Origin of the sequence: Mesorhizobium sp. M0848, assembly GCF_040319805.1 — a bacterium.
Lineage (GTDB): Bacteria > Pseudomonadota > Alphaproteobacteria > Rhizobiales > Rhizobiaceae > Mesorhizobium.
This window is the reverse complement of sequence record NZ_JAMYOM010000028.1, coordinates 1-56,166: the sequence shown is the minus strand read 5'-3', so window position 1 is coordinate 56,166 and position 56,166 is coordinate 1. Positions and strand designations below refer to the sequence as shown.

The 56,166-nt window shown below is 62.5% G+C and carries 53 protein-coding genes and 1 pseudogene (1 of these 54 only partly in view); 27 read left to right on the top strand and 27 right to left on the bottom strand.

The features are described 5' to 3' along the window. From NKH95_RS27395 to NKH95_RS27370, 6 genes are all read left to right on the top strand, one after another. Positions 1-1,180, top strand: the 3' portion of a protein-coding gene (locus NKH95_RS27395) for an aspartate aminotransferase family protein (RefSeq protein WP_245273256.1). It extends 251 nt beyond the left edge of the window; only the last 1,180 of its 1,431 coding nucleotides appear in the window; the start codon falls outside the window, past its left edge; it ends in the stop codon at positions 1,178-1,180. 21 nt (positions 1,181-1,201) lie between these two features. Next, complete coding sequence (locus NKH95_RS27390; protein ID WP_023812329.1) at positions 1,202-2,434, top strand: glycosyltransferase 87 family protein; 1,233 nt, start codon at positions 1,202-1,204, stop codon at positions 2,432-2,434. Then, a complete protein-coding gene (locus NKH95_RS27385; RefSeq protein ID WP_023812328.1) occupies positions 2,431-3,189 on the top strand; it encodes an FkbM family methyltransferase in 759 nt (252 codons plus the stop codon). The genes NKH95_RS27390 and NKH95_RS27385 overlap by 4 nt, the downstream gene beginning before the upstream one ends. Positions 3,190-3,343: 154 nt before the next feature. Continuing rightward, on the top strand, positions 3,344-5,905 hold the full coding sequence (locus NKH95_RS27380) for a GcvT family protein (protein ID WP_352439860.1): 2,562 nt from the start codon (positions 3,344-3,346) through the stop codon (positions 5,903-5,905). A gap of 84 nt (positions 5,906-5,989) precedes the next feature. After that, the gene (locus tag NKH95_RS27375; protein ID WP_352439861.1) at positions 5,990-6,838 is read left to right on the top strand and encodes a DUF1194 domain-containing protein; all 849 of its coding nucleotides are present in this window, start codon (positions 5,990-5,992) and stop codon (positions 6,836-6,838) included. A 166-nt stretch (positions 6,839-7,004) separates the two neighbouring features. Further along, a complete protein-coding gene (locus tag NKH95_RS27370; protein WP_023812325.1) occupies positions 7,005-7,346 on the top strand; it encodes a peptidase inhibitor family I36 protein in 342 nt (113 codons plus the stop codon). A 76-nt stretch (positions 7,347-7,422) separates the two neighbouring features. On the opposite strand, the gene NKH95_RS27365 is transcribed toward NKH95_RS27370, so the two are convergent. From NKH95_RS27365 to NKH95_RS27355, 3 genes are all read right to left on the bottom strand, one after another. After that, positions 7,423-8,361: a GlxA family transcriptional regulator gene (locus NKH95_RS27365; RefSeq protein ID WP_352678310.1), complete on the bottom strand. Its 939-nt coding sequence runs from the start codon at positions 8,359-8,361 to the stop codon at positions 7,423-7,425. Between the two features lie 345 nt (positions 8,362-8,706). After that, positions 8,707-8,841, bottom strand: a complete 135-nt coding sequence (locus NKH95_RS27360) for a hypothetical protein (protein WP_023812324.1) — start codon at positions 8,839-8,841, stop codon at positions 8,707-8,709. Between the two features lie 338 nt (positions 8,842-9,179). After that, complete coding sequence (locus NKH95_RS27355; RefSeq protein WP_032930657.1) at positions 9,180-9,365, bottom strand: hypothetical protein; 186 nt, start codon at positions 9,363-9,365, stop codon at positions 9,180-9,182. A gap of 218 nt (positions 9,366-9,583) precedes the next feature. On the opposite strand from NKH95_RS27355, the gene NKH95_RS27350 reads away from it, so the two are divergent. Continuing rightward, positions 9,584-10,483, top strand: coding sequence for a LysR substrate-binding domain-containing protein (locus NKH95_RS27350; RefSeq protein WP_013531163.1), 900 nt, complete (start codon positions 9,584-9,586; stop codon positions 10,481-10,483). 26 nt (positions 10,484-10,509) lie between these two features. Here the strand turns inward: NKH95_RS27350 and NKH95_RS27345 are convergent, their stop codons facing one another. The 10 genes from NKH95_RS27345 to NKH95_RS27300 all read right to left on the bottom strand — a co-directional run bounded on the left by NKH95_RS27345 (position 10,510) and on the right by NKH95_RS27300 (position 19,694). Continuing rightward, positions 10,510-11,457 (bottom strand): alpha/beta hydrolase, encoded by a 948-nt coding sequence (locus tag NKH95_RS27345; protein WP_352893831.1) that lies wholly within the window; start codon positions 11,455-11,457, stop codon positions 10,510-10,512. Positions 11,458-11,690: 233 nt separating this feature from the next. After that, entirely contained in the window at positions 11,691-11,876 is a 186-nt protein-coding gene (locus NKH95_RS27340; protein WP_127258513.1) for a hypothetical protein, read from the bottom strand. Positions 11,877-12,058: 182 nt separating this feature from the next. After that, positions 12,059-14,209, bottom strand: coding sequence for an ASKHA domain-containing protein (locus NKH95_RS27335; protein ID WP_352893829.1), 2,151 nt, complete (start codon positions 14,207-14,209; stop codon positions 12,059-12,061). Further along, complete coding sequence (locus NKH95_RS27330) at positions 14,160-15,134, bottom strand: methyltetrahydrofolate cobalamin methyltransferase (RefSeq protein ID WP_023812319.1); 975 nt, start codon at positions 15,132-15,134, stop codon at positions 14,160-14,162. The genes NKH95_RS27335 and NKH95_RS27330 overlap by 50 nt, the downstream gene beginning before the upstream one ends. Positions 15,135-15,275: 141 nt before the next feature. After that, positions 15,276-16,367, bottom strand: a complete 1,092-nt coding sequence (locus NKH95_RS27325) for a methylenetetrahydrofolate reductase (RefSeq protein ID WP_128304383.1) — start codon at positions 16,365-16,367, stop codon at positions 15,276-15,278. Beyond that, positions 16,364-17,002 carry a methylenetetrahydrofolate reductase C-terminal domain-containing protein gene (locus NKH95_RS27320; protein ID WP_128304382.1) on the bottom strand — a complete coding sequence of 213 codons (639 nt, stop codon included), beginning with the start codon at positions 17,000-17,002 and terminating at the stop codon, positions 16,364-16,366. Before NKH95_RS27320 ends, NKH95_RS27325 begins: the two co-directional genes overlap by 4 nt. After that, on the bottom strand, positions 16,995-17,297 hold the full coding sequence (locus NKH95_RS27315; protein WP_023812316.1) for a virulence factor: 303 nt from the start codon (positions 17,295-17,297) through the stop codon (positions 16,995-16,997). The genes NKH95_RS27320 and NKH95_RS27315 overlap by 8 nt, the downstream gene beginning before the upstream one ends. Before the next feature lie 203 nt (positions 17,298-17,500). Beyond that, a complete protein-coding gene (locus NKH95_RS27310; RefSeq protein WP_352893827.1) occupies positions 17,501-18,283 on the bottom strand; it encodes a formyl transferase in 783 nt (260 codons plus the stop codon). Positions 18,284-18,376: 93 nt separating this feature from the next. Further along, positions 18,377-18,952 carry a DUF4893 domain-containing protein gene (locus tag NKH95_RS27305; RefSeq protein ID WP_023812314.1) on the bottom strand — a complete coding sequence of 192 codons (576 nt, stop codon included), beginning with the start codon at positions 18,950-18,952 and terminating at the stop codon, positions 18,377-18,379. A 112-nt stretch (positions 18,953-19,064) separates the two neighbouring features. Further along, positions 19,065-19,694 (bottom strand): DUF1638 domain-containing protein, encoded by a 630-nt coding sequence (locus NKH95_RS27300; protein WP_352751331.1) that lies wholly within the window; start codon positions 19,692-19,694, stop codon positions 19,065-19,067. Between the two features lie 63 nt (positions 19,695-19,757). Between NKH95_RS27300 and NKH95_RS33495 the strand changes: the two genes are divergently transcribed. Continuing rightward, a complete protein-coding gene (locus tag NKH95_RS33495; protein ID WP_013531174.1) occupies positions 19,758-19,898 on the top strand; it encodes an entericidin A/B family lipoprotein in 141 nt (46 codons plus the stop codon). 86 nt (positions 19,899-19,984) lie between these two features. On the opposite strand, the gene NKH95_RS27290 is transcribed toward NKH95_RS33495, so the two are convergent. Beyond that, a complete protein-coding gene (locus NKH95_RS27290) occupies positions 19,985-20,683 on the bottom strand; it encodes a cobalamin B12-binding domain-containing protein (RefSeq protein ID WP_023812311.1) in 699 nt (232 codons plus the stop codon). Positions 20,684-20,959: 276 nt separating this feature from the next. Here NKH95_RS27290 and NKH95_RS27285 point away from each other — a divergent pair, with 276 nt between their 5' ends. The 5 genes from NKH95_RS27285 to NKH95_RS27265 all read left to right on the top strand — a co-directional run bounded on the left by NKH95_RS27285 (position 20,960) and on the right by NKH95_RS27265 (position 26,230). Then, positions 20,960-22,534, top strand: a complete 1,575-nt coding sequence (locus NKH95_RS27285; RefSeq protein WP_023812310.1) for a trimethylamine methyltransferase family protein — start codon at positions 20,960-20,962, stop codon at positions 22,532-22,534. An 89-nt stretch (positions 22,535-22,623) separates the two neighbouring features. Continuing rightward, on the top strand, positions 22,624-23,319 hold the full coding sequence (locus NKH95_RS27280; RefSeq protein ID WP_352893823.1) for a 4Fe-4S dicluster domain-containing protein: 696 nt from the start codon (positions 22,624-22,626) through the stop codon (positions 23,317-23,319). 99 nt (positions 23,320-23,418) lie between these two features. After that, positions 23,419-24,096 (top strand): FadR/GntR family transcriptional regulator, encoded by a 678-nt coding sequence (locus NKH95_RS27275; RefSeq protein ID WP_128304376.1) that lies wholly within the window; start codon positions 23,419-23,421, stop codon positions 24,094-24,096. Further along, positions 24,093-25,388: a CynX/NimT family MFS transporter gene (locus NKH95_RS27270; RefSeq protein ID WP_352751337.1), complete on the top strand. Its 1,296-nt coding sequence runs from the start codon at positions 24,093-24,095 to the stop codon at positions 25,386-25,388. The genes NKH95_RS27275 and NKH95_RS27270 overlap by 4 nt, the downstream gene beginning before the upstream one ends. 104 nt (positions 25,389-25,492) lie before the next feature. Then, on the top strand, positions 25,493-26,230 hold the full coding sequence (locus NKH95_RS27265; RefSeq protein ID WP_023812306.1) for a dienelactone hydrolase family protein: 738 nt from the start codon (positions 25,493-25,495) through the stop codon (positions 26,228-26,230). A gap of 139 nt (positions 26,231-26,369) precedes the next feature. Here NKH95_RS27265 and NKH95_RS27260 read toward each other — a convergent pair whose 3' ends face one another. After that, on the bottom strand, positions 26,370-26,927 hold the full coding sequence (locus NKH95_RS27260; protein ID WP_352751339.1) for a DUF308 domain-containing protein: 558 nt from the start codon (positions 26,925-26,927) through the stop codon (positions 26,370-26,372). A gap of 130 nt (positions 26,928-27,057) precedes the next feature. Between NKH95_RS27260 and NKH95_RS27255 the strand changes: the two genes are divergently transcribed. Next, positions 27,058-27,645, top strand: coding sequence for a TetR/AcrR family transcriptional regulator (locus NKH95_RS27255; RefSeq protein ID WP_352893820.1), 588 nt, complete (start codon positions 27,058-27,060; stop codon positions 27,643-27,645). A gap of 82 nt (positions 27,646-27,727) precedes the next feature. Further along, positions 27,728-28,906, top strand: a complete 1,179-nt coding sequence (locus NKH95_RS27250; protein ID WP_352893819.1) for a BaiN/RdsA family NAD(P)/FAD-dependent oxidoreductase — start codon at positions 27,728-27,730, stop codon at positions 28,904-28,906. Positions 28,907-28,908: 2 nt separating this feature from the next. Here NKH95_RS27250 and NKH95_RS27245 read toward each other — a convergent pair whose 3' ends face one another. From NKH95_RS27245 to NKH95_RS27220, 6 genes and pseudogenes are all read right to left on the bottom strand, one after another. Continuing rightward, the gene (locus NKH95_RS27245) at positions 28,909-29,310 is read right to left on the bottom strand and encodes a DUF1801 domain-containing protein (RefSeq protein WP_352751343.1); all 402 of its coding nucleotides are present in this window, start codon (positions 29,308-29,310) and stop codon (positions 28,909-28,911) included. Between the two features lie 41 nt (positions 29,311-29,351). After that, positions 29,352-29,678, bottom strand: a complete 327-nt coding sequence (locus NKH95_RS27240) for a VOC family protein (RefSeq protein WP_352751408.1) — start codon at positions 29,676-29,678, stop codon at positions 29,352-29,354. Positions 29,679-29,828: 150 nt separating this feature from the next. After that, positions 29,829-30,267, bottom strand: a pseudogene (locus NKH95_RS27235) (DUF1801 domain-containing protein). 12 nt (positions 30,268-30,279) lie between these two features. Continuing rightward, complete coding sequence (locus NKH95_RS27230) at positions 30,280-30,501, bottom strand: hypothetical protein (RefSeq protein WP_352678280.1); 222 nt, start codon at positions 30,499-30,501, stop codon at positions 30,280-30,282. Positions 30,502-30,555: 54 nt separating this feature from the next. Continuing rightward, entirely contained in the window at positions 30,556-30,981 is a 426-nt protein-coding gene (locus tag NKH95_RS27225) for an SRPBCC family protein (RefSeq protein ID WP_352584360.1), read from the bottom strand. Then, entirely contained in the window at positions 30,978-31,301 is a 324-nt protein-coding gene (locus NKH95_RS27220) for an ArsR/SmtB family transcription factor (protein ID WP_127291759.1), read from the bottom strand. Before NKH95_RS27220 ends, NKH95_RS27225 begins: the two co-directional genes overlap by 4 nt. 155 nt (positions 31,302-31,456) lie before the next feature. On the opposite strand from NKH95_RS27220, the gene NKH95_RS27215 reads away from it, so the two are divergent. From NKH95_RS27215 to NKH95_RS27205, 3 genes are all read left to right on the top strand, one after another. Further along, positions 31,457-32,017 carry an RNA polymerase sigma factor gene (locus NKH95_RS27215; RefSeq protein ID WP_352609544.1) on the top strand — a complete coding sequence of 187 codons (561 nt, stop codon included), beginning with the start codon at positions 31,457-31,459 and terminating at the stop codon, positions 32,015-32,017. Between the two features lie 2 nt (positions 32,018-32,019). Beyond that, a complete protein-coding gene (locus NKH95_RS27210; RefSeq protein WP_352893816.1) occupies positions 32,020-34,128 on the top strand; it encodes a YfbK domain-containing protein in 2,109 nt (702 codons plus the stop codon). A 208-nt stretch (positions 34,129-34,336) separates the two neighbouring features. Next, positions 34,337-34,606: a hypothetical protein gene (locus NKH95_RS27205; RefSeq protein WP_023812294.1), complete on the top strand. Its 270-nt coding sequence runs from the start codon at positions 34,337-34,339 to the stop codon at positions 34,604-34,606. A 15-nt stretch (positions 34,607-34,621) separates the two neighbouring features. Here the strand turns inward: NKH95_RS27205 and bmt are convergent, their stop codons facing one another. Beyond that, positions 34,622-35,644, bottom strand: coding sequence for a betaine--homocysteine S-methyltransferase (bmt, locus tag NKH95_RS27200; RefSeq protein ID WP_023812293.1), 1,023 nt, complete (start codon positions 35,642-35,644; stop codon positions 34,622-34,624). A 133-nt stretch (positions 35,645-35,777) separates the two neighbouring features. After that, entirely contained in the window at positions 35,778-36,635 is an 858-nt protein-coding gene (locus NKH95_RS27195) for a helix-turn-helix domain-containing protein (protein ID WP_023812292.1), read from the bottom strand. Positions 36,636-36,865: 230 nt separating this feature from the next. Between NKH95_RS27195 and NKH95_RS27190 the strand changes: the two genes are divergently transcribed. Together NKH95_RS27190 and NKH95_RS27185 are read left to right on the top strand one after the other, a co-directional pair. After that, positions 36,866-37,876 carry a fatty acid desaturase gene (locus tag NKH95_RS27190; RefSeq protein ID WP_031213520.1) on the top strand — a complete coding sequence of 337 codons (1,011 nt, stop codon included), beginning with the start codon at positions 36,866-36,868 and terminating at the stop codon, positions 37,874-37,876. Positions 37,877-37,967: 91 nt separating this feature from the next. Next, the gene (locus NKH95_RS27185; RefSeq protein WP_023812290.1) at positions 37,968-38,795 is read left to right on the top strand and encodes a phosphate/phosphite/phosphonate ABC transporter substrate-binding protein; all 828 of its coding nucleotides are present in this window, start codon (positions 37,968-37,970) and stop codon (positions 38,793-38,795) included. Here NKH95_RS27185 and NKH95_RS27180 read toward each other — a convergent pair. The 3 genes from NKH95_RS27180 to NKH95_RS27170 all read right to left on the bottom strand — a co-directional run bounded on the left by NKH95_RS27180 (position 38,760) and on the right by NKH95_RS27170 (position 44,443). Continuing rightward, positions 38,760-40,115, bottom strand: a complete 1,356-nt coding sequence (locus tag NKH95_RS27180) for a M24 family metallopeptidase (protein WP_023812289.1) — start codon at positions 40,113-40,115, stop codon at positions 38,760-38,762. The two genes, NKH95_RS27185 and NKH95_RS27180, sit on opposite strands and share 36 nt — an antisense overlap. A gap of 9 nt (positions 40,116-40,124) precedes the next feature. Further along, complete coding sequence (locus NKH95_RS27175) at positions 40,125-42,695, bottom strand: GcvT family protein (protein ID WP_128303962.1); 2,571 nt, start codon at positions 42,693-42,695, stop codon at positions 40,125-40,127. A gap of 170 nt (positions 42,696-42,865) precedes the next feature. Then, entirely contained in the window at positions 42,866-44,443 is a 1,578-nt protein-coding gene (locus tag NKH95_RS27170; protein WP_023812287.1) for a trimethylamine methyltransferase family protein, read from the bottom strand. A 252-nt stretch (positions 44,444-44,695) separates the two neighbouring features. Between NKH95_RS27170 and NKH95_RS27165 the strand changes: the two genes are divergently transcribed. The 7 genes from NKH95_RS27165 (at position 44,696) to NKH95_RS27135 (ending at position 54,844) form a co-directional block, all read left to right on the top strand. Then, complete coding sequence (locus NKH95_RS27165; RefSeq protein ID WP_128303964.1) at positions 44,696-45,871, top strand: MFS transporter; 1,176 nt, start codon at positions 44,696-44,698, stop codon at positions 45,869-45,871. 162 nt (positions 45,872-46,033) lie between these two features. Then, positions 46,034-47,206, top strand: coding sequence for an MFS transporter (locus NKH95_RS27160; protein WP_128303965.1), 1,173 nt, complete (start codon positions 46,034-46,036; stop codon positions 47,204-47,206). Between the two features lie 61 nt (positions 47,207-47,267). After that, positions 47,268-49,340 (top strand): prolyl oligopeptidase family serine peptidase, encoded by a 2,073-nt coding sequence (locus NKH95_RS27155; RefSeq protein ID WP_128303966.1) that lies wholly within the window; start codon positions 47,268-47,270, stop codon positions 49,338-49,340. A 256-nt stretch (positions 49,341-49,596) separates the two neighbouring features. Further along, positions 49,597-50,976, top strand: coding sequence for an aspartate aminotransferase family protein (locus NKH95_RS27150; RefSeq protein ID WP_128303967.1), 1,380 nt, complete (start codon positions 49,597-49,599; stop codon positions 50,974-50,976). Between the two features lie 143 nt (positions 50,977-51,119). Then, on the top strand, positions 51,120-51,485 hold the full coding sequence (locus tag NKH95_RS27145) for a hypothetical protein (RefSeq protein WP_023812284.1): 366 nt from the start codon (positions 51,120-51,122) through the stop codon (positions 51,483-51,485). A gap of 81 nt (positions 51,486-51,566) precedes the next feature. Further along, positions 51,567-52,211, top strand: coding sequence for a cytochrome c oxidase assembly factor Coa1 family protein (locus NKH95_RS27140; protein WP_023812283.1), 645 nt, complete (start codon positions 51,567-51,569; stop codon positions 52,209-52,211). Positions 52,212-52,405: 194 nt separating this feature from the next. Next, a complete protein-coding gene (locus NKH95_RS27135; protein ID WP_352439873.1) occupies positions 52,406-54,844 on the top strand; it encodes a GcvT family protein in 2,439 nt (812 codons plus the stop codon). A 330-nt stretch (positions 54,845-55,174) separates the two neighbouring features. Here NKH95_RS27135 and mmsB read toward each other — a convergent pair whose 3' ends face one another. After that, complete coding sequence (gene mmsB, locus NKH95_RS27130) at positions 55,175-56,059, bottom strand: 3-hydroxyisobutyrate dehydrogenase (protein WP_128303970.1); 885 nt, start codon at positions 56,057-56,059, stop codon at positions 55,175-55,177. Positions 56,060-56,166 lie beyond the last annotated feature (107 nt).

The window sequence follows — 56,166 nt, the reverse complement described above, 5'->3', positions numbered from 1 at the left end:
CTTCGGCCACAATCATCCGCGCATCCTGGAAGCACGCAAGAAATTCCAGGAGGAGAAGCGCCAGGAAATCGCCATCGCCTTCATGTCGCAATATGCGGCGGCACTTGCGCACAACATCGCCAAATGCTCGCCCGGCGATCTCGACATGGTGTTTCTGGGTTCGTCCGGCTCGGAGGCGATGGAAGCGGCGGTTAAGCTCGCCGAGCGCGCCGCCGGTCCGAAGCGACCGAAGATCGTCTATGCCGAGAATTCCTTCCACGGCAAGACCAAGGGCGTGCTGGGCATCACCGACGGCCAGCTCTACCGCGCCGACTTCAAGGTGGCCGAAAACACGGTCCGCATCCCGTTTGCCGACATCGAGGCGGTCGAGCGCCTGTTCCGTTCCGACCCGGAGGTCGGCGTCATCGTGCTGGAAACCATCCAGGGCGGCGGCGGCATCATCCAGGCGCCTGCTGAATATTGGCAGAAGCTAAGGGCGCTGTGCGACCAGTATGGCGTGTTGTGGGTCGCCGACGAAGTGCAGTGCGGCTATGGCCGGTCAGGCCGCTTCTATGCCTTCGAGCATTACGGCGTCATTCCCGATGTGACGGCGCTGGCCAAATCGCTTGGCGCCGGCAAGGCGGCGGTCGGCGCGATGATCGCGCGGCGCGAGGTCTACATGAAGGCCTATGGCACGCCGAAAACGGCGATGATCCATGCCATGGCGACCTTCGGCGGCATGGGCGAGGCCTGCGTCACCTCGATCGAGGGGCTCAATGTACTCTATGATGAAGGGCTGATCGACAATGCCGCCATCACCGGCGACTATTTGCTGCAGCGCCTGCAGACGCTCAGGGAAAAGTACCCGAAGATCATCAAGGAGGTGCGCGGCAGGGGTTTTATGATCGGCCTGGAGTTCCACGACTTCTCGCAGACCTTGCCGATGGTGTTGCGGCCGATCGTCAGCGTGCTCGACGACAAGCTGAAGGGTTCGCTGTCGGGCTTCATCGGGGCGCTGCTGTTGCGCGACTACGATGTGCTGGTCGCCTTCACCGAATACAACCGCAACGTCATCCGGCTCGAGCCGCCGCTGATCTGCCAGCGCGAGCATGTCGACCGCTTCGTCGACGCCTTCGACAGCCTGCTGTCGCGCGGCATCGTGTCGATCGTCAAGGATTTCGTCAAAAGCCAGGTTCGTTAAGCGAGTTCGCTGGGTACAACGATGCTGACCAAGTCGCCCGATCCACAAAACCCGCTCGACCGCCTCATCGGAGCCGGTCTGGCGTGGGGCGAGGGGACTTATGCGCGGCTGGCAGCACCGATCGGCGCGGCGGCCTTCGCGCTCTACATTCTTTTTACAGCGTTCACCGCCTGGGTGATGCCCGACGCCAACTGGGACATGCTGCCCTATCTCGCTATATCGGAGGAAGGCACCTATCCCGATGCGCAGGCGCTGCATGACTATGCCTACAACACTGTCAAATCGGGCGTGTCCGCAGGCGACTATAAGGCGCTGACCGACGATGGAGGCGGCTTCCGCAGTCACATGACGGAGAATGCCGCCGACTTCCATTCACTGCTCGGCATGTACCGGATCAAGTTCCTCTATGCCGAGATCCTGTCGACACTGAGCGCGGTGATGTCGCCGGTCGAGGCAATGCGACTGGTCTCAGTGTTCTCCGTGCTGCTGTTTGGCGCGATCGCGTTGATGTGGCTACGCTCCACAGGGGCATTGGCGTTGGCGCCTATCGTCGGCGCGGTGCTGATCATGGCCGATTTCGGCGATGCGGCACGCGCTTCGACACCGGATCTGCTCACTTCAGCGCTGCTGCTCGGCGGGCTCTATGCCTATGTCCGCGGCCTCGAGGTGGCAACGGCGATCCTGCTCTTCCTCGCCTTCATGGTACGGCCGGACAACATTGTTTTCCTGGCGATTTTCGCTGTGCTGCTGGTCGCGTACCGGCAGAGGGCATGGGGTGCGCTGGCCGGTTTTGCCGCTTCCTTCGTGGCCTACTTCGCCATCTCTCACTGGGCGCATCATCCCGGCTGGGCGCCGCATCTGTGGTTCTCCAGCATCGAGCAGCACTTCAATATGGACGGATTCGAGCCGCCATTCTCGGTCACCACCTATCTCAGGGCGTTTGCCACCTCGCTGCTGCGCGCCGTCAGCCTGAACAGTTGGGTCGGCGTGTCGGTGCTGGCACTGGCCGGCTGGTTTGCTGCCGCCCGCGCCGGCTTCCGCCTCGATCGCCGCGCCGGCATCCTGTTTGCGGCGCTGGTGCTCGGTGCGCTGGCGAAGTTCACCGTCTTCCCGATCCACGACACGCGCATCTATTTCCCCCATCTGATTCCGCCATTCCTGCTGCTGGCGACGCCGTTCATGGCGCTGTGGGCAGCCGTGGCTCGCGGCCAGAATCGCGCTGCCATGCAAATCATTCCCGGAGACAAGTCATGAGTTCGCTATCCAGCCTGGCGCGCGTTGCCCTGTCGCTTGCTCTTCCCAAGGGCGTTCTCGATCGCGGCCCGTCGCTGCGCGGCACCAAGTTCCTGGCCAGGGCGGCGCTGAAGGCGCGTTTTGGTGGTGCAGGGCGACCGTTCCAGATGGTCAATGTCGGCGCCTGCGACGGCGCACTGTTCGACGATGTGACGCCTTGGCTGCACAGGATTCCCGGTGCACGGGCCATGCTGGTCGAGCCGATCCCGTACAACCAGAAGAGACTGCGCGCCAATTATCCAGACACGGACCGCTTCATCATCGAGCCGGTGGCGGTGACGAAGACAAAGGGCACGATAACCGTCCACACCTTCGATGCCGCCGCCCTCGAGGCCGGCACGTTGCCCATCGAATTTATCGGCTGCTCGTCGGTCACCGACACCAATCTGATGTCGGGCAAGAATGCCTGGGGCGAGGCCGACGCCAATTTCAACAAGTTCGCGCCGCATCTCAGGGACATCGAGGTGCCATCCGAGACCTTGCAGACGCTGCTCGATCGCAACGGCATCAGCCATATCGACGCTTTCCTCGTCGATTGCGAGGGCGCCGACTGGATCGTCTTCGAACAGCTGGACCTCAAGCGCTACCGCCCCGGCATGATCAAGGTCGAGGTCGGCGCGCTGCCCGCCCCGGAGATCGGCCAGGTCGTGGTCAAGCTGAAGACATCAGGTTATCAGGTCGGCTTTCAGGCCGAGGACATCTGGGCCTTCGCCTGAGTTAGCCCACCGAAAAGCGAACCGCCCCAGGCGCCGGTGTGAAGCATTCTGCCGTCTGGTCGCTCGGCTTTTTGCCAATGTCGCAAACAGGCTTCAATCGGCCTGCCGCTCCGCCCTATAGTCCGCCCGCTTTATCACTTTGGAGTCGCGGGCAATGGCAGAGTTTCCGAAAAAGGCGAAGGTCGTCATCGTCGGCCTGGGCGGTATTGTCGGCGCATCGATCGCCCATCATCTGATCGAACGCGGCTGGGACGATATTGTCGGCATCGACAAATCAGGCATCCCGACCGATATCGGCTCGACCGCGCACGCCTCCGACTTCTGCTACACCACCAGCCACGATTTCCTGTCGTGCTGGACGACGCTCTACTCCATCGATTTCTACGAGAAGATGGGTCATTACGCGCGTATCGGCGGCCTTGAGGTTGCGCGTGTCGGCGACGACAGCCGCATGGAAGAGATCAAGCGCAAGATCGCCTCCGCCAAGGCGTTTGGCACGCGCGCCCGTCTGATCGAACCGGCCGAGATCAAGGAAAAATTTCCGCTGATCGAAGAAGCGATGGTGCAGGGCGGCCTGTGGGATCCCGATGCCGGTCTGGTCATCCCGCGCTCGCAGACGGTCGCCGGCAAGCTGGTCGACCAGGCGGAAGCCTCGGGCAAGCTCAAATCCTTCGCCAACACGCCGGCTCGGTCGCTTGTCGTCAAGGACGGCCGCATTTCAGGCGTGGTGACCGATCGCGGCACCATCGAGGCCGACTATGTCATCGTCTGCGCCGGCATATGGGGCCGGCTGATCGCGGAAATGGTCGGCGAGGATCTGCCTGTCATGCCGATCGACCATCCGCTGACCTTTTTCGGCCCCTACAACGAGTTTGCCGGCACCGGCAAGGAGATCGGCTGGCCGCTGCTGCGCGACCAGGGCAACTCGGCCTATATGCGTGACACCGGCGATCCAAAGACCGCCGAGGGCGGGCAGATCGAGTGGGGTTACTACGAAGAGACCAATCCGCGCCTTTGCCATCCGCGCGACCTGCTGGAGAAGGACCAGGCGCGGCTTTCGCCCTCACAGCGCGACCTCGACATGGAGCAGATCCTGGCACCGCTCGAACGCGCCATGGAACTGACGCCGATCCTCGGCGAACTCGGCTACAATGAGAGCCATTCCTTCAACGGTCTCTTGCAGGTGACCGCGGATGGCGGCCCGTCCATGGGCGAAAGCCAGAAGGTGCGGGGCCTTTGGTATGCCGTCGCCATCTGGGTCAAGGATGGTCCCGGCATGGGCAAGCTGATCGCCGACTGGATGACCGACGGCCGCACCGCGATCGATCACCATGCCATCGACTATGCACGGTTCTATCCGCACCAGACCAAGGAGCAATTCATCTGGGATCGCTGCACCGAGACGGCGATGAAGGTCTACAATCCGGCGGTGCATCCGCGCGAGCCGTTCTCGAAAGCCCGCAACATCAGGCGCTCGCCGTTCTGGGAACGCGAGAAGGAACTCGGCGGCTATTTCATGGAGCTTGGCGGCTGGGAGCGCGCCCACGGCTACGCCGCCAACGAGCATCTCTTGGAAAAATACGGCAACCGGGTGCCGGTGCGTGAGAACGAATGGGACAACCGCCATTTCTGGCGCGTCTCCAATGCCGAACATCTCGCCATGAGCGAGGATTGCGGCATCGTCAACCTGTCGCATTTCGCTATGTACGACATCGAGGGTCCCGACCATGTCGCGCTGCTGGAATGGCTGTGCGCGGCCAAGATCGGCGGCGACAACAACATCGGTAAGGGCATCTACACTCACTTCCTCGACGAGGAAGGCATGGTGCGCGCCGACTTCACCGTCATCCGCATGGCCGACCGCTGTCGTTTGATCGATGGCGCCGACGCCGGTCCGCGCGACTTCCAGTACATGCGCCGCACGGCACAGGACAAAGGTTTCGACGTCACCATCACCGACGTGACCGAGAAATATGTCACCATCGGCATCTGGGGGCCGAACGCCCGGGCGACGTTGCAGAAGGTGGTCGAGAATCCGGACGGGCTCTCTGTTGAGAACTTCCCATTCGCGGCGATCAAGCCGGTCCGGATCGGCGGCAAGGATGTCAGCGCTTTCCGCATCTCCTATGTCGGCGAGCAGGGCTGGGAACTGCATATGCGCTACGAGGACGGTCTCGCTGTCTGGAACGCGCTGCGCTCGACCGGCGTGATGCCCTTCGGCGTTGAGACCTATGCCAACACCCGCCGTATGGAAAAGAGCCTGCGCCTGCAGAACGCCGACCTTTTGACCGAGTACAACCTGCTCGAAGCCGATCTTGCGCGTCCGAAGGTCAAGGAGAACGACTTTTGCGGCAAGGCCAAACATGTCGAATACCGCGCCCGCGAGCACCAACCGGCCATGCTGTGCACGCTGGTGATGACCAGTAATGTCGATTCCAAAGGCGTTGCCCGCTATCCTGTCGGCACGATGCCGGTGATGGACCCGAAGACCGGCGAGACGCTGGTCGACGAACTCGGCCGCCGGTCGTTCACCACGTCGATGGCCTATGGCCCGACCATCGGCAAGAACATCGGCCTCGCCTATCTGCCATGGGCCTACGCCCAGGAAGGCCGCAAGCTCACCATCGAGTATTTCGGCGAGACATATCCGGTCGAAGTCGCCGCTGTCGGCTACAAGCCGCTTTATGATCCGGAGAATTTGAAGCCGCGCAGTTGAAGCAGCAGAATTTGAGAACGCAAAGCCCGGCCTTGGTCGGGCTTTTCCCTTTTTAAACGGGCTGCTTTCGCTTACCCTTGCGGAATGTCTGCTTTTGCCTGTGCTAGACATTTGCTTTCGGGCTGTGCCGCGTTCGCGCTGACGTTTTGGTTGGCGCCGGCGTCCCTTGCTGACGAGCCCGTCGATGTCGAGCTGGTGCTGGCCGTCGATGTCTCGCTGTCGATGTCACCGGACGAGCTCGAGATCCAGCGTCATGGCTACGCAGCCGCGCTGACGCACGACAATGTGCTGCAGGCCATTGCCGACGGCGCCCATGGCAAGATCGCCGTCACCTATGTCGAATGGGCCGGTACCACCTGGCAGCGCGTCATCGTGCCGTGGACGGTGATCGCCAGCCGCACCGACGCCGAGCGCGTGGTTGCGCAGTTGTCGGCGCAGCCGCCCAACAGCGCGCGGCGCACCTCGATCTCCGGAGCGCTGGAGTTCGGCAACGACCTGTTCGCCGAAAGCGGCTACCGAGGCACGAAGCGGGTCATCGACATTTCGGGCGACGGCCCCAACAATCAGGGCGCGCCGGTCAACCTGACCCGCGACGAGCTGATCAAGCAAGGCATCGTCATCAACGGCCTGCCGCTGATGACGCGAGGCGGCTTCACCGGCGCCTACGACGTCAGCAATCTCGATCGCTACTACAGCGACTGCGTCATTGGTGGTCCCGGAGCCTTCATGATCCCGGTCAATGACTGGACGCAGTTTCCCGAAGCCATTCGCCGCAAGCTGGTGTTGGAACTCGCCGGCCCGGCCTCGCCGCAATGGGCGGCGGAAGAAGCCGCGCATCCGCCGGTGATATTGGCACAGGAGAGATCCACCACCGACTGTCTGGTCGGCGAGAAAATGTGGCGAAACCGCAGCTGGATGTTCGACAGCCGCTAAAGCTCTTCCCCATTGAGCGTGATCTTTGCCGAACCGGCTCCCGCTCTTGCCCCGCTGCCTACCTGTTCGGGCTTACGCTCCAGGCTTGCCTCCGCGACCGAAGCAGTGGCAAACTGGGCAGGCCGCGTGACCCAGCCAGGAGCGCTGCCGAACCGAGGAAAAACCGATGAGACGTCTTGCCATCCTGACCGCAGTCGCGTCCGTGCTGTATGCCGACGTCGCCAGCGCCCAATACAACCAGGCTGCCTGCATCATGTTCGAGAACGGGAATTTTCGCGGGCGGTCCATCGGCATGGGTGCCGAGGATTCCGTAAATTTTCGTGGCGGCCAGTTCTGGAATGACCGTGTGTCGTCGGTGATCGTTCGCCGCGGCTGCACGCTCGTGGCCTATGAGGATTCTCGGATGGGCGGCCGCTCGATCGAGATCACGCGCAGGATCCGCAATTTGGGCGGCAGTGACTGGAACGACCGTATCTCCTCGGCGGAATGCACCTGCGACGATTACTGAGGTTGGTTTCAGGCAGCGGGACGCCGCTGCCTGACGATATCATGACACTAGCCTGTTTGTCCGTGGGCGTATCGGATCAGGCCGCCAGCATCTGCTTGCGGTCGACGCGCTCCTGCTGCGGCGAGCGGGCGTAGAGTTCTCGGTAGCATTTGGAGAAATGCGAGGCCGAGACGAAGCCGCAGGCGACCGCCACCTCGACCACCGGCATCGAGGACTGGATCAAGAGATGCCTGGCGCGGTCGAGCCGGATTTCGAGATAATAGCGGGCGGGGGAACGGCCCATCTCGGTGCGGAACAGCCGCTCGATCTGGCGGCGCGACAGGTCGACATGGTCGGCGATCTCGATCAGTGACAGCGGCTCCGACAGATTGCCCTCCATCAGTTCGATGATGGTCAGCACTTTCGAGTTCTGGACGCCGAGGCGGGCGCGTAGTGGCAGGCGCTGGCGGTCGGTGGGGCTGCGTACGCGGTCGGTCAGCACTTGCTCGCAGACGCGGTTGACGAGGTTCTCGTCAAAGTCGTCGCCGATCAGCTTCAGCATCATGTCGAGCGCGGCGGTGCCGCCGGCGCAGGTGTAGATATTCTGGTCGATCTCGAAGAGGTCGGCAAAGACATTGGCCTTCGGGAACGCTTCGGAAAAGCCCGGCAGGTTCTCCCAGTGGATGGCGCAGCGCTTGTTGGACAGAAGCCCGGCGGCGGCGAGTATATGCGCGCCGGTGCACAGGCCGCCGACGGCGACGCCGCGATTGTATTCCTCGCGCAGCCAGGCGAAGGCGGACTTGTTCTGGTAGCGCTCGACATTGATGCCGCTGCAGACGATGGCCATGTTCGGCCGGTCGGGACCTGCCATCTTCTTGCGCTCATCCTCGAGCGACGTGTTGACCGCGCATTCGACCCCGTTCGAGGCGCGCACCGGCTTGCCGTCGATGCTGGCGAGGCGCCAGCGATAGGCCTCGTAGCCGAGCATGCGATTGGCCGAGCGCAACGGGTCGAGCGCGGTCGCAAAAGCGATCATGGTGAAATCGGGAATAAGGAAGAATACAAACGATCGCTTGATCGGATGCTTTACCGCGTTCAAGGGAACCTCACACAGCCATGGCGCGAACAGGATGTCGCGAATAGCATAGCGACATCAGGAAAAACCATGTCTGTCAATCGGCTACGCCGCTACGACAAGATTAAATTTGCGACATGGGTCGCAAATGGGCAATCGGCGTGCAGCGAGCCCTGGAAGTGGCACGAACTGTTCAAGGGACGGGCAACGTACGGCCTGCGCGCAGAACAAAACGCCGCTCTGGCTGGAGCCAGGCGGCGTTGCAGTTTTAAAGCAGCGGCAGGGATGCGCTGCCTCTAGAAATCTTCAGGCGATGAAGCCGAGGCGCGCCGCATTCATGGCGCCGGTCTGGCCGGGCATGGTGTTGGCAAGACGCTGACGCTCGAGAGCGGTGGTCAGGTTCATTTCGCGGCGGGCAAAGAGGCGTGCAAAAAGCTTCATAATCATCTCCATTTGTTGCTTAGACGGGTCGCCTTCGCTTGATGGAGTGGGGCAGCTCGTTTGCTGGCGCCGATATAGGCTTGTGTAAGCAGAAACTAAATCGCAAAAGCGAAGCGCTTGATATGAAATGCGACATCGATAGCGACAGATTTGAGCAAGGTGCCCAAAATTTACGATTATTTACAAGGCATTAATTGGAAACAGGAGCCGCTATGCGGCTTTCTCATATGCGTCATGCGCCGGCGACATGGCTCCAAAGCTCAGTTGAATACAAGTAAAACAGAGAAGGCCTGCCGGGCGGGCTGCGCGGCAGGCCTTCAGCACATGGTACACACGATCTACTTTGCTCCAGCCCAGGATCCGACGCCGTTGCGAGTACCGGTCTTGGTATCGGAAGCTTCAGGCCAGCCGATGTCCTTCTGCAGTTCGATCGGCAGGGAGCGGATAGCGCGCTCGGTCTGGTAGCGGGCGCGTGCCGCGCTGAATTCGGTCGCGATGCGACCAAGGGACGACAGGATAGACATCTCTTTCTCCTTTGGGTTGGCTAGTGCCAGACAGCGAGTTGGCTACTGCGGGTTTGTTTCAACTTCATTTCGTGTCGAATGCAGGTCTGTGTCGAGGTCGTTTCATGGCTGCTTGTGGCAGCTACTGCTTCGATGGAGTTGACTATCCTCCCATTCTGATGTTCAATCAAACGAAATGGAATGATGTTTTGTATCAGAAAAATTGAAGGTCGGTTGCCATGAACGCCCCGCTCAATCATCCGCTGCCACTGCTCGATCTCGATGTTTTGCGCACGTTCGTGGCGATTGCCGAGACCGGCAGCTTCACCACCGCCGCCAATGCCGTGTTCCGCACGCCGTCGGCCGTTTCCATGCAGATCAAGAAGCTGGAGGACATCCTCGGCCGCTCCGTGTTCGCGCGCGACGCTCGCTCGGTGTCGCTGACGACGGACGGCGAGATGCTGCTCGGCTATGCCCGCCGGCTGCTGTCCATCAATCGCGAGGTGGTGTCGAAGTTCATCATTCCCGAGATTGTCGGTGTGGTGCGGCTTGGCTCGCCGGACGATTACGGTGAGCGCGTGCTGCCGCATGTGTTGAAGCGTTTCGCGCAGTCGCATCCGTCGATCGCCGTCGACGTCACCATAGACCAGAGCAGCAATCTGCGCCGGCGCATGGACGACCGGGCGCTCGACATCACGCTGTTGACCAATTCCTACAAGACCAGCGCGCTCGGCGCCGAGGTGCTGCTGACCGAGCCGATCGTCTGGGCCGGCGCCAAGGGCGGCTGCGCGCATTTGCGCGAGCCCTTGCCGGTGTCGCTTTGGGAAGAGGGCTGCGCCTGGCGTGCCGGGGCGCTCGACGCGCTTGGCCGCGAGGGCCGCAACTACCGCATCGCCTATATGAGCGCACACACGGCCGGCCAGCGCGCCGCGATCATGTCCGATCTCGCCGTGGCGCCATTGCCGAAGTCGTTCCTCGGCAATGACATGGTCGAACTCTGCCCGAAGGACGGCATGCCCGACATCGGGACCTACAATCTGGCGATGGTTGTGGCGCCGGATGCCAGTGCCCCGGTCAAGGCCGTTGCCGACCACATTCGCGCGACCTTCGAAGTGTTTCGGGAAACCGGCAAGTTCTGACCGGCTGGTAAGGACGACTATATAAGCTACTCCGCCGCTTCGGCTGGGCGCTGTTCAGGGCTTAATCTCGTATCTTGTACGATCCGGCTCTCCCCGAGAAATTCGACGATGCGCTCGCGGGCGCGCCGCGCTTCCGGCATGTCGATCAGCGGCCAGACGTGGAACATGCCTTCCTCATAGACAAGATCGATTTCAACGCCGGCTGCGCGGGCTTTTTCGGCGAAGATCAGATTGTCGGGAGTCAAAAGATCGCGCGAGCCGGTCAAAAGCAGCGTTCTTGGCAGCACGGACAAATCTCCATAGACCGGGCTGATGTGCCAATCGCTGGGATCGATGCCGGCACTGTACAGGCGAATTGCCTCTCGTCCGCCAGCTATGCCCAGCCAAGGGTCGTTGCGTTCCGCCTCGAACACTGCGGGATTGGTGAGCGACACGTCGAGACCCGGCGAAATGAGCACATGCCGCGACGGTAGGGGCAGTCCTTCTTCGGCGGCCATCATGGTCAACACCACAGCCATATTGCCGCCGGCGGAATCGCCCATGAAGACGATGTCTTCGGCTTCCGTCTCGGTGAGCATCTGCCGGTAGACATCGCCAACCATTCCGAACATGGCATGGAAATCGTGTTCGGGAGCGATTGGATAGATCGGCACCGTGATCCCGTAGCCCAGCCGATCCGCCATCTCGGCGATTAGGTGCCAATGATAGGGTGTGATTTCAAAGACATAGGCACCACCGTGCAAGTAGAGAATCCGCTTCTTTTCGCCGGTCCTGGGTGCGATTTCGTAGACGGGGAAGCCATCGACCGTATGCATCTCGATGTCGAGACGCTGGTGCAGCGAGGCGGGCGGCCGGTGGTTCTCGGTCTTGCGCGCGGCCGCGATCCAGCGCTGCAGATTTTCCGGACTGGCAAATGCCTGCTTGCGGCTGTGCCGCAGGACAAAAGACACGACATGGCTTTTCAAACTTGGCATGCGGATACGCGAACTTCGGCCAAAGCCGACTAAGAGAACCCCCACTATCTTCGAAGATCGTGCCGTGGCCGAAAATGTCAAGATTCGCGCCGTATCTACACGGTGGTGTGATCCGCGCCGCGGTGCTCAGCGGCGCGGCAAAAGTGCGGCACGCAGCCGGTTGCTGGTGGTCGCCGGGGACATGCGAGATCCCCGGCGCATGCCGAGCAATTTGCATTTGTCGGCGAAGGTCATCAGCGCGCGGCGCTCCAGATGGTGTTGATGAGTGCTGCCTTTTCGCTGGATCGCGGCGACACCGGCCAGCCGATGTCCTTCTGAATCTCAGGCGGCAGGCTGTTCAACAAGCGCCGCGCCTTGCTGCGGTCGTGAGCATTCTTGATGGCCGTGCCATAGCGGCCGAGGCTTTCGAGCATTGACATCGTTGTCTCCTCTGGAGCGTTGCGACGGCTGAAAGATATCTCCAGCCTGCCATTCGATGCCGGTTGAATGCGCCTGCCATGTATCTGGCGAATTTCACGAAAACAGCGTTTTGGTTTCCGGATCAAGCGATCCGGAAACATTTGCATGCAAATGAGATTGGAAAGGCGGTGGGCGCGGCCGCTTATTCCCGTCCACGCCTGGCGGCGTGGCCTTCGCGCGAACGCCGTCGCGGAGCAGCGTCGCCGGCAACACCGTCCTCGCTGACCGTCTTGCGCGGCGGCAGTTTCACCGCTGCCGACAGTTTTGGGAACGGATCGACCTTGTTGGGCAGCGCCATGGCGTAGACGAAATGCTCCTGGAATTTCGGTTCCAGCGCCGTCTCGATCTTCTCGATCTTGCTGACCGTGTCCTCGATCTCGCGGCGGTAGCCGCGATTGAGCAGCGCCATGCGGGCGCCGGCACCTGCGGCGTTGCCGACGGCCGAGACCTTGTCGAGGTCGCAATCCGGGATCAGCCCGAGCACCATGGCGTATTTCGGATCGATGAAGGAGCCGAAGGCGCCGGCGAAATGGATGCGGTCGACATGCTCGGTGTTCTGCTTTTCCATCAACAGCTTGGTCCCGGCATAAAGCGCTGCCTTGGCAAGCTGAATGGCGCGCACATCGGTCTGGGTGATGGTGATCTTCGGCCCATCTTCCGTCAATGCGGCGGAGCCTTCCTTCAGCACATAGGAGAAGGTGCGGCCGTTGGCGGTGACGCGCGGCGAACGGGCCGAAAGCCCGCCGTCGATGACGCCGTCCTCGGAAATGATGCCGGCGAGATACATCTCCGCCACCACTTCGATGATGCCGGAACCGCAGATGCCGGTGACGCCGGTTGCCTGGACGCTTTCCAGGAAGCCCGGTTCGTCGGACCACAGTTCCGAGCCGATGACGCGGTATTTCGGCTCCAGCGTGTCTGGGTCGATGCGCACGCGCTCGATCGCGCCCGGTGCGGCGCGCTGGCCGCCGGAGATTTCAGCACCCTCGAAGGCCGGGCCGGTGGGCGAGGAGGCGGCAACCACGCGCGAGCGATTGCCGAGCACGATCTCGGCATTGGTGCCGACGTCGACAATCAGCATCATTTCGTCCTGGCGGTGCGGGCCTTCCGACAGCGTCACCGCCGCCGCGTCCGCGCCGACATGGCCGGCGATGCAAGGCAGCATATAGAGCCTGGCGCCCTGGTTAAGATTCAGGCCGATGTCGGATGCCTTGATATGCACGGCGCCCGAAACGGCCAGCGCAAAGGGCGCGCCGCCAAGCTCGGTCGGATCGATGCCGAGGAACAGATGGTGCATGATCGGATTGCCGACGAAGACGCTGTCCAGGATGTCGTTGCGCTGGACATTGCCTTCGGCACAGACCTTGTCGACGAGACCCGAGATCGCCTCGCGCACGGCGACCGTCATGCCTTCGCGCCCGTCAGGATTCATCATCACATAGGAGACGCGGCTCATCAGGTCCTCGCCGAAGCGGATCTGCGGGTTCGAGGTGCCCGACGAGGCGGCGACGCGGCCCGATAGCAGCGATACCAGATGCATGGCGATGGTGGTCGAGCCGATGTCGCAAGCCAGCCCATAGGCTTCGTTCTTGAGGCCGGGCCACAGCGCCACGACGCGCGCTGTCTCTGAGTCGGCATCCTTGTAGATGGCGGCGGTCGCGGTCCAGTTGCCCTTGCGCAGGATACCTTGCACCTGCGGCAGCAGATGAAAATCGAAATCGAGGCTTTTCAGGCCCCAGTCGTGCATCAGCGCGATCTTCAGGCGGTCGAGGTCGCCAAGCGGCTTGTGCATGTCGGGCTCTTCGATCTCGACATAGCACATGCGGATCGCCGAATCGCGGGCGATGACCCTGGTGTCGGCATCCTTGCGGATGGTCTGCGCGTTGATCACGGTGTCCTGCGGCACGTCGATGACGAGGTCGCCGAGGATTTGCGCCGAGCAGGAGAGGCGGCGCCGTTCGGGCAGGCCGCGGACGCGCTCATAGCGCTCTTCCTTGGCGCCCTTGGGCGTGATGTGGTCGTTGGAAGAGGTGATCTTGTGCTTGGCGAAATTGCCTTCCTGCACTTCGATCTGGCAGCGCCCGCAGGTGGCGCGTCCGCCGCACACACTTTCGACATAGACACCAAGCTGGCGCGCGGCATCAAGCACCGGTGTGCCGACAGGAAACCGCCCGCGCTTGCCGGACGGCATGAAAAGCACGAGCGGATCGGTGATGTTTGCAGGTGAGTTCACGATTGCGCGCTTATCCTCGGCCCATCCGGGCTTCACGGCCGCCACGGCGGCGGCCGCCATTGCCGGCGCCGTCGCCCGGCGCATTGACCTGCGTCGGGGCGGCGACCGCCTGGCCGCCTTCGGCCGGCTTGTAATCCTTGTAGGTTCTGATCCAGTTGGTGCAGTTCTCGTCGGTGCCGTTCAGCACATTGGCGCCGCGCACGGCTTCCATTTCCTGCGGGCGTACCGGGTTCATGATGGCTGATGTCATGCCGGCGCCGATCACCATCGGGATGAAAGCGGCGTTGATGCCGTGGCGATGCGGCAGGCCGAAGGAGATGTTGGACAGGCCGCAGGTGGTGTTGACCTTGAGCTCCTCGCGCAGGCGACGCAGCAGCGCGAACACCTGGCGGCCGGCGTCGCCGAGCGCGCCGATCGGCATGACCAGCGGGTCGACGACGACGTCATGCGCCGGAATGCCGAAATCGGCGCAACGCTGCACGATCTTCTTGGCGACGGCGAAACGGACATCCGGGTCCATCGAAATGCCGGTCTCGTCGTTGGAGATGGCGACGACAGGCACATTGTACTTCTTCACCAGCGGCAGGATGGCTTCGAGCTTTTCTTCCTCGCCGGTGACGGAGTTGACCAGCGGACGGCCCTTGGCAACTTTGAGTGCGGCTTCGATCGCTGCGGTGACGGAACTGTCGATCGACAGCGGCAGGTCGACCAGCCCTTGCACGATCTCCAGCGTCTGCACCAAGAGGCCGGGTTCGGTCTCGTTCGGGTTAACCGAGGTGACACCGGCGTTGACGTCGAGCATGGTGGCGCCGCACGCTGCCTGCTCCAATGCGTCCCTGATGACGGTCTCGAAATTGCCCGCGATCATCTCGGCGGCCAGCTTCTTGCGGCCGGTCGGGTTGATGCGTTCACCGATCACGCAGAACGGCTGGTCGAAGCCGATGATGATTTCTCGTGTCGCCGAAGCGACGATGGTACGGGTCATGAATTCTCTCCGCCGTGATATAAAGATTTCTTTATATCGTTGTCTGTTTTCGTTCAAGCGAATGGGTAGCCGTCCGCGCTTCGCCTCGAGTTAAAGTATGTCGTTGTCCCAAAACCGGTTCCCACTTTTGGGCGACATACATCAGTGCGCGGTCTTCACCATGTCCACCTGCGTTTCGGTAATGTCGTCGTGCAAGATGCTGTCGAGCCGGTCGGCGACCATCTGGTCGTCGCGACGGATCTCACGTTTCCACGGCTGGCGGCCCCTCAGAACGCCCGATTCATCGACGATCTCGGCGACATATTCCTCCTGCCGGTAGGCCATTACGTGAACGCCGGAAACGCCTGATATTTCCTTCACCTCATTGATGATGTCGATGCAGAGCTGCTTGCCTTCCTTCTTCTGGTCCTGGGCGCCTTCCAGCCGCTTGATGACTGAATCGGGAATATGGATGCCCGGCACGTTCGAGCGGATCCATTTGGCCGTCTTGGCCGAGGCGAGCGGGCCGACGCCAACCAGGATGAAGCATTTTTCGGTGTAGCCGAGGTCGCGCACCTTTTGCATGTAGGTGCGGAACATCGGCACGTCGAAGCAATATTGGCTCTGTACGAATTGCGCGCCGGCGGCGATCTTCTTGCCCAGGCGATGCGGCCGGAAATCGATCGGCGGCGCGAACGGGTTGATCGCAGCACCCAGGAAAAGCTGCGGCGGCGTCGTCAGCTTGCGGCCGGACAGGAACTTGCCATTGTCGCGCATGATACGGCAGGTTTCCAACAGCGACATGCAGTCGAGGTCGAACACCGGCTTGGCGCCGGGCTGGTCGCCGGCCTGCACGCCGTCGCCGGTCAGGCACAGCATGTTGGCCACGCCCATGGCGGCACCACCCAGCACGTCGCCCTGGATGGCGATCCGATTCTTGTCGCGGCAGGCGATCTGCATGATCGGCGCATAGCCCATGCGGGTCAAAAGCGCACAGATACCGACCGACGACATGTGGCAATTGGCGCCCGATGCGTCGACGGCGTTGATGGCGTCGACCCAGCCATCGAAAATCTTCGCCCTGTTATAGACGTCTTCGGGATCGGCGCTGTCGGGTGGGTTGAGTTCGGTCGTCACCGCGAATTCGCCGCGCCTAAGCACGCGCTCCAGCCGGCCGCGCGAGGTGTGGCCGGGCAAGGGCTCAAGCGGCAGGTGGATGCCAGCCGGGTTCTCGTCGCGCTGGCGGCCGATCATGCCGACGCCCCGGTGTTGGCCGTCTCATTCTTGGCGGCAGCGGCCGCTTCGCGCGCGGTGGCCGCCTGCGCGGTCACCCGCAGCCAGGCCGAGGTTTCGCGCAGCGACTGGTCGACCGGCTTCTGCACGGTCAGGATCCTGTCGCCGTGCACCATGTTTTGCGAGCCTTCCCAGGCCTTGACCCAGACGCAGGGCATATCGGGCTCGACCTCGCAATTGCCGTTGGCGCGGACGCCGCCGCAAGGGCCGTTGCGCAATTGCTTGGGGCAGTTCATCGGGCACGACATGCCGGTCGAGGACAAGATGCACTGGCCGCACATGCGGCAGTCGAACATGAAGCCCTTGACGCGCTTCTCGACGAATTTGATCGGCCCTTCGACGCGGCCGTAGCCTATGCCCTTCCAGAGGGGATGGAGGAGCAGAAACATGTCGGCGAATTTGGCGTAGAACCATTCGAGCAGACGCGAATGCCTGATCGACCACAGCCGAACCGCAAAGGAACGCTGCACGCGCCGCTGCGGCGACACGTCGGCCGGCTTGTAGTCGGATTTCGGCGCTGCCTTCTTGACCAGAGTGGCTTGGGTAACCGGCTGGACAACCCTTTGGCCATCCTTGGCAGGAATGGTTTCAGACATTTTCTTTGCCGCCTGCCTTGACCAGGGCGACCAGCCGCTCGCGATCGTATTTCGTGTCGATATCGTTGAATGCCTTCTCGACCTCGGCTTCGAGGTCATCGCCGACCGGGACGGGATCGGCCTTGCGCCATTCGGCCAGATAATCGTCGGTGCCGCCGGCGCCAGTGCGCATCGCGCACATGTCGATCGCCTCGGTGAAGCGCAGCGGCAGTTCGCGCTTGGCGTTCTGCCGGCCCTTCTTGACGATGATTTGGGCTGGGATGTCGCGCCAGTAGACGACGATCAGATCGGCCATGAATTCTCACTCCTCGATCTGCGAGCATTGCCGGAAGCGCAGTGGGGCCGCTTGTTATGGGACGACGCGCGCGCATTCAAAAGCGACGCATTTGGATGTCGTAAAATGAAAGGTGGGTTTATTCGTTTGCGGCGTGTGCTGGCGGCAGGTTCGACGCGCCGGAAGAGCCAGCGTGCGGCATGCGGATACGGGCGAGGAACTCGCTACCAGATGCCGGTTCTGAGGCCCGTCCAGACGTAGAACCAGATCGTCGGATGATACCACAGCTTCGAAGGCAGGCCGGGATCGATCGTCGTGAGTTTTCCAGCCAGTGCATCGCTGACGGCCTCGACGCAGATGTCGCGCGAGAACGCCGTCTGGCGTAGCGCGTGACTTGAGATGGTGTCGCCCTTTTTCGATCGTCCGCGCGCCTGCTTCAGCACGCCACCGGTGTCGACGCCAGCGTCGACGAGGTGGACAGTCGTGCCGAAATTCTGCGCATCGCCTGATACCAGAGCCCAATAGCCGCCATTCATGCCGCGATATTTCGGCGTGATGCCCGCATGGTAATTGAGCACCGGGCAGGGCATTTTGCTCAGCATCTCCGCCGAGATTAGTCGGCAACCGTTGAGCAGCACAACGCCTGGCCGGATCTTCTGGATTACCTGCAGGCACTCAAGCCCATTGGCCGAGGATACTTGGATGATCTCCTGGCCTGGTCGCGGCTCAACCTCCAGCTTCTCCTCGGCAATCAATCGCGCGCTATGGCCGGCCAGGAATCGCTTGCCCAACCTGCTCAGCACCATCGTGCCAAGCTGGCCCATGGCGGAGATCCAGCCTTGGCGGCGAGCCCGGCCACGCAGCAATTGCTTTTTGGATTCAGGTGTTTCGAGGACAACGCTGACAGGACCGACGCGATCGGCGATTGCATTGATCATAGCCCAGACATGCTGGCCGCCGCCGGTGACGACCACGATCGGACGCGTACTGGATTCTGATGCTGCCATGGATCTTGCCCCCTCCAAGCAACCGTTCTCGACAATGGGCGGGATGCTAGGGCGTCCGGGTTAATCCTTGGTGATCAGCATCTTCGATGCCGGTCAGCGCTTCAATTCGATGATATCGAGCTTCGATTCGTAGTAGGGCGCCGGGAATTCGATGCGCCATTCCTTGGCGCTGTTGCGGAAGGCGTAGCCGACCTGGTCGGTTTGCGGGGCGCTGCCATAGGGCTTTGCCGGATCGTCGTTGACATAGAAGGAGCCGAGATAGATCGCGCGTTTCTCGCCATCGTCGAAGAAACGGCCCTTGGTGCGCTGTGAGCCGCTGATCTTCTCCAGCCGCCAGCCGGAACCGTCATCGGTCACCTTGCACTTGAACCAGCCATAGATGACGAGCGGCAAAGGTCCGCCGGCCTTGATCGTGCGGCACCGCCAATTGCCGGTCAGGTCCTTGTCGGAGAAGGCTACCAGCGGTTTTGCCAGCAAGGCGTCGAGTTGTTTGACCTCGGCGGGGTTTCCCGCTTTCGCCTCGGCGAGCGCCGCCTTGCGGGTCTCGCCATATTTGTCGAGCCGTGCCTTGTCGGCTGGGGTGATGAGTTTCTGCACCTCGCCGTCGGCATGAGCGGGCAGGGCGAAACAGAGGAGACCGAGTACGGCTATCAAGAGGTGAGGGGTCATCGTGCGTTTCCACGTTCGAATGGCTGGAGGGCCTGTTGCCTTGTGGCGCACAACTTACCCGTTCTCGATGGCCTGTCATCCAGGGTTGGAGCATGGCGGGTCAAGAATTGCTTCAGGCGTGTGCAGCCGCCAGCGCCATTCCGGCCGTCAGGTCGCCGTAGCCGGTTGCGCGGCGTTCATAGACGAGACCAAGCATTTTGGCGGCCTTTTCGGCGATCTTGTCGAGTTCCGGATCATTGGTCTGGGCCAGATAGATCAGCTTTTCGTAGTTGCCGAAATAGTCCTTGATCAGTTCCGGATGCTTGTCGAGGCCGAGCGGCTTCATGAAGAAGGCGTCGAACTGCCGGCAGAGGAAGTCGGTCATGTAGAAGGACATCATGTCGTCGTCGGCGATTTTCGCATAAGCCTCCATGCCTTGATAGAAGGCAAAGCAGTGCGGGCCGGCCATGCGCTCGACGCCATGCTTCTCGCAGACCCTGTCGAGCAGGCCGCCGGTGCCGCAATCGGCATAGCCGACGAAGATGTTGCTGTAGCCTTCGGCCTTGGCCTTTTCGATTGCCTTGTCCATGGCCGGAGCGATGCGGTCCGGGTAGAAATGGAATTCCGCCGGCAGGCAGGTCAGGTCGAGGTGATCCAGTCCGAGCTGTTCCTTGACGGCCAGAACTTCACGCGCAATCATCCCGCAGGCGATGACGAGCAGCCTGTCGTCTTGATTCGGTTTCGTTTTTTGCGTCTTGGCCATGGAACCAGTCGAGCGGCCTTCGTTGTTGTGGCGCTAATTTATCTATTGAGGGAGACACCGTCCATGAAACTGCTACGCATCACGCCGATTGCCATCCTGGCCTGCGCCTTGGCCCTTGCGGCTTGCGCGAACACCGTTCGCGGCGTCGGCAGGGATGTCAAATCGACTGCCAAGGCGGTCGAGGACACCGTCACCAAGCCCTGATCCGCGCGCGGCCTTCTTCACCATCTGGGAACAAAAAAGCCGCGCTGCAAGGCGCGGCTTCCTATTGTCCATGCCGAATTGGCCAATCAGGCCGAAGCGCGCACATTGTGCTTGCGCTTCATGTAGTCCTTGGCGGTCTCGACCGCCACCGCCGCATCGCGGCAATAGGCATCGGCGCCGACGGCCTTGCCGAATTCCTCGTTCAGCGGCGCACCGCCGACCAGCACGACATAGTCGTCGCGGATGCCCTTTTCCTTCATCGTGTCGATGACGACCTTCATGTAGGGCATGGTCGTGGTCAAAAGTGCCGACATGCCGATGATGTCCGGCTGGTGCTGTTCGATCGCATCGAGATATTTCTCGACCGCATTGTTGATGCCGAGATCGATGACGTCGAAGCCAGCACCTTCCATCATCATGCCGACGAGATTCTTGCCGATGTCGTGGATGTCGCCCTTGACGGTGCCGATGACCATCTTGCCCTGCTTCGGCGCGCCGGTGGCGGCGAGCAGCGGACGCAGGATGAACATGCCGGCCTTCATCGCATTGGCCGACAACAGCACTTCGGGCACGAACAGGATGCCGTCGCGAAAATCCTCGCCGACGATGCGCATGCCTTCGACCAGCGCCTCGGTCAGCACCTTGTAGGGCACCCAGCCGCGCTCGAGCAGGATGTTGGTGCCTTCCTCAATCTCTTCCTTCAGCCCGTCATAGAGATCGTCGTGCATCTGCTGCACCAACTCGTCGTCGGAAAGTTCGGAAAGGATGATCTCGTCGTCGGCCATTTGTATCGAGCTCCTGCCGGCATCGCGACGTGCGTCGCAAGGCACAAAATATTCGCGTTCATACCTAACCCGCTGGGGGCAGGTATCCATAGCTGATTTGCGACTTCCCGCAAAAGGAAAGCGACCGTAACTCTCTTGGAATTCTTGTCGATTTTGCGACAGGCGTTGGCGCTGGCGGGCCGTTTCGAATAGGGTGCATGGCTACGATCTGGCAAGAAGCGGCGAGATGCAGCCGCTATGGATTCCAGACAAGAACAGATTCAGGGAAGAACCACCATGAGCGAACACGCGGCAGTCGATCAGGAAGCGTCAAACGCGCGACGTGGGCGTGGCGCCAGTGGCGGGGCTGCAGCCCGGCGGGCAGCACGTTCGGGCGGTGGCCCGGGTACGCAGCTCACCTACATCAAGCGCAAGATCAACGTTTACGAGGTGCTGGACGAGGAAGGCCTGGCGCTGATCGAGAAGAACACCGACACGGTGCTCGAGGAGATCGGCATCATCTTCCGTGATGACGCGGAAGCGCTGCAACTGTGGAAAGAGGCCGGCGCCGACGTCAAGGGCGAGCGCGTGCACTTTCCGAAGGGGCTGTGCCGTTCGCTGCTCAAGACCGCGCCGTCCGTCTACACCCAGCATGCGCGCAATTCCGAGCGTTCGGTGCAGATCGGCGGCAATGCCACCGTCTTTGCGCCGGTCTACGGTCCGCCCTTCGTGCGTGACCTCGATGGCGTCAGGCGTTATGCGACGATCGAGGATTTCCAGAATTTCGTGAAGCTCGCCTATATGGCGCCGTCGATCCACCATTCGGGCGGCACGGTGTGTGAGCCCGTCGACGTGCCGGTCAACAAGCGCCACCTCGACATGATCTACAGCCACATCAAATATTCCGACAAGCCGTTCATGGGCTCGGTGACCGCGCCGGAACGCGCCGAAGACACCGTCGCCATGGCCAAGATCGTGTTCGGCGACGATTTCGTCGAGAACAACACGGTGCTGACCAGCCTGATCAACGCCAACTCGCCGATGGTGTTCGACGAGACCATGCTCGGCGCGCTGAAAGTCTATGCGCGCCACAACCAGGCCTGCATCGTCACGCCGTTCATCCTTGCGGGCGCGATGAGCCCGGTGACGGTGGCCGGCACGCTAACGCAGGTCCTGGCCGAAGTGCTGGCCGGCGCCTCGTTCACGCAGTTGATCCGTCCCGGCGCGCCGGTGCTGTTCGGCACCTTCGCCTCGTCGATTTCGATGCAGTCGGGAGCGCCGACCTTCGGCACGCCGGAGCCGTCGCTGGTGTCTTATGGCGCCGCGCAGCTGGCGCGTCGGCTGGGCCTGCCGTTCCGCACCGGCGGCTCGCTCTGCGCGTCCAAGGTTCCGGATGCTCAGGCGGCCTATGAAAGCGCCAACACGCTGAACTCGACCATCCTGGCCGGCACCAATTTCGTGCTGCACTCTGCCGGCTGGCTCGAGGGCGGGTTGGCGTCCTGCTACGAGAAATTCATGATGGACATCGACCAGCTCGGCATGACGCAGAAGTTTTCCGAGGGCGTCGATCTGTCGGAAAACGGCCAGGCGATGGACGCCATCCGCCAGGTCGGCCCGGGCAGCCACTATCTCGGCTGCGACCACACCCAGGCCAATTTCCAGACCGCCTTCTACCGCTCCAACATCGCCGACAACAATTCCTACGAGCAGTGGCTGGCCGAAGGCGAGAAGACAGCGCCGCAGCGTGCCAACGAACTTGCCCGCCGCTGGCTGGAAAGCTACGAGGCGCCGTATCTCGATCCGAGCATCGACGAAGCGTTGCAGGACTTCATCGCCAAGAAGAAGGGGTCGATGCCCGACGCCTTCACTTGAAAGGAGCCCGAGTCAGGCGGGGCTAAAGTCGCCAACATCATCCACAAGGAAGTCTGGCGGAGCGCGTTCTCCGATCCGGTCAAGAAGGAATGATTGCGACTGCCGGCAGCGTTGACCGCATTGCCGCGGCGCTTCTTGCCAACCGCCTTGTTCTTCGTGGCGGCTTCAATTTTACGCCAGGCGATGCGCCACCAACGGGGTCATCGGGTGCGCCGGCAGCGGCCGTCCTGCTGGTAGGTCAGACGGGAGCCGCGCACTGGCCGCATTTCCTGCGCTGGCGCGAAAGCCAGCCGGAGCAAATCGCCAATCCGCTCGACACCTGGTCGCGTGAGGTGATCGGCGCGGTGGCGCAGGATTTTGGCGCACGGGCGATTTCTCCGTCCGACAAGCCTTATCTGCCGTTCCAGCAATGGGCGATGCGGGCGGAGGGGCTGAAGCCGTCACCGCTCGGCATCCTCATGCATCCGCACTATGGGCTCTGGCACGCCTATCGCGGTGCGCTGCTGTTCGACGACGAGCTTCCGGTTCAAGCCGCTGAGCCGGGGGCCCATCTTTGCGATAGCTGCGTCGAGAAACCCTGCCTGAAATCCTGCCCGGTCGACGCTTATTCCGCGCAAGGATTTGCTTATCAATCCTGCCTGGCGCATGTGCGTGGAGCCGGCGGCTCGCCTTGCCGCAGCGGCGGCTGCCTTGATCGCAATGCGTGCCCCTATGGCACGGAGTATCGCTATCCGCCGGAGGTTCAGGCCTACCACATGGCGAGCTTCGCACGCGCCACCAACTGATCCATTCCCATTGCGTGGTGCTCGTTCGCTTCGAGCATCTTGACGGCAGTTAGAAGCAAGCCTATTCATCAAGTCATCTGATGACTTGATGAATGGCCGATGCAACCTGCTATCCGAACCAATCTCACCGACAGCGCCACCGAGAGCCTGCGGGCTGAAATCGTCAGCGGCCGCTGGGGTGTCGGCGAGCGTATCCCCAACGAGGCAGCTCTGACCGACCTTCTGTCGGTCAGTCGGGGCACCGTCCGCGAGGCGGTGCGGGTGCTGGTCTCGCAGGGGTTGCTGAATACGCGTCAGGGCTCGGGCACCTATGTGCGCTCCGCCGTCGATACTTCTGCCGCGCTTGACCGGGTCAAACGCAGCGGCTTGCGCGATCAGTGGGAGGCGCGGGCGGCGCTGGACCTCGAGGCCGCGAGGCTCGCCGCCTTGCGTCACACGCCAGCCGACCTCGAGCGGATGCGGCAATTGCTTGCCGCGCGCGGCACCGTCGCGGACGGCGGAAGCGAAGCCTTCATCCGGCGCGATCTTGCTTTCCACAAATCCGTCGTCGCGGCGTCCGGCAACAGGGCGATGATGGAGCTCTATGACTTCTTCACCGCCGCCATCACCGAGACCATCCATGCCACCATCGACGGCGATCTGCCCGAACCGGACCACCAGGCGCATGCGGCAATCGTCGACGCCATTGCCGCGAGCGATCCCGAGCGCGCCGTTGCCGCCGTCCGAGCCTTCATGGCGCCGGTGCTTGCCCAACTTGAAAGACTGCTTTCGCAATGAACCAGAGTTTTCGTCAGCCTGATCCGAAGGCCGAGGTCGAGGGTCTGGAACTCGTCGATGCCGAGGCCGACAGCCTGCCCATGCCGCAGCCGCCTGAACTGCGCAGCCGTGCGGCGCGCATCATGCTTGGCGCAAGCCTTGTGCTGATCGCCTTCAGCTTGAGGCCGCTGTTTTCCAGCCTGTCGGTGCTGTTGCCCGAGGTGATGCAGGCAACCGGTCTTTCGACGACGGGCGCCAGCCTGCTGACGACGCTGCCCGTCCTGTGCCTCGGCCTGTTCGCGCCCTTCGCGCCAAGGCTTGCGCAGCGCTATGGAGCCGAGCGCACTTTGCTCGGGGCGCTCGCCTTGCTGGTGCTGGGAACCGGCCTGCGCTGGTTCGGTACGGTTCCCCTGCTGTTTGTCGCCACATTCCTGGCCGGTGGCGCGATTGCCATCGGCAATGTGCTGATGCCGGGCCTGGTGAAGCGCGATTTCGCCGACAGGGCCGCTATCATGACCGGGTTCTACACCATGGCGCTCTGCGCCGGCTCGGCTGCCGCTGCCGGCTTCACGCTGCCGATCGAGCATTTTGTCACCGGTTCATGGTCGGGAGCGCTCGCTGCCTGGGCGGTGCCGACGCTGGTCGTGCTGCTGATCTGGATCCCGCAGGCGCTGGGCAGCCGTCGGCAGGTCAGTCATCGCGGCTTTCACGTCGTCGGGCTTTGGCGCGATCGCCTGGCTTGGCAGGTGACGCTGTTCATGGGGCTGCAGTCGGCACTTGCCTATTGCATCTTCGGCTGGCTGGCGCCGATCCTGCGCGAGCGCGGCTTTGACGCGGCCACCGCCGGCGCGATGGTTTCGGTGTCGGTGATGGCGCAGGTCATCACGTGCCTCGCCGTGCCATCCTTTGCGATGCGGCTGAAGGACCAGCGCGGCATCAATGTGGCGCTCGTTGCCATAGCGGTGATCGCGCTGCTCGGCATTCTCTTTGCGCCGACCTCGACGGTGCTGTTCTGGGCGGTCCTGCAAGGCATTGGGCAGGGGGGCCTGATCGCGGCTGCCATGAGCTTGATCGTGCTGCGTTCGCCGGATTCGCATGTCGCCGCGCATCTTTCAGGCATGGCGCAAGGCGTCGGCTATGTACTGGCGGCATTCGGCCCGCTGCTGGTGGGCCTGATCCGCGATTGGACCGGCAGTTTTTCGGGGACGGCGTTCCTGTTCGTCGCGCTCGGGCTTGGCGTAGCCATCATGGGGCTCGGTGCCGGCCGTGCGCTGCATGTCGGCGCGCGGACCGTGCGCGAGGGCGAGCAATAGCGTCACGCAATCCTGCACGAAATGTTGACTGCCATGCCCGGGGAATGCCTTGCCGTATGGCCTCGCGCGGATATGTATCGCGCATCAGTCGAACGGAGCGGGCGATGACGAAACACGACCTTCAAATCAAGACCAGGGATGGTGTTGCCAATGCTGGGCTTTTCCGCTCGGCAAACGCATCTCCTGCCAAGGCCGGCGTCATTCTCTATCAGGACGCCTTCGGTCCGCGGCCGGCGCTCGACAGTATGGCCAACCGGCTGGCGAATGAAGGCTATGCGGTACTGGTGCCCGACCTATTCTACCGCAATGCGCCCTACGGGCCGTTCGACGCCAAGACCGCCTTCGCCGAGGAAAAGACCAAAATCCCGCTGATGGCGCTGGTCACCGGCACGACGCAGGACATGACCATCAGCGACAGCGATGCGTTCCTCGATGCGCTTGCTGCCGAGGGCATTACCGGGCCGATCGGCACCGTCGGCTATTGCATGGGCGGCGGTCGATCATTGAATGCGGCTGCAACCTATCCCGAACGGATAAAAGCGGCCGCAAGCTTCCATGGCGGCAATCTGGCCAGCGACGCCGCCGACAGCCCGCATCGCAAGGCAGCCTCCATCAGGGGGCGCGTCTATGTCGGCACATCCGGCGTCGACAGGAGTTTCCCGCCGGAACAGTCGGCGCGGCTGGCCGAAGCGCTGCGGGTCGCTGAAGTCGATCATGTCATCGAGAACTATGCCGGGATGGCGCATGGCTGGTGCGTACCCGATCATAGCGTTTTCAATGCCGCCGGCGCCGAACGCCACTGGAAGCGGCTGACGACGTTGTTCGCCGAGACGCTGATCTAAGGTCAGCGGTCGACCCTGAGCAGGACGCTACGCGTCTTTGAACCAGAACGGCAGCCCATGCGGCAAAGAGTGAGCGATGCTTGCCCTTTCGACGGCGGCAGATGATCGTTCACCTTGCCGCCGCCGGATCGGGCTGCGCCTAGGCGTTTGCCTTGCGATAGGCTGCGACGACAAGCCAAATTGCGGAAAGCAGAAAGTAAAACGCGCCGAACCCGGCATAAGGGGCGATGTCCAGAATCGTCGGCGCAGCCGTGCCGAGGGATCGGCTGATCATGAAGCCCCCGGCGAGGGCCGACTGCGCACCACTCAGGATCATCGGCCATTGTGCGCCATGGTAGCGCCAACGCTTTAGTCCCGTGTTCAGCTGTAGCAGGCCCGAGAGGATCGCCCAAACCCCAAACACGGCCAGAACGGCATACATGCTGTTGGCGACCGCCACGATGACGGCGAGCGTCGTTATCGTGCTGACCACGACGTTCAATGCCTGGGACGAGTTGGCTTCCAGGCCGCCATTTACCCTGGCGTCAACCAGATTGGCGAGGGCGTCCCATGCGGGGTAGATCACGAGCAGAAGCGCGGTGGGACCGGGTTGCCCGTTGAATAGGATGGCGGCAGCAACCCAGGCGATAGAAAATATGGCGCGTCCGAAATAATAGGATCGCAACCAGTTGGATGGGATCGACGATTGGCTTTGCATCAGTAGGTTCCTTGTTGTGATTTCTACCTACTAGTAGGAAGGCATTTGCTTTGAATCAACCCGACGCTCGAACACCTCTCTGTGAGAAACGGGACCTTGACAATCTGCCTATCAGAAGGTAGGCAGCGCCATGAAATCAATGGCTTCGACCTCAGAAAAGATTCTCGATGTCGCGCAATCCCTCATCGTCGCGGGAGGCTACAACGGGTTCAGCTATGCTGATATCTCGGCTGCCATCGGGATCCGGAAGGCGAGCATCCACCATCACTTTCCGACGAAGGCCGAGCTGGTTTCGGTGCTGGTGGATCGTTACAGGCGGCAGGCCGAAGCGGGCTTGGAATCTCTCCGGGGAGAACTCTCAAGCCCTGCTGAACAACTTCAGTCCTATCTGAACTATTGGCGGACATGCATTCGCGATGCCTCGCCGTCCTTCTGCGTCTGCGCGATACTCGCCGGCGAGATGCAGATGCTGCCGGAAGAGGTCGCATCACGCGTTCGTGCCCATTTCCAAAATCTCGCGGGATGGCTTACGTCGGTGCTGCGGGCTGGAATGGAGCAGGACTTGTTCCGCTTGAACAACCGGCCGGAGGAGGAGGCCCAGATGCTGATGGCATCGGTTCATGGGGCAATGCTGTCCGCGAGGGCTTTCAGTGATCCCGGGCTGTTCACCACAATCGTCACCCTCCAGATCACCATGCTGCTGGGACGGAATTGCTAGAAAACTGTCGGGCCAAAGTGGTATCAGGCAGCACAAATGGCGCGGCCCCATGTGAGTGGGTCGAGCGGAAACGAATAGCCTGATGCAATCCTATGATGTCGTGATCATCGGCGCGGGTGCCGCCGGAATGATGTGCGCCGTGGAGGCGGCCAAGCGCGGCCGTTCGGTGCTGATCCTCGATCATGCGGCTGCGCCTGGCGAGAAGATCCGCATCTCCGGCGGCGGCCGGTGCAATTTCACCAACATCCATGCCAGCCCGAAGAATTTTCTGTCGGGCAATCCGCATTTCTGCATTTCGGCGCTCAGCCGCCACACGCAGCGCGATTTCATCGCCCTCGTCGAACGCCACCGCATTGCCTATCACGAGAAGACGCTTGGGCAGCTGTTCTGCGATGGCTCCGCGCGCCAGATCATCGACATGCTGGTCTCGGAAATGCGGGGCAGGGGCGTGGAGCTGGCGCTCTCGGCCAGCGTTGAGGATGTCCGCAAAACCGTGGAGGGGTTTGCGCTCACCCTCTCCACAGGCTTGGTCACTTGCCAGTCGCTGGTCGTGGCCTGCGGCGGCAAGTCGATCCCCAAGATGGGGGCGACCGGCTTCGGCTATGAGCTTGCCGAGCGGTTCGGCCTTGCTGTTGTCGAAACGCGGCCGGCGCTGGTTCCGCTGACCTTCGACGCAAACACGCTCGAACGGCTGGCGCCGCTGGCCGGCAACGCCGTCGACGCGGAAGTCGCCTGCGGCAAGACGCGGTTTTCCGAAGCGATGCTGTTTACGCATCGCGGCGTCAGCGGACCGTCCATCCTGCAGATCTCGTCCTATTGGCGCGAGGGCGATGAAATCCGCATCGCCATGCTGCCGGGAGTTGACGTGGCGGACCTCATCCGCGTGGCCAAGCGAAGCAATGGGCGGCAAGCGGTACAGACGGTGCTGGCAAATCATCTGCCGAAGCGGCTTGCGCAGTCGATCGCCGAGCGCACCGGGATCGACGGCAACCTTGCCGATCTTTCCGACGCCCAGATGAAAACCATAACTGCCGCAGTCAATGACTGGCGCATCAAGCCTGCCGGCTCGGAGGGCTACCGCACCGCCGAAGTGACGCTGGGCGGGGTCGACACCAACGGGCTGGACCAGAAGACGATGCAGGCGAAATCCGTGCCGGGCCTGTTTTTCATCGGCGAAGTCGTCGATGTCACGGGTTGGCTGGGCGGCTATAATTTCCAGTGGGCATGGTCATCGGGCTGGGTGGCGGGGCAGGCGGCCTAGACTTACGTCCGTGGCTTCGTCCCAGCAGCCGCCTTCTTCTTCTTTTTGGCCTGGTTGTAATCGATGGCGGCACGGACGAGGTCTTTCAGGGCGCCCTCGTCGAGCTTTTCGCCCTCAAGGATATCGATTGCCCGCCACACCTTGCCGCCAAAACCGTTGTTAAACAGATTGTCGGGGTCCGGCAGGCTGGCACCATGGGAAAAGGTGAGTTTCACCTTGTCCTTGTGGGCGTTGCCGACCACGATGTTGCCGTCGAGGCACCATACCGGGCTGCCCATCCACTTCCACTCCTCGACGATGTCCGGGTCGGCTGCAAGGATGGTCTTGCGGATGCCGGCGAGCGTCTCGCCGCGCCAATCGGTAAGGCCGGCGATCAGCTGGTCGATCTGTTGCGAGGGGGTCATTGGGTGTCTCCTGTGCCTCGACGCGTTTCAACCGCCGCCCGTTACCAGCGCGCCAGCTGGGTGATCTGAACGAGGTTGCCGCAGCTGTCGTTCAACTGGGCGATGGTCGAGCCGGTCACCTCGGTCGGCGGCTTGATAAACGCGCCGCCCTTCGCCTTGATGCGCTCATAATCGCTCTTGACGTCGTCGGTGAAGAACATGATCGCGGGCTGACCCTGCTTGAAAATGGCTTCCTGATAGGCCTTGGCGGCCGGGTTGTCGTTGAGCGCGAGCTGCAGCTCGGTTCCATCAGGCTCTTCAGCCGAGGCCACGGTCAGCCAGCGATAGGGCCCGTTGCTGAAATCGGCCTTTTTGGTGAAGCCCAGCACGTCGGTGTAGAAGCGCAGTGCGTTTTCCTGGTTGTCCACATACATGCTGGTCAGCTTGATCTTCATGGCTCTTTTTCCTCTGTCGTCTTTGGCCCCGCCCTTTCGGCAGGAAAGAATTCGAATTTCTGCTCGCAGTCGTCGTTGCGGCCGCTACGGGATCCAGCCTGGCAGGGCGGCGGCCTGTTTCACCCAGTCCGCCATCCGCCTCGTCGAACTGGTCTTCGCGGATGTCGATCCAGCGCACATCCCTGCTCTTCGCCGTGCCGCCAGGCGGTACCGGCCGCAACGACGTGCCGCTGAAGAAGGTCACCTTCAAATAGTGGGTGAAGACATGAAACGACACGAACCAGCCCTGGCCTTCGATGCCGTAGAAGGGCGAGTTCCATCGCACGGCTTTGCGGACGTCCGGCACGTTGCGCTCGATGAGCGCGTCGAGGCGTTCGCCCAGGCCGCGCTTCCAACCCGGCATCGCAGCGATATAGGCCTGCACCGGGGCGTCACCATCGCCCTTGGCGATTTGCGGGTTGCCGCCCGAGAGCAGCACTGGCGCAGCCTTGGCCTTGGTCGATTGCCGCTGCGTCTTGGCCATTCTGCCCCACTCCTATCCGCCGACACACTGCGCGCCGCGGCCCTTGGCGGCATAGGGCAGCACGAACATGTACAGGCCGCTGAACAGCAGCAGGAAGAGCGGCAGGAGCGGCGAGTAGACCACCCAGGCGGGAGGCTGGCCGAATGCCATGGTGGCGAAGTTGGTGATGACGGTCAGCGTAAAGATGATCGACAGCCAGCGATGAATTTGCCGAACCCACATGTTCCAGTCCAATAGTTCCTCCTGTCAAAACAGCCGACGCGAACCACCGATCCGCACCGGCGGGTTTCAATCTATCCGCGCCAGGACCTGACTCAGATTCGTAAAGTACTGCCGCCACCCGCTCGTCGCGCCCCGATACGCCTGCTCCTGATCCGGCCGGAAGCCGGATTGTTCCATGCGCAACCGGGTGCCCGTGCTGGTCGGCATGAGAGTCCAGGTGACGACACTCTCGAGGCCATAGGCCTGCCACGTGTAGGATAGTGTCTTGTTCAATTCGACGGCTGTTACCTGACAGTCGACAACGATGCTCACGTCAGGCTGCGGTTCCTTTCGCAGATTGAAACGGTGGTCCACGACTGGCTTGAAGTCGTTCTTCATCAGCCATTCCTCGATGAGATGCGGCTGGGTCAGCGCGCGCCAGATTTTTTCCGGCGGATAGGGGATCTCACGTTCGACGATGACGGAGCGCGTTTCGGTCGCGATGTTGGTCATTGGTCCATTCTTTTGAGCAAATTTTCGAGGTCGTCGAACCGGCTCTGCCAGAACGTGTTCATCTGGTTCGTCCAGTCGGTCAGCGGGGAAAGTGCTGCGAGCTGGGCGCTATAATGGGTCTGCCGTCCTTGATGGCGGTCACGCACGAGCCCGGCCTGCCTGAGCACGCCGAGATGCTTCGACACCGCCGGCTGCGAGACCCCCGACTGAGCCGTCAGGGCGCCGACCGTCTGCTCGCCTTGCCGGCACAGGCGCTCGAAGATTGCCCGACGCGTCGGATCGGAGAGCGTTCTGAAGAGGACATCGTGAGCGTTGTTCATCTGGGATCGATAACCCGGTGGCTATTGATTGACGTATAACCGCCGAGATATGGATGTGTCAAGCGGGGTGCCGGCGGTCACGATCCGGCGGTTTCCAAAAAAATCTTTCCATTGCCCCAAGGATTAGCCATTAGCCTTCGTCCAACAGGCAAATGATGGCGATGATGCTGGATGAGAGCGAAGCCTCCGACGCCGAACTGATCGGGCGGGCGAAGGGCGGAGACAGGGGGGCCTTCAGCACATTGCTGGAAAGGCACTATGACTTCGTCTATCGCGCTGCCTATCGCTGGTGCGGCAGGAAGGCCGATGCCGAAGACATAGCCCAGGAAGTCTGCGTCAGGCTGGGCAAGGCGATCCGCGACTATCGCGGCGGCGGCGCCTTCACCACATGGCTCTATTCCGTGACCCTGAACGCCGCGCGCGACATGATGCGCAAATCCGCCCGCGAGACAGTCAAGACAGAGGCCTATGGCGTCCATGCACTGATCTCGGGCGAGGCGTCGATCGAACCGGAAGACCCCGCCGAAGCGCTATGGGCCGCGGTGCGGCAATTGCCGGACAAGCAGCGCGACGCCGTGCTTTTGGTCTATGGCGAAGGATTGAGCCACGCGGCCGCCGCCGAGGCGATGGCGATCTCGGAGACGACGGTTTCCTGGCACATCCATGAAGCGAAGAAACGGCTGAAGACGCTGATGCGCGCGGCCGGGGAAGTGTGACCATGGTCGACGACAATGAACTCAACAGACTGCGCGATATCGCAGCACCGGCGCCCGCCAAGGATGCCAAGGCACGTGCCTTCGAGGCCGCCCTGCGCGCCTATGATCAGGAAAATATTTCTGCTGTCTCCCAAGGATCGGTTGGCGGGCTTCGTCTCACAGAGCGAGCACAAAAGCTCTGGAGCGAGATCATGCAAAAGAAACTCATTGCCACGCCGGCTCTTGCCGGGCTCGTCGCCCTGCCGATCGCCGGATACGCCACCTTCCATCTGCTGAGGGAACAGCCGCCCAAATTCGGCGGCGACGAGAAGATCACCGAGACGCTGGCCGACAAGCCGACGACGGTGAAGCCGACGACCGCCGAGCCGAAGCGCGGCGAGTTGGAGAAGGACAAGAAGGCGGACGCCGATGTGGAAAGCCGCGACGCCACCGATGCGCTTGTGGCGCCGGCCTCGCCGCAGAAATCCGAATCGACCGTTGCTGGGGGCGCTGCACAACAAAATGCGCTGGAGCGCGGTGTGCTGGCCGAGCCTGCGCCACCGGCACCGACAGGTGAATTCGCACTGGATGGCGCTGCAAGTGTACCCAGCACCTCGCGAGCCCGCATGGCGGCGGAGTCGAAGCTGATGGCGCCGCAGCAGCCGGCCATGGCGCCGGCCGACCAGATGCTGCCGCAGGAGGAAAATCGCGACCGTATCGAGGATTTCAAGACCAATCCGGTGCATGCGGCACTCGAGGACCCGGTCTCGACCTTCTCGATCGACGTCGACACGGCCTCCTATTCCTTCGTGCGCAGTTCGCTGAAGCAAGGCACTCTGCCGCAAGCCGATACTGTTCGCGTCGAGGAGATGATCAATTACTTCCCCTATGACTGGAAGGGGCCGGACTCCGCCTCGACGCCGTTCAACTCGACCGTCAGCGTCATGCCGACGCCGTGGAACACGCAGACCAGGCTGATGCATGTCGCCATCAAGGGTTTTGACGTCAAGCCGACCGAGCAGCCGAAGGCCAATCTGGTGTTCCTGATCGATGTCTCGGGCTCGATGGACGAGCCGGACAAGCTGCCGCTGCTCAAATCGGCCTTCCGGCTGCTGGTCAGCAAGCTGAAGGCCGACGACACCATTTCGATCGTCACCTATGCCGGTGACGCCGGCACAGTCCTGGAGCCGACCAAGGCGTCCGAAAAGGACAAGATCCTCAGCGCCATCGACAATCTGACGCCCGGCGGCAGCACGGCCGGTGAGGCGGGCATCAAGGAAGCCTACAGGCTGGCGCAAAAATCCTTCGTCAAGGACGGCGTCAACCGGGTGATGCTCGCCACCGACGGCGACTTCAATGTCGGCCAGACCGATGACGACGACCTTAAGCGGCTGATCGAAAGCGAGCGCAAGAGCGGTGTCTTCCTGTCGGTGTTCGGCTTCGGCCGCGGCAATCTGAACGACCAGATGATGCAGACCATCGCGCAGAACGGCAACGGCACCGCCGCCTATATCGATACGCTGGCCGAGGCCGAAAAGGTGCTGGTCGAGGATGCTTCGTCGACGTTGTTCACTATCGCAAAGGACGTGAAGATCCAGGTCGAGTTCAACCCGAACAAGGTCTCGGAATATCGCCTGATCGGCTACGAGACCCGCGCCTTGAACCGCGAGGATTTCAACAATGACCGCGTCGATGCCGGCGACATTGGTTCGGGCCATTCCGTTACCGCGATCTATGAAATCACGCCAAAGGGCAGCGGCGGCGAGCAGATCGATCCGCTGCGCTACGGCCAGGCGTCGGTGGACAATGGCGGCGTCGCCAACGCGGACGAATATGCCTTCGTCAAGATCCGCTACAAGCTGCCGAATGAAGACGTCTCGAAGCTGATCACCACGCCGGTGACCTCGGCCAACGAGATTTCGTCCTTCGACCAGGCCAGCGCCGATCAGCGCTTCTCCGTCGCGGTTGCCGCCTTCGGCCAGAAGCTGCGCGACGAGGATGCGACCGCGAAGTTTGGCTACGACAAGATCATGGAGATCGCCACTGCCGCTCGAGGAGCCGACCCGTTTGGGTACAGGTCCGAGTTCCTTTCACTTGTGCGCCTTGCCTCGGCGCTGGGCGGTAACCGGTAGTGGTGATGACGGCCGGTTTCTTTCAGATGGGATCGTTCTGACAGGGGAAACCGACCTACGGGCGGGTGAGGCAGGCCGGCGAGGGAAATCTTGCCGGCCTTTTTTCGCGGATTTTCCGGGTCGTTAAATTGCGCGGCATTTCCGGTACTGGATGGCAACCCTCTCCTTGTTACGCAGGACAGGTGTACTGGGCTTGAGGGAGCCGAAATTGCAGATCAGGACTATCGCCAACTCGATACCCCCAGCGCCAGACGCCTCGGCGGTTTCATCGGCCCCATCATCGGAATCCAGGCGTATCAGTGACGATGTCGCGCAGGCGCGCCATACCGCCCTGTCGGCACTGACCAACGACCGGTTCCGCATCATGCTGGAACAGATCACCGACCCCAGCGCTTCAGGCGCGCTGATGACGATGCGCGGCGACAATGTGGTCGACTTCAAGTCGGCGCAGTCGAGCTACGCCGACAACAGCGAATAGTCGAAAACCGATGGGTCAGGCCCGGCTGCGGCGGCGCTCGCGGCGGGCTTCGCTGGTCTCGGCGGTGTTTTCCGTCGCCACCTTGTTGCGCATCGGACCGATGCGTTCGACGATCGCGGCAACCGTCGGACGATCCGCCCTGGTGTGCGCGTCGAGCGCCTTGCGCATGGCGGCGAGGTGCTGGAACGAGGTGCCGCAGCAGCCGCCGATAATTTTGGCGCCGCCATCGACGGCGAGCCTGACATAGTCGGCCATCAGTTCGGGTGTGCCGGAATAATGGATCTCGGTGCCGCGGAATTCGGGAATGCCGCAATTCCCCTTGACGATCACCGTCGCTTCCGGCTTCGCCTCGGTCATGTCGAGCAGCGAGGCCAGGATGTCGGAGGCGCCGACGCCGCAATTGGCGCCAACGCCGAGCGGCGCCTGCGACAGCCCGTCGGTGACGCCGTGGATATCCTTCGGCAGCAGACCCATCATGGTGCGGCCGGCGGTGTCGAAGGAACCGGTGTAGGTGTAGGGCAAGCCGACGCGGATGGCCGCCTCGGCGGCGGCGCGGATCTCGTCGGGAGCCGACATCGTCTCGATCCAGGCAACTTCGGCGCCGCCGGCCTTGAGACCCTCGATCTGTTCGGCGAAGGCGTCGACCGCCTCGTGATAGGTCATGGCGCCCAGCGGCACCAGCAATTCGCCGGTCGGGCCGACCGAACCGGCGACGATCACCTTGCGGCCGGCTCTGTCGGCGACGGCACGAGCAAGCTCCGCGGCGCGCTTGTTCAGCGCATGCGCGCGGTCCTGCGCATGGTGAAGCTTCAAACGGTGACGGGTGCCGCCGAACGAATTGGTGAGGATGATGTCTGCGCCGGCATCGACGAAATTCTGGTGCAGGCTGGTGATGGTGTCGGGCGCCGTCTCGTTCAGCAGTTCGGGCGCCTCGCCGGCCTCCAGACCCATGGCGAATAGATTGGTGCCGGTGGCGCCATCGGCCAGCAGCACGCCCTTTTCAGCCAGCAGCGCATCGATCGGGTTGGTGGTCGTCATCGGATTGGCTTTCATGTTCGAAGTCGGATAAGGATATAAAGAAGTCTTTATGTGTAGTCAATGAATAGCTAGGACGGATTCGCCCATGCGGCGCCTTGAGCCATGGCGCGGTGGTGATCTTGGCTGCCGAAAATCAGACAGTGCCTGTTGGGAACGACATGCCGGCCAGCCTGTGCGCAAAGCCGGACGCCTCGTGCGCATTGATGTCGGCAGCCCGGATCAGATTGTCGAAATGCTGGATCAGCGTCTGGATCGGCTGGGTGGCGTTGAGCACCAGATACATGTCGCCGACATAGATGGCGGCACGATAGGGGCCGAAGATGGTGTAGGGGATCGAATAGCGCATCCGCCCATCATAGAGAAACAGCCGGAAGGTCGGGTAGAGGTCGTCGAGCAGCGTCGCCATGTGCAGCAACTGGGCGCGCCGGTCGGCTTCGGGGAAACGGTCCCAGACACCCAGCCCGCGGGCGAAGATCTCCAGCGTGTGGCGCGGCATGCAGACTTCCATGTCGGTTTCCGGGCGCCTGTTGTAGTCGATGCGGTATTGCGTTTCTCCGGCCTGCGCCAGGCGGCTCTTGTTGGTGATGCCGGCTTCGTAGTCGACCAGCGCTTCGGTGCGCAGAAGATCGGGAATGCCGGCAGGCACGTAGCGGATCTTGGTGCCGGCCGCCTCGGCATGCCATTTGGCCAGCAGGGTGCGGTCGAAGCCGTCGGGTGCCTCCTCGATCTCCAGGCTCTCGCGGATTTCGCCGGTGAGGCCCTCGTCCTGGCTGAGACCGAGTAGCCAGTCCAGCGACACTTTGAACTCGGCGGCGATGTTGAGCAGCGTTTCGGCGCGGGGCAGGCGGGTCGAGGCGCCGGACAGCAGCTGCGATAGCGCCGAGCGGTCGATGCCGACCGCGGTCGCGAAGGCCGACTGGTTCAGGTCGGAGCGTGTCAAGAGCATTTTCAGGCGTTCGCGGAAGATCGTCGACAGGTCGCGCTTGTCCATGTGCGGGCTCCACCTCGATTGAGGAAAAATTTGCGCCGAATCGCTTCCGAGCGCGCCTCAGGCGTAAATGAATCCCTAAGTCTGTTTACAATGTATAACATGTGCGGCCGAAAATGCGCAATCGCAACAGTTTGTGCACTTTGTCTCGTTGAGTGGAATCATTTCTCCTGACACTATGCTGTCAGGAGCCAATTGGGGTTTCCGGCGACTGAGGGACAGTGGTCGATAGCATGACGAGCAAGAGCATCAGGCGACACAGCGCACCGGCCATCGAGTGGCCGACCGTGGTACTCGCCTTTTTCTGTTACGCAACTTGGCTCGCCACCGGTTTCCTGCTCTGGCCATCCTACCCCGTCCTGGCGCTCGCCATCCTGGCTTTGACCGCCGCACTGCAATCGTCGATCATGCACGAAGTGCTGCACGGGCATCCGACACGCAATGCACGGGTCAACGAAGCCTTCGTGTTCCTGCCGATCGGTCTGGTCTGGCCATTCCGCCGCTTCAAGACCATCCATCTGCGCCACCACGCCGACGAGCGGCTGACCGACCCGTTGGACGATCCAGAGAGTTATTACCAGGCGCTCTGGCAGCATGACGAGCTGCCGCCGACGATGAAATTCCTGCTCAAGATCAACAACACCATGGCCGGCCGCTTCGTGCTCGGCCCGTGGCTGTCCTGCGTCGGCTTCTTCATCGACGACGCCAAGCAGATGTTCGCCGGCGACAAGGCGATCCGCAAGGCGTGGCTGCTGCACGCGATCGGCCTTGCCGTCGTGCTGCCGATCGTCCAGTTCGGCTTCGGCATCCCGCTGTGGCTTTACATTCTCGTGCCGGTCTGGCTCGGCCAGTCGCTGATCTCGATCCGCACGTTCGCCGAGCATCAATGGTCGGAACATCCGGAAGGTCGCACGGTGATCGTCGAGCGTTCGCCGCTGTCGTTCCTGTTCCTCAACAACAATCTGCACTTCGTCCACCACAAGACCCCGACCGTGGCCTGGTACAAGCTACCCAAGCTGTTTCGTGACCGCCGTGAGGAATGGCTGCGGATGAACAATGGCTATGCCTATCCGAACTATTTCGCGCTGATCAAGGCTTACGCCTTCAAGGCAAAAGAGCCGATCGTGCACCCGGTGCTGCGGCGTCAAGCCGAGCCGGGCAGGGCCTTCAAGCCGCGCATCAGGGCGCGCAGCATCAGCGGGCTTGGCAGTGCGCCGGTTCCCGCCGAGCCGCCCAAGGAATAATCCGGCCTATCCGGGGGTCCGTGTCGGCCAATTCTGATTGGACGCCGCGTTTTTGCGATCCTTTTTCCCGACATGATGATTTGATATCGGCATGAGTGAATTGGTTGCGGCGTTGCCGATGTATGATTGGCCCGAAGTGCGCGGCGAGGTCGACGCGCAATGGGTGCTGCTGCGCGATGCTTTCCGGGGAAAGGGCATTGACGCGCCGGAAACCATCGCGCGTCGCAATGGTGACCTGCCGCCGGTGCCGGGCGGAATTCGTGATGCTGCCGGTGCATTGATCGCACCCGATCCAGCGACATTGCCGCCGGACGAACTCGATTTTCACAGACTGTGGCTGCACCCGGCGCTGCTGTTCGCGCAGACCTGCTGGGGGCCGATGGAACTCGGCCTGTCCAGGCATGTGCAGGTGGTCGCCCAGCCAAGCTACGACGCCTACGAAGGCGGGCAGGGCGAGCTCTATTCCAGCGCTATCGTCATGCTGGCGGATGGCGCGCCGTCGGTTGCCTCGCCCAATGACGGCAGCCCGCTGGTCCCACTCGATCGCATCCGTGGCAAGCGCTTCACCTTCAACAGCCTCGATTCGATGTCGGGGTTCCTCGGTTTGACGCGCGACCTGGAGGCGATGGGCGAGAGCCTTGACCTCTTTGCCTCGCGCAGCGAAAGCGGTGGGCACCGTTCCTCGATCGTCGCAATTGCCGAGGGCAAGGCCGATATAGCGGCCATCGACTGCGAGAGCTGGGCACTGGCGCAGCGTTTCGAGCCGGCGGCGAAAAAGGTGGTGGTCATCGGCTGGACCGGGCGGCGCAAAGGCCTGCCTTACATCACCGCCGCGGTGACACCGGAAAAGACGGTTGGGGCGTTGCGCGAGGCCCTTGCCGGGCTAGCCGAGCAGCCTCGCATCCAACGGGTAGGTTGAGAGCTGTTCGTTGCCGGTCTCGGTAATCAGGATCTGTTCCTCGATCTTGACGCCTTCGCGCCCGCCAAGCCGGCCGATATAGCTTTCCACGCACAGCACCATGCCCGGTTCCAGCACGCCGTCCGGCGTGTCCGATGTCCAGTCGCTGGCATGCGGTAGTGTCGGATACTCGTCGGCCAGGCCGACGCCATGATAGAGCACGCCGTATCGCGTCGGGAAGCAGTCTCCCGGTGGCACGGCCGAGCGCTCGACGAGGTCGCGAAACGAGATGCCCGGCTGCATCAGTGCCGTGTTGTGCTCGATCTGATCGGCGGCGATACGGAACAGGTCGCGCTGTTCATTGGTCGGCTTTGCATCGCCGCACAGCCATGTCCGCGACAGGTCGGCGCAGAAGCCGTAGGGGCCGATAAGGTCGGTGTCGAAGGCGACGAGGTCGCCTGATACAATCTTGCGTGACGAGCATTCCTGGAACCATGGGTTGGTGCGCGGACCTGACGTCAGCAGCCGGGTCTCGATCCATTCGCCGCCGCGCGCGATGTTGCCGCGATGCAGTTCCGCCCACAACTCATTTTCGGAAATGCCAGGCTTCAGCGCCTGTTCCATTTCGCCCATCGCCGCCTCGCAGGCGACGATGGCGCGGCGCATGGCGAGGATTTCGTCAGGCGACTTGATCAGCCGCGCATTTTCCATCACCGCTTCGCCATTGCCGATGGAGATACCAAGCCGCGCCAGTTCCTCGACGCCTTCCGGGTTGATGTGATCGACGGCGATGCGGCTGTTGCCGCCGCCATGCTCTTTCACCAGATCGGCGATCCCGGCGGCCCAGCGGCGGACTTTTTGCTCGGTCAACTCGCCGCTATAGAGGTACATCCACGACACCGCCGGCCGCACCTCGTCGACGACGCCGGAATGATCGGACAGGTGCTCGCAGGAAAAATAGTCGAACAGCACCACCGGGCCGTCGGTGGCGACAAAGCAATGCCGCGTCGGGTTGTGCGCCACCCACAGCTGCATGTTGGTCGAGTCGGTGGCGTAGCGGATGTTGACGGGGTCGTAGAGCAGGGCGCCGGCATAGCCGCGCCGCTTCAGCTCGGCGCGGATACGCTCCAGCCGGTATTGACGCATGGCAGGCAGATCGGGCGCGGCAATGCCTGCCGCGGCCCATTCAGCTTCGGCCTGCGCGCCATAGCCCAGCACATGCTGGTTGAGCGAAGCCGCCTTCCGGCGGGAGGCGTCGCGGAGGGCCTCGATCGAGCCTGGCTCGAACGGCATGATCTTGCGATGGCGGCCAAAGCTGCCCTTCGGCCCCGCGCTGTCCATGGTCGAACCTCAGGTCCGCATCTTCTCGCCGCTCGGGTCGAAAGGCGCTTCGACGTTGATGCGGGCCGGCCGGCGGTGTCCGAGGATCTCGATCTCGAACAGGCCCGCGCTTTCGTCCTCGGCAAGAGCCGCCGGCACATAGCCTTGCGCCATCGACTTCTGCACATAATGCGCATAGCCGCCCGACGTGACCCAGCCAACCACGCGCCAGTCGCCGTCGACGATGCCGCGCACGGCGGACGCGCCTTCGGCAGCCTTGGAGCCGCGTATTTCCTTGCCGCCCTTGTCGAAGCGTGGCGCGCCATAGCCATGCGGCTTTTCCACCGTGCCGTAGTCCTTGCTGACCTTGGCCCAGATCGGTTCGTCGCCCATGACGTCGGCGTCGGCGGCATCGACGATGAAGGAGACGCGGCGCAGCTTCGGACCCTCGACCTGTTCCTTGGCGGCAGCCTCGCGGCCGATGAAGTCGTTCTTCTCCAGTTTGATGAAGCGGTCCATCGCCCCTTCGAACGGGCCGTAGATCGGCCGCAACTCGCGGAACCAGGTCGGAAAATTCTTTTCGAGGCGCATGGAGAGCAGCGCGCGCATGCCGAAATCGACAAGGCCGAATTCCTCGCCGGCGTCCTTGATCGCTTTGTAAACCAGGCGCTCGTAGGCCGGCGCCATCCAGATTTCATAGCCGAGGTCGCCGGTGTAGGTGATGCGGTTGACCATGCAGGGCGCCCCGCCGACCGCCATCTCGCGGAAATCCATGAAGCGGAAGGCTTTTGTCGAGACGTCGACATCGACCAGTTTCTGCAGCAAGTCCCGTGATTTCGGCCCGGCGATCGACAGGCCGACCAGGGTCTGGTCGAAGCGGTGGATGCGCACCGTTCCGTCCTTCGGCAGGTGCTTCTCGAACCAGCGCATGTGGTATTTCTGCGCCGCCGACGAGCCCCAGATCATGAAGCGGTCTTCTGCCGCCTTGGCGATGGTGAAGTCGCCGATCAGCTTGCCAAATTCGTTGAGCATCGGCGTCAACACGATGCGGCGGGTCTTCGGCATGCGGTTGGTCATCAGCCGGTTGAGGAAATCCTCGGCCGCGGGTCCCGAGACTTCGTATTTGGCAAAATTGGCGATCTCGGTGACACCGACACGCTCACGCGTGGCGCGCACTTCCTCGCCGATCGGCCCAAAATCGTTGGAGCGGTGGAAGGAGACGATATCCCTGGGTTCCTTGCCTTCAGGTGCGAACCAGAGCGGTGTCTCAAGTCCCCAGCTGTCGCCCATGACGGCGTTGTTGGCCAGCATCGTGTCGTAGAGCGGGGTCGTCTGCGCCGGGCGTGCCGCCGGGAGTTCCTCATTGGGGAAGCGGATGGAGAAGCGGCGCGAATAGTTTTCGCGCACCTTGGCGTTGGTGTAGCGCAGGCCGGCCCATTCGCCGAAGCGGGTGACATCCATGCCCCAGACGTCGAAGCCGGGATCGCCATGGACCATCCAGTTCGACAGCGCCAAGCCGACGCCGCCGCCCTGGCTGAAGCCGGCCATCACGGCGCAGGCGCACCAAAAATTGGTCAGGCCCTGCACCGGGCCGACCAGCGGGTTGCCGTCGAGCGCGAAGGTGAAGGGGCCGTTGATGATCTGCTTGATGCCGGCCTTCTCGATGCCGGGGAAATGCTTGAAGCCGATTTCCAGCGACGGCGCGATGCGGTCGAGGTCGGGCGGCAGCAATTCATGGCCGAAATCCCACGGCGTGTTGACCGGCGACCACGGCTTGCAGGCCTTCTCATAGGTGCCGAGCAGGATGCCGTTGCGCTCCTGGCGGGTGTAGATCTCGCCCTTGAAGTCGAGCACGCCGATCATTTCGCGGCCGGTCGACTTGTTGAACTCCTCGACCTCCGGCATCGGCTCGGTCAAGAGATACATGTGCTCCATGGCCAGAACCGGCAGCTCGACGCCGACCATGCGGCCGATCTCGCGCGCCCACAGGCCGCCGCAGTTGACGACATGCTCGGCCTTCACCGTGCCCTGTTCGGTGACGACGTTCCAGGTGCCGTCGACCTCCTGTGTCAGTTCCACAACGCGGTTGCGCAGCACGATCTCGGCGCCGAGTTTTTTTGCCGCCTTGGAGTAGGCGATGGTGGTGCCCGACGGATCGAGATGGCCTTCCACCGGATCCCACATGGCGCCGACGAAATTGGTCTCGTCCATCAGCGGAAACATCGCCTTGGCTTCGGACGGGGTGATCAGCTCTGTGTCCATGCCGAGATAGCGGCCCTTGGCGTGGGCCAGCCGCAGGAAATCCATGCGCTCTGGCGTATCAGCCATCATCACGCCGCCGGTCAGGTGCAGCGAGCAGGACTGGCCGGATATCTCCTCGATCTCCTTGTAGAGCTGCACCGTATAGGCCTGCAGCTTGGCGACGTTGGGGTCGCCGTTCAGCGTGTGGAAGCCTCCCGCCGCATGCCAGGACGAGCCGGAGGTGAGCTCCGAGCGCTCGATCAGCATGATGTCGGTCCAGCCGGCCTTGGCCAGATGGTAGAGAACCGAGCAGCCGACGACGCCGCCGCCGATGACAACCGCTTTTACGTGAGATTTCATCTAGATAAGTCCGTTTTTGAAGAGATTGAATCGGATGACCCCTCCGGGGGGAGAGGAAGGGCGCCAGCCGGCATAAGCTCGCGCCTTCCCTCTCCGCCGTCGATTGGAGGAGAGGTGTCGAGCGCAGCTCGACGGAGTGGGGGTCGACTGTTCATCAACAACACGGCCGATCAAAAATCGGTCGGCGCGCCGCCTTCGGACCGCCGCTTGGCGACGAAGGCGTTGAGTTCCTCGCGGATGGCCGGGTCCATGTAAGGCTCCTCATAGGACGCCAGCCGCTCCTTCCAGACCTTGTTGGCCTTTTCGAGCGCCGTCGGCGAGCCGGCTTCCGCCCAGGTCTCGTAATTGCGCCAGTCGGAGAGGATCGGCGAGTAGAAGGCGGTCTTGTAGCGGTCCTGCGTGTGCTGGGTGCCGAAGAAATGGCCGCCAGGACCGACCGACTGGATGGCGTCGAAGCCGAGTGCCTCTTCGGAAAGATCGAGAGGGGTCAGGAATTCGGCGACCATCTGCAGCAGGTCGATGTCCAGAATGGTCTTCTCGTAGGAGCAGCGCAGGCCGCCCTCGAGCCAGCCGGCGGCATGCATCATCAGATTGCCGCCGCCCTGGATGGCGCCCCACAGCGAGAACACGCTTTCATAAGCCGCCTGCGCGTCGACCGTGTTGGCGGCGCAAGTGTTGGAGGTGCGGTAGGGGATGTTGTAGCGGCGGGCAAGCTGGCCGCCGACAAGCTGCGCCTTCATGTATTCCGGCGTGCCGAACGCCGGCGAACCGGACTTCATGTCGACATTGGAGGTGAAGCCGCCATAGCCGACGGGCGCGCCCTTGCGCACCATCTGGGCGAAGGCGATGCCGGCAAGCGCCTCGGCGTTCTGCTGCACCAGTGCGCCGGCGATGGTGACAGGCGCCATGGCCCCCGACAGGGTGAACGGCGTGACGACGACGACCTGGCCCTTGCTCGACATCTGGATGATGCCTTCCATCATCGGCACATCGAGCTTGAGCGGCGAATTGGTGTTGATGATGGTGAAGACGGACGGCTCTTCCAGCATCTGCTCGTGGCTGATGCCGCGCGCGATCCTGGCGATCTCGATGCCGTCGACATTGCGCTCCTTGCCGAGCGAATAGATGTGGAACACCTTGTCGGTCAGCACGCTGAGATCGCGGATACATTCGAGGTGGCGGACGGACGGATGGATATCGGTCGGCTCGACCGGGTAGCCGCCCGTGCAGTTCAGGATGTTGTGCATCTGCGCAAGCTTGAGGAAGTTGCGGTAGTCCTGCTGGTTGCCGGGCCGGCGGCCGCGATCGATGTCGGAGCAATTGGGCGCCGACGCCATCATCGAGATGATCACATTGTTGCCGCCAAAGCGCACATTGTGAGCGGGATTGCGGGCATGGATGGTGAACTCCGACGGGCAGTGCGACACCAGTTCCAGGATCATGTCGCTGTCGAAGCGCACCCGTTCGCTGCCGTCGCGCACATCGGCGCCATGCGCCTTCATGATGCTGCGGGCCTCGTCGTGCAGCACGTCGACGCCGATTTCCCGCAGCACGCGCAGGGAAGCGAGGTGGATCGATTCCAGCTCGTCGTCGGAGACCAGCCTGGTTGGCGCCAGCGGGTTCTTCAGCTGGCGAAAAGCCGGCTGCTCGAACGCGGCCGAGCCGCCGGCGCGCTTTCCGGCGCGGCCGCCGCGACGGGCGCGGTCAGTGGCCAATGCCGGTTCCAAGGGTTGTAGGGCGGCGGTCATGATGGTCCTCGTAGGATGCGATAGCGGGCGGCATAATGGACCGGCGGCTGCCCAGCCATTGCGGAGGCGGCGACCACTAGGGCGAGGGAAGCGACATGCCGGAACGGCAGTTGCGCGGCCACGACATCGGCCTGATCCCGCCGCCTCGTTGGCTTAAGCGGATTTCGGCGGCCGGCCCTTCCTTTCCCGGGATCGAACCGATAGCTACTCGGCTTGCCGGCCGGATGGCCAGCAGTTCATTTGGATGGCAGCATGGTCGCGACCGGCTCGAGCGAAGGCGAAGCAGGAACGCAATGGGCAGCGCTTGCCGGCGTCACCGCGGCACTTGCCATGTTCGGCGCTGCGCAGGGGTTGAGCTCGCCGCTGTTCACGCTGCTGATGCAGAAACAGGGCATGTCGCCGGCGCTGATCGGCTTGTCGGCGGCGATGATGCCGCTCGGGCTGATCCTTTCGGCTTCCTTCGTGCCGGCCGCGGTGCGGCTGGTCGGTGGGCGCAACCTGGCGGTCGGCTGCTCGCTGATCGGCGCGCTCTGCTTCCTGGGCATCGGCTATCTGCAGGACTGGGTGGCTTGGTTCGTCATCCGCTTTATCATCGGCGTCGTCATCAACCCGCTCTACATTCTCGGCGAGGTGTGGGCACTGTCGCTGGCGCCGCCATCGCGGCGCGGCAGGGTGATGGGCGTGTTCAACACGCTGATGGGCGCCGGTTACGCCGCCGGACCATTCGCGCTGACCCTGCTCGGTACGTCGGGCTGGGCGCCCTTCATGGTCGGCGTCGCCGGTTTCGCGCTCTGCGCGGTGATCCTGCACGCGGTCTCGTCTAAGCTCACCGGTTTCGAGGATGACGGCCAGCCTGCCAGCGGCCTCGTCGGCTTTGCCAGGATGGCGCCGGCGCTGCTGCTTGCCGTGCTTGTCTCGGCGGCGGTCCAGCAGAGCACCTATGCGCTGGTCCCGGTCTTCGGCGCCAGCTACGGCCTGGCCGAAGCCGTTCTGGCCTCGCTGGTGATGGCGCTTTCCCTCGGAAACATCCTGCTGCAGATACCACTCGGTCTTCTGGCGGAGCGTTTTGGAGCACGCGCCATGATCATCGTCTGCGCGCTGGCAACAACCGTTTGCGCGCTTTTGCTGCCTCTGCTGATCGCAACGCCGTTGATCTGGGTCGTGCTGCTGGTGATGGGCGCGGTCGGTTACGGCGTCTACACCATGGCATTGGTCGAACTCGGCAGCCGGTTCAAGGGCTCTGTGCTGGTCGCCGGCAACGCTGCCTTTGCACTGATGTGGGGCGTCGGTGGCATCGTCGGCCCACCCGGTGCCGGCCTGCTCATGCAAGGCATCGGCCCGCTCGGGCTGCCGGTCGTGATCGCCGGCCTCGACGCGGTGCTGGTGATGTTCGCGCTGTATCGGTCGTCCGTGCGCCGAGCTTCCTGACAAGCCCAATCTCCTGACAGGCCCAGCCTCCTGACAGGCCCAGCCTCCTGACAGGCCCAGCCTCCTGACAGGCATTGTCTGGAGCAAACTGTTTTCGCCTGCCAGGGGCTTACCACCACGTTGCTCAATCGCTAATCCTGCAGCCTCGATAGCGGTGCGCACATGAATTTGGTTGAATCGAACAAGGACGAGACGATGCAATGGGCTGGCATCACCGGTGTGATCGCGACCGTCTCGGTGTTCGCCGTCGCGCAAGGGTTGTCCTATCCGCTGCTGAGTTTCATCCTGCAGCGCCAGGGCGTTTCGCCAGCGATGATCGGCTTGTCGGCGGCCATGACGCCGATCGGTTTCATCCTGTCGTCGCCATTGATCCCGGCGCTGGCGCGGCGGTTCGGGGCAGGGCGCACGGCGCTTACCTGTGCGGCCCTTTCGGCTGTCGTGCTGGCGCTGATCGGCTGGACGCAAAATGTCTATTTGTGGTTTCCCCTGCGCTTCCTGATCGGTGTGGTGAGCAACCCGCTCTATGTGCTGAGCGAGATCTGGGTCATCGCGCTGGCGCCGCCGGCCCGGCGAGGGCGCGTCATGGGTGTCTATTCGACGATCATCTCGGCCGGTTTCGCGGCCGGGCCACTGTGCCTGCTTGCAGTCGGCACCGAGGGCTGGCCGCCCTTCCTCGTCGGTATCTCCGCCTTCGTGCTGTGCGGCATCTGCCTGGGCTTGGTGCTGCCGCGTTTGCCCAAGGTCGACGAGGCCGGGCATCAGGTTTCCGTCCTGGGTTTCGTGCCGCTGGCGTGGCTGATTTTGTTTGCCGTCATAGTCGCCGCCGGCTTCGAACAGGGCGCGCTGGCGTTGCTGCCGGTCTATGGCACCCATCACGGCATCACCGAAACCCGCATGTCGGCGCTGCTGTCGGTGATGATTGCCGGCAACATCGCCATGCAGGTGCCGCTCGGCCTTTTGGCGGAAAGGCTTTCCGCGCTCCTGGTACGGCTCGCCTGCGTCGCGATCACGGTGCTCGGCTGCGTCCTGCTTCCGCTTCTCATCGAGTCGCCGCTCATCTGGCCAATGGTCTTTATCTGGGGCGCGGTTTCCTACGGCATCTACACGATGTCGATCATCGAGCTCGGCGAACGCTTCACCGGCTCCGCACTGGTTGCCGGTAACGCGGCCTTTTCCTTGATGTGGGGCGTCGGCGGTATCGCCGTGCCGCCGCTGGCGGGCGGCGCCATGGATATTCTGGGTGCCGGCGGGCTGCCGATCACGCTTGGGCTGCTGTGCCTGGCGCTGGCTATTGCTAGCCTCGCTGGTCGGCGGAAAGCCTCAATCGTGCGCTGAGAATATCGATACAGCCTGTCGGCGTTGGCCTTTTCAAAGCAACGCGTTTATCGGAGACCTCATGACCAAGCCTGCCACCCAGACGCCGAATTCCACCCCCTCGACCGACGATCCCTTCCTCTGGCTGGAGGACAGGACGGCCAAGCAGTCACTGGACTGGGTACATCGCCAGAACGAGGTCACGGTTGGCGAATTGCAGGGCGATCCGTCCTATCAGGCGTCGTTCCAGACCGCGCTCGACCTGATGACGGCCGAGGACAACATCGCGGTCGGCGCGGCAAAAGCCGGCCATGTCTACAATTTCTGGCAGGACAAGACCAATGTGCTCGGCCTCTGGCGCCGCACGACCGTCGCTTCCTACAAGACCGAGAAGCCCGACTGGGAAACGATCATCGACTTCGACCAGCTTGCGGCGAAGGAGGGGGTAAAATGGGTTTTTGGCGGCGCAAGCCGACTCTATCCGGACTTCAACCGTTGCCTGGTGAGTATGTCGCCGGATGGCGGCGACGCCAGCGAGATGCGCGAATTCGACATCGCGACCAAGTCGTTTGTCGAGGGTGGGTTTCGTGCACCCGCTTCCAAGTCGGGCTTCAGCTGGCTGGATAAGGACACCGTGATTGTTTCGGCCGCTTTCGACGAGGCCGACAAGACCGAGTCCGGCTATCCGCGAGTCATAAAGCTGTGGAAGCGCGGTACCAAGCTGGAAGACGCGACGCCGATCTTCGAGGCGCAGAAAGAGGATCTCGCCGTTGGTGCCGCTGTCGAGTACGACGGTGACAGACGTTATCTGGTCCTGGCTCGAACGCTGAATTTCTTCGCTTCGCACATCTTCCTTCGGCTGCCTTCCGGCGAAAACAAACAACTGCCGCTACCGGACGACATGACCGATACGGCAATATTCAGGGATCAGCTCGTGTTCGGCGTACGCAGTCCATGGACGGCGCCCGACGGCACGGTTTGCAAGCCCGACGGCCTCTATTCGCTGGATCTCGCGCACTGGGTCAAGATCGGCGCGCTCGGACCTGTCGAAACCTTGTTCGAGCCGGCATATCGCGTTTCCATAGCCGGCGTTGCCCGCACGCGGGACCGGCTGTTCATCAGCCTGATGGACAATGTGCGCGGCAAGGTCGTCGTCTGCGAGCGCAAGGATGGCAACTGGTCGCTGAAACCGGTGGCGCTGCCCGAAAATGGCAATGTCGGCATCAGCCATGCCGAGCAGTTCGGCTCGAGCGTGTCCTTCTCCTTCACCGATTTCCTGACGCCGAGTTCGATCATCTGGTCTGACGACAATGGCGAGACGCTAGAAACCGTGAAGTCGCAGCCGGCGCGTTTCGATGCCTCGCCGCTGATCTCGGAACAGTTCGAGGCGCGCTCCAAGGACGGCACGATGATCCCTTATTTCGTCGTCAGGCGGCGCGATCAGAAGGGGCCGGTGCCGACGCTGCTTTACGGCTATGGCGGTTTCGAAGTGCCGCTGCTGCCCGGCTATGCCGGCGTGCGCGGCAGGCTATGGCTGGAAAAGGGCAATGCCTATGTGCAGGCCTGCATCCGTGGCGGCGGCGAGTTCGGCCCGGCCTGGCATCAAGCGGCGCTCAAGGGCAATCGCCAAAACGGATTCGATGATTTCGCAGCGGTCGCGCAGGACGTCGTCAAGCGCGGCATCGCGACAGCAAGCTCACTCGGCATCCAGGGTGGTTCGAATGGCGGCTTGCTGACCGGCGTTTCCTTGACGCAGCATCCCGAGCTTTTCGGCGCCGTCATTATCGAGGTGCCGCTGCTCGACATGCTGCGTTACGCCGAATTGCCGCCCGGCGCCTCGTGGATGGCCGAATACGGCGATCCGTCGAAACCCGAAGACGCGAAGTGGCTTTCAGCCTACTCGCCCTACCAGCATGTCGACGCCGCTGCCGCCTATCCGCCGGTGCTGCTGACCACATCGACCGCTGACGATCGGGTCCATCCCGGCCATGCGCGCAAGATGGCCGCCCGCCTGCAGGAAGCCGGCCATGCCAGGACGCTGTTCTTCGAGGAGACCGAGGGCGGCCATGGCGGGCGTGGCGACCGCCGGCCGCAGGCGGCGCAGACGGCGATGAAATATGTCTTCCTGCAGAGGGCGCTGACAGCCAAGGCCTAGACTCATTCCGTTATGGGCCAAGCAAAGGGTGGTTCTCCTCGACCAGCCTTTGCTCTAAGATGGCTTCCATGGCTCTCGTCAGGATGTTGATTGACGCATTTGAGGCTCGCGCATTGCGGGTCGCGGTGACGCCGTCACCGCGTACGCTGCGCGCCGAGCTTTTGCGGCTGTGCGCCCGCATCGGCTATTCGCCACCTCTCTGCCTCTGAAGCATTCGCCCCGGCTTGCCGGATAGAATCCAGAGGAAAGATCAGACATGACCTATCAGAATTATTCGCTGAAGCAGCTTCAGCAGATCGACGCCGCGCATCATCTGCATCCGTTCACCGACCACAAGGAAATGCGCGGGGCCGGGTCGCGCATCATCACCCATGCCAACGGCCCTTTCATCTACGATTCCGAAGGGGCTGAAATCCTCGACGGCATGGCCGGGCTGTGGTGCGTCAACATCGGCTATGGCCGTGACGAGCTGGCCGACGCCGCCTATGCCCAGATGAAGGAACTGCCTTATTACAACTCCTTCTTCAAATGCTCGACGCCGACGCCAGTGCTGCTGTCCAAGAAGCTGGCGGAGATCGCGCCGAAGCACGTCAACCAGGTGTTCTATGGCTCGTCGGGCTCGGAGGCCAACGACACGGCCCTGCGCCTCGTGCGCCACTATTGGGTGCTGGAAGGCCAGCCGGAGAAGAACCGCATCATCTCGCGCAAGATGGCCTATCACGGCTCGACCGTTGCCGGCACCTCGCTCGGTGGCATGGATGGTATGCACAAGCAGCTCAACGGTGCGGTGCCCAACATCGTCCATGTGATGATGCCCTACGCCTATGAACTGGCGCTGCCTGGCGAGAGCGATCATGATTTCGGCCTGCGCGCGGCCGGGGCTGTCGAGGAGGCGATCCTCGAAGCCGGCGCCGACAAGGTTGCCGCGTTTATCGGCGAGCCGGTCATGGGGGCGGGCGGCGTGAAGATACCGCCGGCAAGCTACTGGCCGGAAGTGCAGCGCATCTGCCGCAAATACGATGTCCTGTTGATGCTGGACGAAGTCATCACCGGTTATGGCCGCACCGGCGAATGGTTCGCCGCCCAGACGCTCGGCATCGAGCCCGACACGATCACCACCGCCAAGGCTCTGACCTCGGGCTATCAACCGCTGTCGGCATTGCTGGTTGGCGACCGCATCGCCTCGACGCTGGTCGAGAAGGGCGGCGAGTTCAACCATGGCTACACCTATTCCGGCCACCCGGTGGCCTGCGCCGTGGCGCTGAAGAACCTCGAGATCATCGAGCGCGAAGGGCTGGTCGACCGCGTCAGGAACGACACCGGTCCTTATTTCGCCAAGGCGTTGCAGGAGCGCATTGCCGGACATGATCTGGTCGGCGAGGTGCGTTCGATCGGACTGATGGGCGCGATCGAGATCGTCAAGGACAAGGCGACCAAGGAGCGGTTCCTGCCGGCTGGAAGTGCGGCGGTGACCGTGCGCGATCATGCCATCGCGCACGGCATGATGCTGCGCGCTACCGGCGACACGATGATCCTGTCGCCGCCGCTGATCTGGACCCGCGATACGATCGATATGGCCTGCGATCGCATCTCGAAGGCGCTGGATCTGGCGCAAGCCGATCTGCGCAAGCGGTAGAACTCGACCCCTCGGCTGGGCGCTCCTCGGCGGGAGCGCCCAGCCTTGAGGCCATGCTGACGCGGGGAGCGAACGAATTCCACCACAAGCGCGTAGTGTGTGGGGCTGCGGCTGATTCGGCCGCGACAAGGGGTTTTGTTTCCATGAGAAAGACCGGCAAGAGCCGACGGACGCAAGAAGCGGCCAGCATCGGCGGCGACCTGATGCTGGCGCCGCTGGTGGCGATGATGCGGCTGCCGTTGATGACCATGGATGGCGGGAGCAGCCAGCCATGGAGCACGGAGACCGCGCGTGCGGTAAACGAGAAGACCGCCGCTATGGCCGAAGGCGTGTTTGCGGCGCAAATGTCCTTCCTGCAATCGGCATCGCGGTTCTGGCCGGAAATCTTTTCCGGCCGCACGCCGTCGCTGTTCAACGGGGTCGCGGCGGAGCGCTCGATCAGCGCCGCGCTGAAGCCGGCAAGCCGTGCCGTGAAAGCGAATTTTCGCCGGCTGTCCAACAAGACCTGACAGAAGTTGCAGAACTTTGATTTTGCGCATTGACGGGCGCATGCGCTAGAATCAGTCGGTACGTCACCGATGGGGGACACGATGGCCGGACAACCGCTCAACCAGCCGGCTGAAATTCCAGCCGAACTCGACCGCTGGAACTGGGGCGCCTTCTTCCTCAACTGGATCTGGGGCATCGGCAACAGCACTTTCATCGCGTTGCTGGCGCTGATCCCTGTCGTCAACATCATCATGATCATCGTCCTGGGCGCGCGCGGCAGCCGCTGGGCTTGGCAGAACCGCGCCTGGCGTGACGCGGAACAGTTTCGCAAGACGCAGCGCAACTGGGCAATCGCCGGCCTTGCCGTCTGGGTTGTCGGGATTGGCGGCTGCGCGACGATGGTGGGCAGCATTCCCTACGTCCTGAAAGGCAGCGATGCCTATCACATGACGATGGACAGGCTTCGCGCCGACGACCGCGTCAAGGCGGCGTTGGGTGATGATTTGACCGACAGTTTCTGGGTCGGCGGCCATCTCAACGTCAATGCAAATGGGGCCGGCGACGCCCAGTTCGGCATTCCGGTCCACGGCGCCAAGGGCAAGGGCACGGCCTATTCGACCGCTGTCCGGACAGCCGGCACATGGAGCTTGCGCCTGCTGGTCGTCAGGGTCGAGGGAACCAATGCGCCGATCGTGCTGATCAACGAAGATCATGTCCCGATCCCGAATGCTGCAATCGGAATATAGCTGGGCAAAACGCAAAAAAAGCAGCCTAAACACGGGCGCGAAGGCTGACAGTTCGGTCGGCTTTGTGGCCCAACAATCGGGTCACCACTGCTGCGTTCCAGACAAGGAAATATGCTGAAAAGCCGGATGCTGTCTGACAGTATGCGCATGCGTTCATGTGGGCCGGTGGCAATTTCATACAAGGGCACGCGCATATGGTGAGTTCCTTTCGTGCGGTCGTGGTCGGTGGCGGCTGTGTGGGTGCCGGCATTCTCTACGGCCTGGCAAAGCGCGGCTGGACCGATGTGGCATTGTTGGAGCGAACGCAGCTTACGGCCGGGTCGACATGGCATGCCGCGGGGCTCATCCCCTCTTACGCGCGCAGCCGCAATGTCGGCCGCATGATCGCCAGGTCGATCGAAATCTATGAGGGGCTGGAGGCGGAGACGGGCCAGAACGTCGGCTGGCACAAATGCGGCCAGCTGCGCATTGCCAACACGCGCGACAGGCTGGACGAGTACAGAAGCTACATGGACGTTGCCGAGGTCCAGGGTGTGCGGGCCCGGATCGTATCGCCCGCGGAGGCGCGAGAGATCTGGCCGCTGCTCGACAACAACAGCATGCTGGGCGCCCTCTACCATCCCGATGACGGCCACATTGCACCCGCCGATGTCACCCAGGCCATGGCCAAGGGTGCACGCGACCTCGGCGCGAAGATCCATCTTGATACCGAGGTCGTGGGTTTCGAGCGGATGCCGAGCGGCGAGTGGAGGGTCAAGACCTCGCGCGGTGACATCGTTTGCGAACATGTCATCCTTGCGACCGGCAATTACGCACGCCAGACAGGCGCCATGCTGGGCCTGGACATTCCCGCGATCCCGATCCTGCATCAGTACTGGATCACCGAGTCGGTTCCCGAGGTGGTGGAACGCAAACGGCTTGGTCTTCCGGAGATGCCGATCCTCAGGGACGAGGGTTACGAGGGCTATCTGCGCGAAGAGGGGGACGGGCTGATGTTCGGCCCCTATGAGCGTACCGAGCAGCTCAAGCTGTTCGCCGAAAACGGCGTCCCGGAATGGTTCGGCGCCGATCTGCTCGATGAAGATTTCGACGCCGTTTCCTGGAACTGGGAGCGCGCGACCGAACTGGTCCCCGCACTAGGCCGCGCCGGCATCAAGCGGAATGTGCGAGGGCCTTTCCAGATGACGGCCGATGAACTGCCGCTGATGGGGCAGGCGTGGGGCCTGGAGAATGTCTGGCTCGCCGAAGGGGTGCCGGGGGGCATCCTTTGGGGCGGTGCGATTGGCTACTACCTCTCCGAACGGATCGTGGAGGGTGGCAACAGCATCGACACGGCGGAGCTGGATCCCCGTCGGTTCGGCCAATATGCCAACAAGAACTGGACCCGGGCAAAGGTCCGGGAAGCCTGGGGCACCCACGCCGCACAGCACTATCCAGGCCAGGACATGCCGGCGGCACGACCGCAGAAAACGGCCCCTTCCTATGACCGTCTAAGCCAGCTCGGCGCGGTGTGGGATGTGTTGAACGGCTGGGAGATGCCGAGCTGGTTTGCGCCTGCCGGTGTCGAAGCGCGCAACGTCTACAGCTGGCGCTGGACCCCCAAAGGGAACCACGTCGCCGCGGAGGTCCAGGCTGTCCGCCAGACCGCTGGCCTGGTCGAGATGACACCAATGACCAAGTTCGAGGTCAGCGGACCGGGCGCAAGGGACTGGCTCGACGGAATCCTGGCCAACAGACTGCCGCGTCCCGGTCGCGTCGCTCTTGCCCATCACCTGACGCCGGCCGGCGGCGTGCAGGCCGAGTATGTGGTGGCGCGGCTGCAGAGCGACCTGTTCTATCTCATATCGACGCCGCGCGCAGAGCGCTGTAACCTTGACGATCTCCGCCGGCTGTTGCCGAAGGACGGCAGCGTGCATCTGCGCAACGTCACGGAGGATCGCGGCAGCTTCACGGTGGTTGGGCCGAAGGCGCGCGACATATTGCAGCCGCTGACGGAAATAGATCTCTCCAACGAGGCCTTCCCCTGGTTCAGCGTGCAGTCCGGCACTGTCGGCATGGCCAGCGACGTGCGACTGCTGCGCGTCAACTATTCGGGCGAATTGGGATGGGAGCTCTATCATCCGCTCTGCTATCAGCGGCATTTGCTGGATGCGCTCCTGGCCTCGGGGGAGGCGCACGGACTGAGGCTGGTCGGACTTCAAGCGCTGGAATCGCTTCGTCTCGATAAATCCTACCGCGCCATGTATCGCGACATGAATCTCGAACTGTCGGCCTGGGAGAGCGGCCTCGACCGATTCATGAGCCTCGACAAAGGGGACTTCATCGGCCGCGCGGCACTGGTCGCAAAACAGAAGCAGGGGGCGGCACGCCGGATCGCCACGCTGTCGATCGATACGGACGGTGCGAGCGCGTTCGCCTTCGAGGGCGTCTACCGCGAAGGCGAGCTCGTCGGCCACATCACCTCTGCGGGCTACTCCTACACTTTCGGTCACGACATCGCACTTGCGCTGTTGCCCCTGGAACTTGTGTCGCCCGGTATCGAGCTCGAGGTGTCCATCCTCGGCGAGCGCCGCGCGGCCAAGGTGATCGCGGACTCGCCCTATGATCCGGAAGGCGCCCGCGGGCGCATGTGAGGCATCCCGGAGTACAGTTTCCGGGTTATCGATGTCTCAAAACGTGCTGCAGGGCAAAACGCAAAAACCGCGCTCCATCAGGAACGCGGCTTTGCCAGATACGCATGGCGCTTCGCTACGCAAACACTTTGCGAAACTTATGGCACTTGTCGAAACTTACGGGCTCCGGTACGCGAGACCTGATCCGGAGCGCCGGGCGGATGAGATATGTCCGCCTCGCAGTCCGTTTTATAGGGACATCGTTACCGCGGAGTTATCGAGAGCTTAAGCAAATCTAAATTTGCATTTTTTCCACCGAAGGAAACCGGAAAAACCCGCCAAATCCAAGGGTTACGCCGGGTTACCCCTGAGAAAATTAATTATGCCGGAGAAATCGACGCCGCCATGTCCCTGGGCGTTGAACAAGGCATAGAGCTGGGCTGCTTCGGCACCAAGCGGCGTTACAGCACCCGCACTTTGCGCGGCTTCCTGGGACAATTTCAGGTCTTTCAGCATCAGTGCTGCTGCAAATCCTGGGTTGTAGTCCCTGTTTGCGGGCGAAGTCGGCACCGGGCCGGGCACCGGGCAATAGGTGGTCAAGGACCAGCATTGCCCCGACGAGGTTGAGGCGACGTCGAACAGCGCCTGGTGTGACAGGCCGAGCTTTTCCGCCAGCACGAAGGCTTCGGCGACACCGATCATCGAAATGCCGAGGATCATGTTGTTGCAGATCTTTGCCGCCTGGCCGGCGCCGTCGCCGCCGCAATGGACGATGCGGCCGGCCATCGGCTTCAGGATCGGCTCCGCGGTTGCAAAGGCGTCATCGGAGCCTCCGGCCATGAAGGTCAGCGTGCCGGCTGCGGCACCGCCGGTGCCGCCTGAGACGGGCGCATCGATGGATAGCAGGCCGTGTTTGGCGGCTATGGCGTGCACCTTGCGCGCCGACTCCACATCGATGGTGGAGGAATCGATGAACAGCGCCCCCTTTTTCGCCTTGGGCGCGATGTCTTCGTAGACGGAGAGCACATGCTTGCCAGCGGGAAGCATCGTAATCACCACATCGGCATCCTTCGCTGCGGCAACGGCATTGGCCATCACAGTCACGCCATGCTCTCGGGCGACGGTGAGGCTTTCCGGCACAAGGTCGAAACCATTCACCGCATGCCCCGCCTTGACCAGGTTAGCGGCCATCGGATTACCCATGTTCCCTAGGCCGATGAAGGCAATGGTGCTCATAATGGTGCTCCGTGATTTGGGCTAGGCAGTAGGCAGTAGGCAGTAGGCAGTAGGCAGTAGGCAGTAGGCAGTAGGCAGTAGGCAGTAGGCAGTAGGCAGTAGGCAGT

What these genes read in the sequence shown, in the direction of transcription:
- NKH95_RS27390 (WP_023812329.1), top strand. Translation starts at nt 1,202, where the DNA reads ATGCTGACCAAGTCGCCCGATCCACAAAACCCGCTCGACCGCCTCATC.
- NKH95_RS27385 (WP_023812328.1), top strand. Translation starts at nt 2,431, where the DNA reads ATGAGTTCGCTATCCAGCCTGGCGCGCGTTGCCCTGTCGCTTGCTCTT.
- NKH95_RS27380 (WP_352439860.1), top strand. Translation starts at nt 3,344, where the DNA reads ATGGCAGAGTTTCCGAAAAAGGCGAAGGTCGTCATCGTCGGCCTGGGC.
- NKH95_RS27375 (WP_352439861.1), top strand. Translation starts at nt 5,990, where the DNA reads ATGTCTGCTTTTGCCTGTGCTAGACATTTGCTTTCGGGCTGTGCCGCG.
- NKH95_RS27370 (WP_023812325.1), top strand. Translation starts at nt 7,005, where the DNA reads ATGAGACGTCTTGCCATCCTGACCGCAGTCGCGTCCGTGCTGTATGCC.
- NKH95_RS27365 (WP_352678310.1), bottom strand. Translation starts at nt 8,361, where the DNA reads ATGATCGCTTTTGCGACCGCGCTCGACCCGTTGCGCTCGGCCAATCGC.
- NKH95_RS27360 (WP_023812324.1), bottom strand. Translation starts at nt 8,841, where the DNA reads ATGAAGCTTTTTGCACGCCTCTTTGCCCGCCGCGAAATGAACCTGACC.
- NKH95_RS27355 (WP_032930657.1), bottom strand. Translation starts at nt 9,365, where the DNA reads ATGTCTATCCTGTCGTCCCTTGGTCGCATCGCGACCGAATTCAGCGCG.
- NKH95_RS27350 (WP_013531163.1), top strand. Translation starts at nt 9,584, where the DNA reads ATGAACGCCCCGCTCAATCATCCGCTGCCACTGCTCGATCTCGATGTT.
- NKH95_RS27345 (WP_352893831.1), bottom strand. Translation starts at nt 11,457, where the DNA reads ATGCCAAGTTTGAAAAGCCATGTCGTGTCTTTTGTCCTGCGGCACAGC.
- NKH95_RS27340 (WP_127258513.1), bottom strand. Translation starts at nt 11,876, where the DNA reads ATGTCAATGCTCGAAAGCCTCGGCCGCTATGGCACGGCCATCAAGAAT.
- NKH95_RS27335 (WP_352893829.1), bottom strand. Translation starts at nt 14,209, where the DNA reads ATGGCGGCCGCCGCCGTGGCGGCCGTGAAGCCCGGATGGGCCGAGGAT.
- NKH95_RS27330 (WP_023812319.1), bottom strand. Translation starts at nt 15,134, where the DNA reads ATGACCCGTACCATCGTCGCTTCGGCGACACGAGAAATCATCATCGGC.
- NKH95_RS27325 (WP_128304383.1), bottom strand. Translation starts at nt 16,367, where the DNA reads ATGATCGGCCGCCAGCGCGACGAGAACCCGGCTGGCATCCACCTGCCG.
- NKH95_RS27320 (WP_128304382.1), bottom strand. Translation starts at nt 17,002, where the DNA reads ATGTCTGAAACCATTCCTGCCAAGGATGGCCAAAGGGTTGTCCAGCCG.
- NKH95_RS27315 (WP_023812316.1), bottom strand. Translation starts at nt 17,297, where the DNA reads ATGGCCGATCTGATCGTCGTCTACTGGCGCGACATCCCAGCCCAAATC.
- NKH95_RS27310 (WP_352893827.1), bottom strand. Translation starts at nt 18,283, where the DNA reads ATGGCAGCATCAGAATCCAGTACGCGTCCGATCGTGGTCGTCACCGGC.
- NKH95_RS27305 (WP_023812314.1), bottom strand. Translation starts at nt 18,952, where the DNA reads ATGACCCCTCACCTCTTGATAGCCGTACTCGGTCTCCTCTGTTTCGCC.
- NKH95_RS27300 (WP_352751331.1), bottom strand. Translation starts at nt 19,694, where the DNA reads ATGGCCAAGACGCAAAAAACGAAACCGAATCAAGACGACAGGCTGCTC.
- NKH95_RS33495 (WP_013531174.1), top strand. Translation starts at nt 19,758, where the DNA reads ATGAAACTGCTACGCATCACGCCGATTGCCATCCTGGCCTGCGCCTTG.
- NKH95_RS27290 (WP_023812311.1), bottom strand. Translation starts at nt 20,683, where the DNA reads ATGGCCGACGACGAGATCATCCTTTCCGAACTTTCCGACGACGAGTTG.
- NKH95_RS27285 (WP_023812310.1), top strand. Translation starts at nt 20,960, where the DNA reads ATGAGCGAACACGCGGCAGTCGATCAGGAAGCGTCAAACGCGCGACGT.
- NKH95_RS27280 (WP_352893823.1), top strand. Translation starts at nt 22,624, where the DNA reads ATGATTGCGACTGCCGGCAGCGTTGACCGCATTGCCGCGGCGCTTCTT.
- NKH95_RS27275 (WP_128304376.1), top strand. Translation starts at nt 23,419, where the DNA reads ATGCAACCTGCTATCCGAACCAATCTCACCGACAGCGCCACCGAGAGC.
- NKH95_RS27270 (WP_352751337.1), top strand. Translation starts at nt 24,093, where the DNA reads ATGAACCAGAGTTTTCGTCAGCCTGATCCGAAGGCCGAGGTCGAGGGT.
- NKH95_RS27265 (WP_023812306.1), top strand. Translation starts at nt 25,493, where the DNA reads ATGACGAAACACGACCTTCAAATCAAGACCAGGGATGGTGTTGCCAAT.
- NKH95_RS27260 (WP_352751339.1), bottom strand. Translation starts at nt 26,927, where the DNA reads ATGCAAAGCCAATCGTCGATCCCATCCAACTGGTTGCGATCCTATTAT.
- NKH95_RS27255 (WP_352893820.1), top strand. Translation starts at nt 27,058, where the DNA reads ATGAAATCAATGGCTTCGACCTCAGAAAAGATTCTCGATGTCGCGCAA.
- NKH95_RS27250 (WP_352893819.1), top strand. Translation starts at nt 27,728, where the DNA reads ATGCAATCCTATGATGTCGTGATCATCGGCGCGGGTGCCGCCGGAATG.
- NKH95_RS27245 (WP_352751343.1), bottom strand. Translation starts at nt 29,310, where the DNA reads ATGACCCCCTCGCAACAGATCGACCAGCTGATCGCCGGCCTTACCGAT.
- NKH95_RS27225 (WP_352584360.1), bottom strand. Translation starts at nt 30,981, where the DNA reads ATGACCAACATCGCGACCGAAACGCGCTCCGTCATCGTCGAACGTGAG.
- NKH95_RS27220 (WP_127291759.1), bottom strand. Translation starts at nt 31,301, where the DNA reads ATGAACAACGCTCACGATGTCCTCTTCAGAACGCTCTCCGATCCGACG.
- NKH95_RS27215 (WP_352609544.1), top strand. Translation starts at nt 31,457, where the DNA reads ATGGCGATGATGCTGGATGAGAGCGAAGCCTCCGACGCCGAACTGATC.
- NKH95_RS27210 (WP_352893816.1), top strand. Translation starts at nt 32,020, where the DNA reads ATGGTCGACGACAATGAACTCAACAGACTGCGCGATATCGCAGCACCG.
- bmt (WP_023812293.1), bottom strand. Translation starts at nt 35,644, where the DNA reads ATGACGACCACCAACCCGATCGATGCGCTGCTGGCTGAAAAGGGCGTG.
- NKH95_RS27195 (WP_023812292.1), bottom strand. Translation starts at nt 36,635, where the DNA reads ATGGACAAGCGCGACCTGTCGACGATCTTCCGCGAACGCCTGAAAATG.
- NKH95_RS27190 (WP_031213520.1), top strand. Translation starts at nt 36,866, where the DNA reads ATGACGAGCAAGAGCATCAGGCGACACAGCGCACCGGCCATCGAGTGG.
- NKH95_RS27185 (WP_023812290.1), top strand. Translation starts at nt 37,968, where the DNA reads ATGAGTGAATTGGTTGCGGCGTTGCCGATGTATGATTGGCCCGAAGTG.
- NKH95_RS27180 (WP_023812289.1), bottom strand. Translation starts at nt 40,115, where the DNA reads ATGGACAGCGCGGGGCCGAAGGGCAGCTTTGGCCGCCATCGCAAGATC.
- NKH95_RS27175 (WP_128303962.1), bottom strand. Translation starts at nt 42,695, where the DNA reads ATGAAATCTCACGTAAAAGCGGTTGTCATCGGCGGCGGCGTCGTCGGC.
- NKH95_RS27170 (WP_023812287.1), bottom strand. Translation starts at nt 44,443, where the DNA reads ATGACCGCCGCCCTACAACCCTTGGAACCGGCATTGGCCACTGACCGC.
- NKH95_RS27165 (WP_128303964.1), top strand. Translation starts at nt 44,696, where the DNA reads ATGGTCGCGACCGGCTCGAGCGAAGGCGAAGCAGGAACGCAATGGGCA.
- NKH95_RS27160 (WP_128303965.1), top strand. Translation starts at nt 46,034, where the DNA reads ATGAATTTGGTTGAATCGAACAAGGACGAGACGATGCAATGGGCTGGC.
- NKH95_RS27155 (WP_128303966.1), top strand. Translation starts at nt 47,268, where the DNA reads ATGACCAAGCCTGCCACCCAGACGCCGAATTCCACCCCCTCGACCGAC.
- NKH95_RS27150 (WP_128303967.1), top strand. Translation starts at nt 49,597, where the DNA reads ATGACCTATCAGAATTATTCGCTGAAGCAGCTTCAGCAGATCGACGCC.
- NKH95_RS27145 (WP_023812284.1), top strand. Translation starts at nt 51,120, where the DNA reads ATGAGAAAGACCGGCAAGAGCCGACGGACGCAAGAAGCGGCCAGCATC.
- NKH95_RS27140 (WP_023812283.1), top strand. Translation starts at nt 51,567, where the DNA reads ATGGCCGGACAACCGCTCAACCAGCCGGCTGAAATTCCAGCCGAACTC.
- NKH95_RS27135 (WP_352439873.1), top strand. Translation starts at nt 52,406, where the DNA reads ATGGTGAGTTCCTTTCGTGCGGTCGTGGTCGGTGGCGGCTGTGTGGGT.
- mmsB (WP_128303970.1), bottom strand. Translation starts at nt 56,059, where the DNA reads ATGAGCACCATTGCCTTCATCGGCCTAGGGAACATGGGTAATCCGATG.